The organism is Synechococcus sp. CB0205, assembly GCF_000179255.1.
GTDB lineage: Bacteria > Cyanobacteriota > Cyanobacteriia > PCC-6307 > Cyanobiaceae > Vulcanococcus.
In genome coordinates, this window is record NZ_ADXM01000015.1 from 1 (window position 1) to 56,597 (window position 56,597).

The following is a 56,597-nucleotide window of genomic DNA, read 5'->3' on the forward strand; positions in this document are numbered from 1 at the left end:
GAGCCCCAGACCGCAGTGGCCGCTGCCGCCCCGGGCCCGGTCCAAGCGCTGAAACGGCATCAAGGCTTGAGCCCACTGCTCGGCAGGAATGCCATCGCCTTGATCCCAGACCTCAATGCGAAAACCATCCGCCGCCTCCGGACGCAGGACCAACCGCAGCGGGGCCTGTCCATGGCTCAGGGCGTTCTCGATCAAATTCCCCACTGCTCGCCCCAGGGCCACCGGCTGCACCCGCGCCTCCATCGGGGTGAGATCCAGCTGCACCTGGTCCGCCTCGAGGGGAGCGGTCAACTCCGCCAACCACTGATCCAGGGGCAACTGCACGGGCTGCTCCGCATCCCCGCCTCCGGCAAACAACAGGAACTGACTGGTGATGCGCTCGAGCGCATCCAGGTCCGCCTCCGCTGGCCGCTGGTCCGCCAAACGCAGGCGCAGACGGGTCAGGGGGCTTTTCAGGTCATGGGCGATGCCCGCGAGCATCGTTGTGCGCTCACGGTCATTGCTGGCCAGGCGCTCGACCATGGCGTTAAAGCGGCCCGTCAACGAGCGGACCACCCGAGCCCCCCGCTCCGGCAGAGCGGGCTGCTGGCCGGAACGCCCCACGGAGCCCAGGGCCTGCTCCAGTTGCTGCAGGGGGGTTTGCACCTCGCGCCAGAGGAACAGAAACGAGGCAGAGATGCTCCCGGTCAACAAGGACAGCCCCAGCAACAGGGGATCAGGGGGCCAGCGCTGAGCCGGCCCCACGGGGGTGAACAACCAGATCGGCTCCAGGGGCGACAGCAACTCGACCCACAGGCCGGGCGCCAGACTTTGGGCCGGTAGCACCGGCGGACAGGGCCGCACCCGCTGGCAGAGCTCCTGCTGCAGCAGCCGCGCCTGCCGCTGCAAACGTCCATCGCCACTGACAGGAGGGAAGGGGCCGACCCGCAACGGCAATCCACTCAGACGGGCCAGAGCCTCGGGCGGCAGGCGATCGAGTGCCAACTCCCCGAGCTTCAGGTTGAAGGCCACCTCGGGACCCATCTGGGCAATCTGCGCCCGCTCCAAGCGCTGGGCCAGCAGCGATTGCAGAACCACCAGAGCCAGGGCGGAGATGCCCGCGCCCGCCAGGACGTACTTAACGGGTGCGTGCTTGGCCATCGGGCACAAAGACGTAGCCGTAACCCCAGACCGTCTGCAGGTAGCGGGGCCGCGTGGGATCAGGCTCCACCAGCTTGCGGACCCGGGAGACCTGGACATCCATGCTGCGGCTGTCGGTCTCCGATTCCGGACCCCGGGCCAACTCGATCAGGCGTTCTCGGGAGAGGGGGCGATGGGGGTGCTGGACGAAGGCCGTTAGCAAGCTGAACTCACCGCTGGTGATCACGACCGGTTGGGCGTTGCGCTCCAAGCTGCGATTCGCCAAATCGAGCCGGTTCTCGCCGAACTCCACCAGCTGTCCCTCCGCCAAGGGGGTCCCCGCGGGCAGGGCCACCCGGCGCCGCAGGACCGCCTCAATGCGCGCCGTTAACTCCCGAGGCAGGAAGGGTTTGCCGAGATAGTCGTCGGCCCCCTGCTCCAGGCCAATGATCCGATCAATGCCATCCCCTTTGGCCGTCAGCATCACCACCGGCAGGTCATCGCCGCCATCCCGCAGTCGGCGCAGCAGGGTCAGACCGTCCTCCCCAGGAAGCATGACGTCGAGCACCACCAAATCGGGCCGCTGGCTCTCCAGCCGGACCATCAGTTGCTCACCGCTACTGAGGCAGCGCACGTCGTAGCCCTGATCGGTCAGATAGGTGCCGACCAAGCGCCGCTGCTCCGCATCGTCATCCACCACCCAGATGCGTTGGGGAGTGCTCCGTGCAGGCACGGCCATGGGGTTGCAGACGCAACATCTGTCCTGACTGTATGGAGATCAAGCTGCGGAAATCGCGCTAGACAGATCTGGTCACACCTTGCCGAGCGGCCAGGCCGATTGCAGCGAGCAGGGCTCCATAGCCTGATGCCATGAGGCGCCACCGCTCCTGTTTCCTGCTTGCCGCTGGCGCCGGCCTGCTCTTGGCCTTCCCCCTGGGCTTGCAGGCTCAGACGCCGCAGGAACTCAAGGCCTATGAACGGCGCCTGCAACAGCTCTTCGAGCAATTGGACCGGGACGGCAACCGACGACTCGAGCGCCAGGAGGTTCAAGGGCAGCCCTACCTCCAGCGTCATTTCGACCGCCTCGACCAGAACCGCCGCGGCTACCTGACCCCCGCGGATCTCAAGCCCAGCAACAAGGTGCCGCCCCCGCGCGCGGAGCGGGTCCTGCGCAAGGCCGACCAGAACGGCGATGGCCGCATCGACCAACAGGAAGCCCAGGGCTACCCCTGGCTGCGCAAGCACTTCCAGACCATCGACCAGAACGGCGATGGCAGCCTGGATCGCGGCGAACTCAACACCCTCTCCAAACCAGCCCATGCCAACTGATGTGAGCTGTCTGGGCCTTGGAGCCCTGGGTGCCCCCATGGCCCGCAACCTGCTGCGGGCCGGATGGAGCCTGACGGTCTTCAACCGCACTGCCGCTCCCGCACAATCCCTGGAGGCGGCGGGTGCCCAGCGGGCGATGACGGTGGCTGAAGCGGCGGCCGCGTCGCCGTTGCTGCTGCTCTGCTTGAGCGATGACCAGGCGGTCGACGAGGTGCTGGCCCTAGCGAAGGGCCACCTGCAGCCTGGGGCGCTGGTGATCGACTGCTCCACCATCAGCCCAGGCACCAGCCAACGCCTCGCCGGCGAGCTCGCGACGCAGGGGGTGGACTACATCGATGCTCCGGTGACCGGCGGCACCGAAGGAGCCGAAGCCGGAACCCTACGGGTGTTAATCGGGGCTGAGCTGGACCAGCTCGAGCGGGCTCGGCCGCTGCTGGAGGTCATTGGCGGCAGCCTGCATCACTTCGGCCCCGTGGGAGCAGGGCAGCAGGCCAAGGCGGTCAATCAGGTGTTGGTGGCCGGCAGCTATGCCGCCGTCGCTGAAGCCCTGGCCCTCGCCGATCGCCTGGGGCTACCGCAAGACGCACTGGTGGAGGCCCTGAAGGGTGGCGCCGCTGGCTCCTGGGCCCTGGAGAACAGGAGCCAACAGATGATCAACGACTCCTATCCGTTGGGGTTCAAGTTGGCCTTGCACCGCAAGGACCTCGGCATCGCCCTGGGTGCCGCAGCCGAGGCCCGGCTGGAGCTGCCGATCTGCGAACGGGTGGCCGCCCTAGAGGACGAGCTGATCGAGCAGGGCTGCGGTGAGCTGGATGTCTCCGCGCTGGCCCGTTGGTTTAAAGGGTGAGCTCGGAGCGCTTGGCGACCACCCGGACCTGCTTGGACGCCGCCACGATCCCCTTGGGGTGAACCAACAGCACCGCCCAGGTCTGACTGCCCGGCTGGAAAGGGGCCTGCACGGTCTTGAACATGCCGCCGCCACCGAGGGCCTCAAGCTGCAGGTCGGGAGCCTGCAACCGCAGCAACTCGCTGACCGTGACGGGCTTGATCGCCCCGGCAACCACCGCACCGTTAAGGGGGTCGTCAAAGATCACATCGAGGTCGTAGCGCTGCCCCGTCAGCACGGCATCGGGAATCAACAGGCTGACCTTGAGGTTGGGGTCACCGCTGCGCAGGATCGAATTGGATTCGATCACGTCCTGGCTGTTGAAGCGATCGCCGCTGGATCCCAGCACCAACTTCTGGGTGGCTTCAAAGCGGAATTTGTAGGGCCCCTGCTTACGGCTACCGGCAACGGTGACGAGGGTGGTGGCCCGTCCGTCCTTGAGGGAGACCCCGGGGCTCACCTGCCAACTGGCATCGGGGAACTGAGCGCGCAAGAAGTCGCGGCGCTGCAACACCAGCGCGGGATCCAGACCATTCCCCGCCTCGAGCAGGGCCGAGATCTCCGAAGAGGAGCCATTGTTCAGGGCCTCCTGCAGGGCCTGCAGGCTGGGCGCCGCCCGAAGGGGAGCCCCTATGGCCAAACCCGTCAGAGCGAGGGCGGCAGCCAGGAAGGAGCGCAACTGCACGGGAGCTCAACGGGGAGGTGCCCTTAAGTTAGGCGCGCTCATCAGCGATGCCCATGTCACGCCTGTTGATCGCTGCCAGCGGCACCGGCGGGCATCTCTTCCCAGCCCTCGCCGTGGCCCAGGCCCTGCCCCCGGACTGGGAGATCCAGTGGCTCGGGGTTCCCGACCGGCTGGAGACCGAGCTGGTTCCCCAGGACTACCGGCTGCACACCGTCGATGCCGGCGGCCTTCAGGGCCGGGGACTGCGCAAGCTCACCAACCTGCTGCGCCTGCTTGGCGCCACCGTCACGGTGCGGCGCTTGATCCGCCGGGAACGCATCCGCCTGGTCTTCAGCACCGGCGGCTACATCGCTGCACCGGCGATCCTGGCGGCCCGCTGGTGCGGGGTGCCGGTGGTGCTGCATGAATCCAATGGCGTCCCAGGAAAAGTCACGCGTCTCTTCGGGCGGCTCTGCAGCCAGGTCGCCGTCGGACTACCCCAGGCGGCAGAGCGCCTGCAGGGCTGCCGCCCGCGGGTGACGGGCACCCCGGTACGCCGGGAGTTTCTGCAGGCGGCACCACTCCCGAATTGGGTCCCGGCGGGAGCGGGCCCCCTGCTGCTGGTCATGGGCGGCAGCCAGGGTGCCGTGGGGCTCAACCGCATGGTCCGGCCCCTGCTGCCCCGACTACTGAACCTGGGCTGCCGGGTGGTTCACCTCAGCGGCAACAACGACCCCGAGAGCGGTCAACTGCAACACCCCCGCTACGCCGAGCGACCCTTCAGCGACGAGGTGGCCGGCTTGCTGCAACACGCCGATCTGGTGATCAGCCGTGCGGGTGCCGGCAGCCTGAGCGAATTGGCGGTCTGCGGGAGTCCAACGATCCTGGTCCCCTACCCCCAAGCAGCGGACAAGCACCAGGACGCCAACGCCGGTGCCGCCGCGGCCGTCGGTGCTGCAGTGATCGTCTGGCAGCACCCCCCCGAGCATCCCGCCCTGGAGCGCACCCTCTGGCGCCTGCTCGGTCCCAGGCTGCGGGGCTGCGATCCGGTGATCGACCCACTGCTGCAGTTGCGCCGCGGCATGGAGGAGTTGGCCGTGCGCGATGCCGAAGCACTGATAGCAGGACTACTGAAGGAGCTCAGCGCCTAGGGCTCGCAGCAGACGCCTGTTGCCGGAGCGGTGCTGGTAGCCGATCCGCAACCAGGACTCGCCAAGCCCGGCGAAGGATCGGCAATCGCGCACCAGGATGCGATGTCGCCGCTCCAACGCCTCCCGAAGCGGCTGCAGAGAACCCTGTTCAGCGCGCAGCAACAGGTAATTGACCGCTGACGGGTACGGACGAATGCCAGGCAACGCCCGCAGGCGCTGCTGCAACCATTGCCCCTCCTGCGCCACCCAGGCCTGCACGCGAGAGCACCAACGCTGGTAATCGCGGGGATCGCGGAGCAGGGCATCGGCCAGCGCTCCAGCCCAGGCATTGATGGGCCAGGGATCCCGCCAGCCGGCCCAACGCTGCAGCCGCTCGGGCTGGGCCACGGCATAGCCGAGCCGAACCCCAGCAATTCCGTACAGCTTGGTCAGGCTGCGAATGACGATCAGGTTGGGGTGCTCCGCCACCAGCGGAATCAAGGACTGTTGCTCCCCGCCTGGCACCAACGGCAGGAAGGCCTCATCGCAGATCACCAGGCTGTGACGCGCCAGCAGCGGCCTCAAGGACGCGCGGCTCCAGAGCTGGCCGGTGGGGTTATGGGGGTTGGTGATCCAGAGCACCTCCGCAGGGCCGTCGGCTTGAAACGGTTGCGGGAATGCGGCGTCCCACTCCAGGGGAAGGGCCATGGGCCGCTGCTGGCCGCCCCAGCACTGAAGAGCGCGCGCGTAGTCAGCGAAGCCGGGCTGGGGCAACAGCGACAGACCGCCGCTGGCCGCATCACGGGCGGCCCAGGTGAACAGTTCGGCCGCGCCATTGCCCGGGAGCACCAGCTCCGGATCCAAGTCATGCAGCCGCGCGATCTGATGGCGCAGCCGCCAGTGGCTGCGGTCGGGATAGGCCCGCAGATCCACCTGACGCAGGACCCGCCGGGCCGCCCGCGGCAGGGCGAAGGGCGCCAGGGATGCGCTCGCATCCAGGATCTGATCCGGCCGGCAGCCCAAGCGCCGCGCCGTCGCCTCCAAGTTGCCGCCGTGGGCTTCCATCCCCCCAGCCTGATCGACGGGGGGAGAGATGACCGTTAGAACAGCGCCAGTTCGGCCGCACCAGCCCATGGCTCGCCTGCCTCTCCATCTGGCCGGCTTGGCTTTGGTACTGGGGAGCGGAGCCGCACAGGCGGCCGATGACCAAGCGGTGATTCGCACCCTGGATCAACGCTCCTGCGAGCGCTGCATGCTGCAGGACGCCGACCTGGTCCATGCCGATCTGCGGGACGCACAGCTGCAAGGGGCCCAGTTGGAGCGGGCCAACCTCAGCGGAGCGCGCCTGGATGGAGCCGACCTGAGGGAGAGCAACCTGCGCTTCACCAGCCTGGCCGGCGCATCCCTGCGGGGAGCGGATCTACGGGGCTCAGTGCTGGAGGGGACCGATCTACGCAACAGCGACCTCTCCGGTGCACGACTGGACCCCGGCGCCCTCGAGGGCAGCCATTGGCAAGGGGCCCGCGGGGTCGGCGCCGCAGTCCACAGCTATGCCGCCCTCCACAACGCCGGCGTTCAAGCTGCGGAAGCCGGCCGCTTTCCAGAGGCCGAGCAGTTCTTCAGCCAGGCGATTGAACGGCTCCCCAACGCCGCTGTGAGCTGGATGGCCCGGGGGGTCAGTCGCGCCGAGCAGGGCCAGTTCAACCTGGCCGCCCAGGACCTGCGCTATGCCGGCCGGCTCTACAGCGAGCTGGGGGCGCTCCAGCAGGCCCAGTCACTGGAGGAGGCAGCAAACACCCTGCTCAAGCCCAGCAAGAAGGCGAAGGGAGGCAATGGAATGGGCAGCGCCCTGCTGGGGGGACTGATGGCCGCCTTCAAGATGGTGGCGCCGATCGCCGCCAAGGCCGCCCTGCCGGGCTCGATTTAGTAGGGCGAGACCAACTGACGGGCTTCTGGCGTCGCGGCTTGGTAGCCGTAGCCAAAGTTGCCGCCGTTGTCGTCGCGGATGATGCGCGGCGAAACCAAGATCACCAGCTCGCGCTTCTCACGCCTGTTGATCGAATCCCGGAAGAATTGACCGACAAAGGGAATGTCACCGAGCACGGGCCACTTGCGCACCACGGCCTGGTCGTAATCAGAAATCACACCCGTCAGGATCAAGGTCTGGCCATCGCGCACGCGTACTTCCCCCGTATCCAAGCGACGGGTCGTCAAGGTGTTCACGGTGCCGCAGCCTTCAATGCGCACGTCCGTCGCAATCACCGCCGAGATCTCCGGTGACATCGAGAAGGTGACAAAGCCGTTGTCATCAATGCGGGAGACCCGCGCGCCAAAGGTCAAACCAGCCGTCCCAAACTCCGGCTGACAGCTATTCGGGGCACCGTTTTGCCCGGCCTGCACGGTGTAACTAACAATCTCCTGGGCCCCCACCGTCACAAAGGACTCGTTGGCAAAGGGACGACCAATGGAAGCCGTGTTGAGTGCAGCGGTGCCCGAACCGCCAACGGTGACCGCCGCACCGGAAGCGATCGGCTCGGAATTCTCGTTAATGATCAGGGTCGGCGAAGCCAGAACCTTGGTCGTATTCGACTCAATCAGACCTCGGACGAAATCGAAGTAGTTGTAGTTGTTGGCACTGCCAGAGGGATAAGCAAAGCCTGGATTAATTGGGGCAGGGCTGTTAGCAGGAATCTCGCTGGTCGCGACTGTTGCCTGCTGGCCAGTAGCGGTCACCGTTTCAGACTTCGCGCTCGCAGCACCACCCGCAATCGTGCTGAATTGATCCCCTTGCGGCGGCAGTAAGCCACCAAAGGCACCCAAGAATTCACCCCGATCACTGACAACGAAGTTGCTGCCGGAGCGGAAGGCAAAGGAGTTCGAAAGGCTGGTGTCATTGTTCAAGGTGACATCCAGGATCTTCACCGACAACGCCACCTGCCGCTGGCGCAGATCGATCTGCCGGAGGTAGTTCTCAGCGACCGAGACCAACTGGGAATCACCCACCAAGGTGATGGTGCGCAGGCGTGAATCGGTCGTCCCAATCAAGCCACGCAGGGGACCGGTGGAGGCGCCATAGGTCTCCGTGGTGGTGATCTCCTCCTTCTTGGTTTGCTGGGTTTGCTCACCGCCAGCCACCTGGTTCGCCACGGGCTGCCCCGAGGTCACCGCATTGGTGATCGTGGTGACCTGGGTGATGCGCGCCCCCAGGCTGGCCAAGTACTTGGCGGCCGACTCAGCTGAGGCCTGGTTGAGGCGATAGACCTTGGACATCTGGGTGCCGAAGGTCTTGCCCATGACCGAGGGACCCGCCAGCAACAGATTCCCTTCCATCCGCCCCTGCAAACCCGAGGCCAGCAGTACCGAGTTCAAGGCCTTGCTGTAGGCCTCACCGCGGAAAGACAGCGAAACCGTCGGGCCCGCGCTGGCCTGAGCACCCGGTCGCTCCTCATCGTCGACGTAGACGAAGCCGTAGCCACCCATCTGACTGAGGGCCATCAGGGCGTCTTTGGCCGGTGCGTTGCGCAGGGTCATCGTCACCGGCGGGCCGCTGAGGTTGAGGTAGCTGCGGTTGCGCAGCACCATCGTTCCCACGGCCATGTCGCCCAGGGGCGGCGCCACCGCCCTGGGTTGCAGGGGCGGGGCATAGCGCGGCTGGGGCACCGAGCCGGGCTGATTGAGGTTGAAGGTGCCGGTCTTCGAGACCAACTCGCTGGGGGCGCTGAAACTCAGGATCAGGTTGCGGCCATCGGCGCTGACCACCGGCTTGGAGGCCGGCGCCCCCGGCATCGGCACCACCTCCAGCTCAAACTCGCGCCCGCTCCCCCGGATGCTCACGCGCTTCAGGCCGGCCTCCGGCAGGGTCAGCGTTTGCGGGCCGACCTTCAGGGAGGCGGATTGACTCAGCTGCAGTTGCCCCTGCCAACCGGCCGCGGTTTGACGTTGCCGCAGCAGCGGAGCCGCACCGGTGCCCTCGACCACCACGTCCACGCTGTTGGCGCCACGGCGCAACTGCAGCAGCAGCGCCCCGCCGGACGGCGCGACGGACGGCGCGGGAGCAGACGCGCTGGACTGCGGCAGCGCCAGCGCTGGAGCCGTCATCGCGGCAGCAGCCATCAGGGCTGAGATCCCAGTGCGCCGCCAACCCACGCTGCCCTTTGCCAGTTGGGCGGATGGTATCGATGCTCAGCCGGGCTTTCCAGGCTTCTGACTTGGGCTGTGATCTCTCGCATAGAGGCCCAGATTCAGCCGCAATTCGGTGGGCTCCAGCACCACCCGGCCATCCTTGTCTTTGCTGCTGTTGCCACTTTTAAGCGAGAGATCGCTCTGGACCACCAGGAGGCTCAGGCGCTCCAGACGCCGCAGAAAATCCAACAGCTGCGGGCCACTGCCGCGGGCGCGCAGCAACACCGAGGTCTTCTTCAAACCAGGGGCCAACAACGGATCCGCCGGCGGGGTCTCAGCCGCGGTCTTGTTGCTTTTTTTGCTGGTGGGCGGTGCGACGGCCTGAACCGGTTCATAGCCATCCAGCAGCACCCCGGTCTGGGCCGCCTGTTCACTGAGCTGGGCCAAGAACGTCTGCAGCTCGCCGCTGCCCGCGATCAACCCCAGGATCTGGGCATTCCTGCGGTCAGCTTGCTCCCGCTGCTGCTCCAAGCTCTCGAGCTGACGGCGCAGCAAGGGCAAGCGCTGCTGTTGCTCCTCCAGCACCAGCAGCTCCTGCTGATCCGCCTGCAAGCGCTGCCAACGGGGCCAGGCCACCAGGCCCCCCAGCGCTGCAGCCAGCAGCACCCCCAGAAGGACCGGTGCACCGAGCAACACCTGCTCTCGCCGCAGTTGGAGGCTCATGGCAGCACCCCCTTGGACTGCAGCAAACGCAGACGCTGCACCAAACCGTCGGCCTGCAGGGCCTGCAGCACCGCCAACTGTTGATCCGGAGCCAGGGCCGCGAAGCGAGCGGAGAGCTCCCAGTCCACCGGTCCCCCGCTAGCGCCATCGCGCTGGAGCTTCACCACCTGAACCGACTCGGCCTCAAACAGAGGCGATTGGGACAGCAGCAGACTCAGCCCATTGACCCGGCGGAACGCCTGGGGATCAACGGCGACCCCTTTGAGCAGTAAGCCGCTCTTCTGGGAGCGCACCTCCGTCAGCTGCACACCGGCCGGGGTGACCGCGGACAACTGAGCCAGCAAGGCCGAGCCGGAAGACACCCCCACCAGAGCCTTGGCCAAGCCCTCGCTGCTGCGCTGCAGCTGAGCCTTGGCCCGCCGCACCCGTCCGACCCGCGTCTCTAGGGTCTGGACCTGCAGCTTGATGCCGGCGAGGTTCGCCAGGGCGGCGTTCACCTGCTGCTGGCGCCACCCCAGCGCCACCAGCAAGAGCAGCATCAAGGCAAGGACGCCACCGCCAATGGCCGAGCCCTTGAGCAACAGCGGGCGGGCCGGAAGCATGGACCCACCTTGCTCAGCAATGCCGCTGGCACGCCGGCGCTCCTGCAGTAAATCGAGGGGGCCAAGACGAGGGCTCATCGTTCCAACTCCACCGCGGCCAGCCCCCAGAGCAGACCCAGAGACCACTGCGCTGGGTCGCTCCGCAAGGGATCCAGGCCATTGAGCTCCAGCGGAAGACAACTCTGCAGGGTCTCCAGCGCCGAAGCCGGCAGGGCCGCTGAGACCACGACATCCATCGAGCGCGGCTGAGGAGCCTGGGATTGCCAATAGCTCAGGCATTGGTTGAGCTCGCTTTGCAAAGCCTCCAGCTCCTCCAACGGCGGCAGGCGCCACTGCCAGATCGGAGCCCCCCGCTCCAGGCGCAGCAACCAGCTCTGCTCTGGCTCCAGTCCCAACAACCAACCCTTCTGGCCCTCGACGCAGCGCAGCGCACAGACCGGAGCAGCCTCGAGGGCATCGAGACCGAGGCCCGCATCGGCAAAGACCTCGATCCAGTCCTCCAGCAAGGCCGACTCCACCGCCACCGAGACACGGCTGCCCGGGGAGGAGGGCAGAGGGCAGCTCAGCAGATCCACCGCGGTCTCCGGGGGCCAAGGCAAACGCAGGGCCTCCAGCTCCTTGGGCATGGCCATTCGCTCAGGAGCGCTGCCCTGCAGTAGGCGTAGTTCGCAGGCGCTGCCCGGCAGCACAGCCCAGATCCTGGCCCCGGGGTAGCCGCACTGCACCAACCAATCCCCCAACAGATCCGCCAGGGCCGAACCAGACACGGGACGTCCGCCCGAGCAGAGCCCCGGCGGCAGTGACAACTGATCGACCCAGCTCAGGCCCCGGCCGCTCAGGACCATGGCCGTGATCGCTTGATCCTGCAGCTCGAGGTAGACCCGCTGCGGAAACAGCCAGGCTTGCAAGGGGCCGAGGCGCTCTTCATACAGCGAGAGCACGAGTCGAGGTGAATGAACTCACCTCCGAGCATTCCCAGCCTTAGCCCCAGGGCACCCCAGAGCCGACGGCTTCGCTGATGTTGCGGAAACCGTGGCGATCAAGCTGCTGGCTTAAGCCCTCGAGAATCTCCGGAACCAGGCCAGGCCCGCCGTAGATCCAGCCGGTGTAGAGCTGCACCAGGGACGCACCGGCGGTGATGCGCTCCCAGGCGGACGCGGCGGAGTCGATGCCACCCACCCCGATCAAGGGCAGGCTTGGGCCAGCGGTGACCCGCAGCCGGCGCATCACCTCCAGGGCCCGCTGGCGCAGGGGTGCACCACTCAGTCCCCCGGCCTCCTCCGCCAAGGTCTTGCCGGTTTGGGCCAGGCGCCTGCCCTCCAGGCCCAGGCGATCCAGGCTGGTGTTCACGGCAATCACCCCAGCCAGGCCCTCCTCGTAGGCCAAGCGGGCAATCGAATCGATGGCGTCGTCCTCCAGGTCCGGGGCGATCTTCACCAGCAACGGGGGGCAGGCCGGCAGACGCCGCAGCCGCTCCACCAGGCGACGCAGCTGGACTTCGTCCTGGAGTTCCCGTAACCCCGGAGTGTTGGGGGAGCTGACATTGATCACGGCGTAGTCCGCCAGGGGAGCCAGCAACTCCAAGGACGAGGCGTAGTCGTCCGGGGCGAGATCCAGGGGGGTGACCTTGGACTTGCCCAAATTGATCCCCAAGACCGCCGGTCGCTGCCCAGCCGCAGGCAGGGCCTGGCGCTCCAGGGTGCGGCGCGCCGCCTCGGCCCCTTGGTTGTTGAACCCCATGCGGTTCAAGGCGGCCCGCTCCTCGGCCAAACGGAACAGCCGGGGCCGGGGGTTACCAGGCTGGGCATGCCAGGTGATCGTGCCCAGTTCGGCAAAGCCAAAACCAAACAGATGCCAGATGCCCGCAGCGACGGCGTTCTTGTCAAAGCCGGCGGCCAGACCGACGGGATTGAGGAAGCGGCAGCCAAAGAGGGTTTGCTCCAACCGCAGGTCCTTGCGCTGCAGCTCTGCTCCGAGGCCCGCCAGGGAACTGCTCACCAGCGGCCAGTTGCGGCGCAGGGAGGCCTGCCCCAGGGCCTGCAGTGTGAGTTGGCTCAGCTGCTCAGCATCGGCACCGTCATCACGGCTGAGCAGGGGACCCACAAAACGCTGGTAGAGCGATCCCGTGCCGACCTCAGCCATCTCCTCGCTCCTCGCCTTGGGGCTCCCCTGATCCTGACGCGTCACGGCGAAGACGCCAGCGCCCCTCGTCCAGGGGAAGGACCTGCCAATCGCGCCAGCGCCAGGGACCATCGCGTCCCTCCAGGGTCTTGAGGGGCTTCTCGACCAACTGCGCCAGCTCCATCAGGCTCAACCCGTAGTCGCCCTCGGCCAACCGATCCGCCAACTCCAAGCGGGTCAGCAGCTGCTGCAGGGCCGGAGGGGCCAGATCAAGGGCCGGGGCCGCCTCCACCACCTCCCCGGCCGCCAGCTGGATCGGGTTGCCCTTGGAAAAGGCCACGGCGATGACATCGCAGCGGTCGTTGTCGGGATCACCGCTGTGGCCCTTCACGTAGGTCAGGGGCAAGCCCTGGATCCGCGCGCCGTCGAGGGCCTCCCAGAGGTCGCGATTGAGAACAGGGCTCCCGGAGGCCGTGCGCCAGCCCTTGCGCTTCCAACCGTTGATCCACTTGCTGAAGCCGTCGATCAGGTACTTGGAGTCCGTGCGGATGCTCAGGTCCGGGTGACGCGGCAGAACCGCCAAGCGCTCCAGCAGGGTCAGCGCCGCCGTCAGCTCCATGCGGTTGTTGGTGGTGTTGGCCTCCGCCCCACCGAATTCCTGAACGCTGCCATCGTCAAAACGCAGCAACGCTCCCCAGCCGCCAGGGCCGGGATTTCCGCTACAAGCCCCGTCGCAGGCGGCGGCAACCACCTTGGGCGTATCACTGACCACTGGGCTTGTCCCCCAACATCCGGTACAACACAGCTCTCGTCAGGAGCCCAGGAGACATCCCATGCAGCGAAGCTACCTCCCGTGGGCCGGCCTCGCTCTGCTGAGCGCAGGCCTGGTGGGCAGCCAAGCCGCCGCAGGGGTGTTCCAAAGCCAGCCGCTCGAGCAGGAGCGCCTGGCCGTGCTGGGGCAACCGGTGGGCAACCAGGACTGGAAGCTGCTGGTGCTCGAACAGCTCAAACCCCAACCGAAGTGCTGGGAAGAACGCCGGGACGGCCTGATTGATCCGGCCCTCAACCGCTTCAACTTCAGCGGGATCTGCAGCCGCTACCTCGACAGCAATGGCTATTCCCTCCGGGTCGGCGAGGACGACGTCTCACCCCGTTATCGCCTGAGGCTCGAGAGTCAAGGGAACACCCTGGTGCTGCTGGCGATGTCCGGCAGCCACCCGACCGAACTCGTCGTGGGGCGTGGGGCGATCCCCCTGCGGGACCGCAGTGGATTTGTCGCCCTCAAGCTGGAGCCGGGCTGGCAGCTCGAACGGCGGATGTACGGCGAGCGCAGCTTGAGCCATGTCTATTTCGCCAACCCCAAACCCCTCGATGGCTTGATCGCCCAGGCGGAACGGCGCCAGGACCGTCCAGCAGCGGTGGCCCTTAGTAGCAGCAGCAACGGCCCCATCGCCCTCCAGGTGATCCCCTACGCCGGCCAGACGCCACGATTCTGATCAGGGACAGTTGAGACAGCGGCCCGAACCGGCGGCCTGGTCTTTTTCTCTGGCGGTAAGGTTTTTGGTGTGTGAGGAGTGCGGAACACCACTTCCGGGGTCGAAACGAGGACAGACTCCCAGAAGCGTTCCGGCTCAAAGCCCTGCCTTCGGCGGGGCTTTTTTATTGCTCAGCCGCCGCTACACACAAAAAAGCCGGCCCCCGAAAGGGCCGGCTTCGTTGAAGGAGTGGACTGCCGAAGCAGCCCACGGCGGGATCACTTGAGGGAGACCTTGCCGCCGGCCTCTTCGATGGCCTTCTTCATGGCTTCGGCATCAGCCTTGGCCACGCCTTCCTTGACGTTGCAGGGAGCGCCTTCGACAAGAGCCTTGGCTTCGCCCAGACCCAGGCCGGTGGCCTCGCGGACGGCCTTCAGGACCTTGATCTTGGCAGCCGCGTCGAAGCCCTCGAGGTGGACGTCGAACTCGGTCTTCTCTTCAGCAGCTTCAGCAGCACCGCCAGCGGCGGGGGCAGCCATCACGACGCCAGCGGAAGCGGCGGCGGACACACCGAAGGCCTCTTCGATCTGCTTGACAAGCTCAGAGGCTTCCAGCAGGGAGAGGGACTTCAGCTGCTCGAGGATTTGGTCGGTAGTAGCAGACATGGTTGGGAATCAGCAACAGATCTGTGTAAACAGTCGGATCGGAGAGCTCAGCAGAGCAGGCCTCAGTCGGCCTTGCCCTCGCCATCGGCGTGCTGCTTGAGCGCCCGAGCAAGACCGGAAGGAACTTCGTTGATGCCCACAGCCACCTTGGTGGCCACGGCGTTGATCGCACCTGCGATCTGCGCCATGAGCACCTCCTTGGAGGGCAGATCCCCGATGGCCTTGATTTCGGATTGGGAGAGGAGCTTGCCTTCGAAAAGGCCTCCTTTCGTCTCCGATTTCTTGGTCTCCTTCTGGAAGGTCTGAACGGCCTTCACAGCACCACCCACGTCGCCCTTGACGAGCACGAAGGCGTTGGTGCCGGTGAGGAGGGAATCGAGTTCCGACCAAGCGCTATTGCCATCAATGGCACGGCGCATCAAGGTGTTTTTGGTCACCTTGCAGACACCGTTGCTGGCCTGCAGACGAGTCCGCAGATCAGACATTTCCTTGATGGACAGACCCTTGTAGTCAAGGACCAGCGCCATTTCGGCCTCGCCAAGGAGCTGCTTCAGCTCTTCGACGATCTGTTGCTTGTTCTCCAGAGTGCGGCCCATGGTTAAGGATCGGATCAGGGGAACAAGCCGGGAACGCAACCCCAGTACCGGGCGGTACTCGAGGGCTGCGGCTCGCTTCACCCAACCCGAACTCCCGAGGGAGCCCTGGTGAGAAAAACTGTCGCGGACACCTCGGCAGGGTTTAAGGACTCAGGTTCTGCGAGCAGAACAGGAATTCGACCTGCTGTCTTGGGTAGGGCGCGTAACCCTTCTGGCGTTAGCCAGAGAAAGAACATACAACAAAGCCCCCGCTCCGGCGGGGGCTTTGCGCAGAGGGACGGGGACGATCAGCCCTCTTGCTTGATGTCCTGCAGTGCAGACACATCCACTTCCACGGAAGGACCCATGGTGGAAGTGATGTACAGGCTCTTCCAGTAGCGACCCTTCGCACCGCTGGGCTTGTTGCGGTCGATGGTCTCCTGCAGCGCCTTCAGGTTGTCCAGCAACTGGGCAACGTCAAAGCTGGCCTTGCCGAAACGCACGTGGACGATGCCGGTGCGGTCAGCGCGGAACTCCAGTTTGCCGGCCTTGAACTCGCTGATGGCCGAGGCCAGGTCGGTGGTGACGGTGCCGGCCTTGGGGTTCGGCATCAGACCACGGGGGCCGAGGACACGACCGAGTTTGGCGACCTTGGGCATCATGTCCGGGGTCGCGATCAGCAGATCGAACTCCATCTCACCCTTGGAGATGGTTTCGACGAGATCGTCGTCACCAGCCAGATCAGCACCAGCGGCCTTGGCCTCAGCGACCTTTTCACCGCGAGCGATCACAGCGATGCGAATGCTCTGACCGGTGCCGTGGGGCAGGGCCACGGTGGTGCGCAGCTGCTGGTCGGTGTACTTGGGGTCGATGCCGAGGCGAGCGTGGGCTTCGACGGTCTCATCGAACTTGGCGGTGGCGTTGGCCTTCACCAGATCGACAGCCTCTTGCGGGGCGTAGACGCGTTCTTCAACCTTGCCGACGGCGGCGGAATAGCGCTTGGAGAGTTTGGGCATGTCAGGAATGGGGTGCAGACGAGCTCAGGAGCTCTCCCCCGCTAAAGAACAGAAAGGAATGGATGAGCCGGGATAAACCCGAGACTCAGTCCTTCACAGCCACGCCCATGTTGCGGGCGGTGCCTTCGATGATGCGCATGGCCGACTCAACGCTGGTGCAGTTGAGGTCAGGCAGCTTGGTCTTGGCGATCTCTTCGAGCTGTGCGCGGCTGATGGCCCCGACAGAACCCTTGGAAGAGGTGGCGGCACCTTTGGCGATTCCGGCTGCCTTCACGATCAGCACGGAAGCGGGAGGGGTCTTGGTGATGAAGGTGAAGCTGCGGTCTTCAAAGACCGAGATCTCCACCGGAATCACGTATCCGGCTTTGTCCTGCGTCCGAGCGTTGTACTCCTTGCAGAACGCCATGATGTTGACGCCGTGCTGACCGAGGGCAGGGCCCACCGGCGGCGCGGGGTTTGCTTTGCCGGCGTCGAGCGCCAGCTTGATCACAGCTACAACTTTTTTTGCCATCGTCCTGGCGTCTTGAGCAATCTGCGGATCCGCGACCCTAGGGCAGCGTGTGCGGCGGACTCCGAAAACCGAAGCACCGCCTTAGGCCGCCCTCCGCAGGGAGACGGCCGCACGGGAATCAGCTTTGTTTGCTGATCTGGGAGAACTCGAGTTCCACCGGGGTTTCCCGGCCAAAGATCGAGAGCAGAGCCTTGAGCTTGTTGCGATCGCCCGACACCTCGATGACTTCGCCTTGGAAGTCTTTGAAGGGACCAGCGGTCACCAAGATTTGATCGCCCTCGGTCAGATCGACCTTCACCACAGGCTTCTTCTCGGCAGCCCGCTTGAAGATGCGATCCACCTCCTGACGGCTCAGGGGGCGAGGCTTGATGTGACCGCGGACCTTGCCGGTGGCACGGCGATCTTCCGCACCCACGAAGTTGATCACGTTTGGGGTGCTCCGCACCGCCATCATCGTGTCCTCATCGAGGACCATCCGAACCAAGACGTAGCCGGGGAAGACCTTCTCTTCGGTACTGGTGCGGCTGCCGTCCTTCTTGAGTTTGACCGCGGGGGTCTGGGGGATCTCGATCTCGAGGATGCGCTTGTCCACGCCGAGGGTGACGGCACGCTGCTCGAGGGTGGCCTTGACTTTTTTCTCGCAGCTGGAGGCCACCTGAACGGCGTACCAGCGGGCAATCAGAGCCCGGCCTTCCGAGTCAGCGGCGGGAGCTGCGGGTTCGGCGTCGGTAGCCAGATCCGCCGCGGCGAATTCTTCAGTGGTCAAGTCGACGTCGGACACGGGCAAAGGGAGGAGAGGGCGAAAGATTCAGTGGGTCAGCGGAACACCTGGGAGCTTCCCCAGCTGTAGAAGCGATCGACGGCAGCGATCGCAAAAGCCGAAATGGTGACCATCAAGATCACCGCGACTGATTCACCAAACAGCTGCTGACGGCTCGGCCAGACCACCTTGCGCAATTCAGCGACGGTGTCTGCCACGAAGCCGGTCTTCACCGGTTCGGTGGCGGCGGCCTCGTCGGACTTGACTTGTGGTTCGGTCTGGGATTCCACGAATGAAGATTCCACAGGGGAAATCGGGGCCAAGCCTCATGGGCAGAGCATGAAGCCTGCTGATCCTTCAGCGGGCCGCGCGGCGTGTTGAGCCCACGCGCCGACAAACAAACAGACTAACGGATGTCCTATTCAGGGCCTGAGATGGGTTTGAAGCAGAGGGCCTGCTCGCCTTCGCCCAGGCTGACCTGAACGGCCGCCGCACCCAGGAAGCGCTCCTCGAGCAACTCGGTGGCCAAGGGGTTCTCGATCTGGCGCCGCAGCAACCGGCGCAGGGGCCGCGCTCCGTATTCCGGCTCGTAGCCCTGCTCCGCCAGCCAGGCCACGACCGGCTCGTCCACCTGAAGCGCCAGTCCCTGCTCTTGGAGCAATTGCGCCAACTCGAGCACCTGCAGGCGCACGATCCGTTGCAGGTCGGCCGGTCCCAAGGGCTGGAAGCGGATCACCTCATCGATGCGGTTGAGGAATTCCGGCCGGAACTGGCTGGCCAGGGCTCGCTCCACCTGCTCCTCGAGCGCCGAGGCGTCGGCCTGGCCGCGGGCGGCATCCAAGATCGCTCGACTGGCCAGGTTGCTGGTCATCACCACCACGGTGTGGCGGAAGTCGACCGTGCGGCCCTGGGAATCAGTCAGACGTCCGTCATCAAGGACCTGCAGCAGGACGTTGAAGACATCGGGGTGGGCCTTCTCCACCTCATCGAGGAGCAACACGGCATAGGGACGCCGGCGGACGGCTTCGGTGAGCTGACCGCCCTCCTCGTAGCCGACATAACCCGGAGGAGCCCCGAGCAAGCGGGCCACGGCATTGCGCTCCATGAACTCGCTCATGTCCAGGCGCACCAAGGCCTCTTCCTCATCGAAGAGGGACGCCGCCAGGGCCTTGGCCAGTTCGGTCTTGCCCACACCGGTGGGACCGAGGAAGAGGAACGAGCCCACGGGACGGCGCGGATCCTTCATGCCCGCACGGGCGCGGCGAATCGCCGCGGCCACGGCACCGACGGGCTCCCCTTGTCCGATCACCCGCTGGGCCAGGCGCTGCTCAAGCTCCAGCAGCTTCTGGCGCTCACCCGCCAGCAGGCGCTGAACGGGAATCCCGGTCCAGCGGGCCACCACATCAGCGATGTCCCCCTCTTCCACCTGTTCCCGCAGCAGGGACTGCCCGCTCTGCTGACTGGCCTGGAGTTGCTCCTCCAACTCATGACGGCGCTGCTGAACGCCGTGGAGCTGGTCGTACTGGAGCCGGGCGGCCTCTTCGAGGTCACCATCGCGTTCGGCCTCGGCGATCTGCAGGCGCAGGGCCTCGTCATCGGCCAGGAGCTGGCGCAGCTCCGCCAGCTGCTCCCGCTCGGCGGACCAGCGCTCCTGCAGGCCCTGCAGGGTCTCGCTGACCTGCCGGCGCTGCTGCTGCAGCGCCACCCGTTCGGCCTCTGGGGCGCTCTCCGCCGAAAGCAGGGCCAACTCAACGCGGCGTAGATCGCTCTCGGCCTCCTCCACCAGACGCGGCTTGGAGGTGACCTCCATCCGCAGCTGGGCAGCGGCCTCATCGATCAGGTCGATGGCTGAATCCGGCAGGCAGCGATCGGAGATGTAGCGATCGGCAAGCCGAGCCGAGGCCACGACAGCGCCATCGGTGATGGCCACCCCGTGGTGCAACTCGTAGCGCTCCTTCAGGCCCCGCAGGATCAGGGTGCTCTCCTCAAGGCTGGGCTCCTTGATCAGGACCTGCTGGAAGCGCCGGTTCAGGGCGGGATCCTTCTCAACGGTGCGGCTGTACTCCTCCGGGGTGGTAGCACCGATGCAACGCAAGTCGCCCCGGGCCAAGGCCGGCTTGAGGATGCTGCCGGCGTCGCTGTTGGAGCGCTCCGGGCCCACCACGTTGTGGAGCTCGTCGATGAACAGGATCACGCCGCCCGCCTCAGCGCCTTCGGCGTCCCGCACCTCCTTGAGCACGCTGCGCAGGCGCTCCTCGAATTGGCCGCGGAACTTGGCGCCAGCGATCAGGGCGCCCAGGTCCAGGGAGACCAGCCGCTGGCCCTTAAGGGCATCCGGCACTTCGCCGGCGACGATCCGCTGGGCCAGCAGCTCAGCGATGGCGGTCTTGCCCACGCCCGGCTCGCCGATCAAGACCGGGTTGTTCTTGCCGCGGCGCGACAGCACCTGCATCAGACGCCGGATTTCTGTGTCGCGACCAATGACTGGATCCAAGTCACCCGCCCGGGCGGCGGCGGTGAGATCCCGTCCGAACTGCTCGAGGGCCGTGGGCTCCTGCTCAAGCTTCAGGCCGTTCTCATCAGTGGGGGCGGGCTCGACGACTGTCCTACTGGGCGCTGGACGCGCCGGAGCAGGCGGCTCAACGACCGCTTGCGGCGGGGGGCTGCTGGCTGCGGGCGCAGGCCTGGGAACGGAGCGACGCAGGTCCTCCTGGGTCAACCCCTGCTGTTGCAGGAGGGCGCCGGCAATGCGGCGGTCATCCAACAGGGCCGCCAACAGATGGGGGACATCGATGAAGCGAGAGCCCCACTGGCCCCGCTGGCGATCGGCCTCCTCCAGAAGCAGTTCCAGGTCCTCGCCGACGAACAGGTCCCTGGCACTGCTGGTGGGCTGATCCGCGCAGAAGTCATCCAGCTGATCCAGCAGACGCGAGGCATCGAGGGGCAGGGGATCCACCCAGGCGGCGTAGCGCTCGTCATTCAGCAGCACCTGCAGCAGGTGCTCCACGTTCATCTCGCCGTGGCGCCAGCGGCTGGCCTGCTCCTGGCTGGCCAGCAGGAGGTCCCAGCCGGCATCGCTGAAACGATCAGGAACCGTGGTGAGGCTGGCGGGGCCAGCGGCGTAGGAATCAGGCCGCATGGGCGCGAGAGCTCATCTCAATCAGTTCAACCTTGTAGCCGTCGGGGTCCTCGACGAAGGCAATGACGGTGGTGCCGTTCTTCATCGGGCCCGGTTCGCGCACCACCTTTCCCCCCTTGGCGCGGATCTGGTCGCAGACGCCAACGATGTCGTCCACACCCAGGGCGATGTGGCCATAGCCGCTACCGATGTCGTAGCTGCTGGTGTCCCAGTTGTGGGTGAGCTCCAGCACGGTGTGGTCGCTCTCGTCTCCGTAGCCCACAAAAGCCAGGGTGAAACGCCCCCCGGGATAGTCCTTCCGGCGCAACAGCCGCATCCCAAGAATGTCGGTGTAGAACGCGATCGAGCGCTCCAGGTCGCCGACCCGCAGCATGGTGTGGAGAAGGCGCATCCGGACTGTTCTTGACGGCCGCATTCTGACCAAAGTCAGCGGATTGGTGCCAACGGTCACCAAGGCCCCCGGCAGGGCGACCCATAAGATCCCTGCAAGGATTCATGTTGTGCGTTAGGCCGCTGTGATCGACACCCTCGACCTCGTCATCGACACCATCGTGGCCCGGGAGGTTCTCGATTCCCGTGGCACACCGACCGTGGAAGCCGAGGTGATGCTGGAGGGCGGAGCCAGTGGCCGCGCCATCGTTCCCAGCGGCGCCAGCACCGGTGCCCACGAAGCCTGTGAACTGCGGGACGGCGGCAGCCGCTACTGCGGCAAGGGTGTGCTGCAGGCCGTCAGCAACGTTGAAGAAAAAATCGCTCCGGCCCTCTGCGGCCTGAGTGCCCTGGACCAGGGCACCGTTGATGCCGCGATGCTCGAGCTCGACGGCAGCGACAACAAGAGCGCCCTGGGCGCCAACGCAATCCTGGCGGTGAGCCTGGCCAGCGCCCGCGCCGCCGCCAATGGCGTTGGCCTGCCCCTCTACCGCTATCTGGGCGGCCCGATGGCCAACCTGCTGCCGGTGCCGTTGATGAACGTGATCAACGGTGGCGCCCACGCCGCCAACAGCCTGGACTTCCAGGAATTCATGCTGGTGCCCCACGGCGCACCCACCTTCCGGGAGGCTCTGCGGATGGGCACCGAGGTATTCCACACCCTCAAGGGTCTACTGAAGGACAAGGGCCTGAGCACTGCCGTCGGCGACGAGGGCGGCTTTGCCCCTGACCTGGGCAACATCGAAGCCGGCGACATGCTGGTTCAGGCGATCGAAAAGGCTGGCTACCGCCCTGGCGATCAGATCTCCCTGGCCCTGGACGTGGCCAGCACCGAATTCTTCAAGGACGGCCGCTACGCCTTCGATGGGGGCAGCTACACCAGCGCCGAGATGGTCGACCAGCTGGCCGCTCTGGTGAACCGCTTCCCCATCACCTCGATCGAGGACGGCGTTGCCGAAGACGACTGGGAGGGCTGGGCCCTGCTGACCGAGAAGCTCGGCAAGACCGTCCAACTCGTCGGCGATGACCTGTTCGTGACCAACAGTGCCCGCCTGCAGCGCGGCATCGACCTGGGCGTGGCCAACTCGATCCTGATCAAAGTCAACCAGATCGGCACCCTGACCGAGACCCTGCAGGCGATCGATCTGGCGGGCCGTGCCGGCTACACCAGCGTGATCTCCCACCGCTCCGGCGAGACCGAGGACACCACCATCGCCGACCTGGCCGTGGCCACCCGCGCCGGCCAGATCAAGACCGGCTCCCTCAGCCGCAGTGAGCGCGTGGCCAAGTACAACCAGCTGCTGCGCATCGAAGACGAACTGGGCAGCCAGGCCGTCTACGCCGGCGCAGAAGACCGCGGCCCCCGCGGCAAGGCCTGAGGCCAAGCGGAGACAGGCTCCAACCGAACCAAGATCCCGGGACCTGGATCAGCCAGCCCGGGATTTTTTTATGGGCGGCGCTTAGGAATTGCCGAGCTTGTCGATGCGGGCGTCGCGCTTCAGGCGGGCCTGCAGCTTTAACCAGCTGAGACCCACCGGAACCCCGGCCACAACCGGAATGATCGTCAGCAGCGGCCGGGCGCTGGAGGCGAGCAGGGCCGCAGCGACGGCAAAGGCACCCAGCAGGACCGACTGGCCAGCGCTCTGCTGGCTCAGGGCCAACCGACGCAGCAGACGGTCGGTCTCGCCGGCACGGATCTGAACCTGAAGATCGCCCTGTTCAATGCGGCTGAGGCTGTCCTCCAGGCGTTGGGGCAGACCGAGGGCACGGCTGCCCACCTCCACCGCCTGGCGACCCAACTGGTTGAAGAGATCGTTGGGGCCGTTGCCGCTGGCGGTCATGAGGGGAAGCAGATAGGGGCGGGCGATGGCGACGAGGCTAAAGCTGGGATCCAGGCTGCGGCCGACCCCCTCAAAGGTGGAGAGGGCCCGCATGACAAAGATCAGCTCCGGGGGCAGACGGAAGGGCTGCCCATAGACCAACTCGTAGAGGTCGCCGGAGAGTTTGTCGAGGATGTTGGCGGAGAAGGGAGGGGTCAGGGCCTCCGCGAGCATCACCCGCACAAGGCGACGGACCGGACCGGGATCGATGTCAGGGGCAATCACCCCAGCGGCTTGCAGCTCACGGACCAAGCCCGAGGCATCGCGGGCCGCCGCCGCCGTGACCATCCGCCCCAGGCGACTGCGCAGGCGCTGAGACAAGGTCCCGACCATGCCGAAGTCGTAGTAGATGAGGGCCCCATCACGGGCCACAGCCAAGTTGCCAGGGTGGGGATCGGCGTGGAAGAAGCCGAAACGCACCAGCTGTTGCAGGTAGCTAGCCGCACCTTTCTCCGCGACCGCCGAAGGGTCGATGCCGGCCTCGATCAGGGCCTGGCGGTCGTTGATCTTGATCCCGGGGACGTAGTCGAGGCAGAGCACCCGCCGGGTGGTGAGTTCCCAGACCACCGCTGGGATGCGAATGCCCGGATCATCGAGAAATTGCTGCCGGAAGCGGGCGGCGTGCTCGGCCTCCAGGCGGAAGTCGAGCTCACGCAGAAGCACACGACGACATTCCTGAGCGATGGAGACCCAATCGCGTCCGACACCCCACTGGGGATGGCGCTGCAGCACCGCCGCGACCTGTTGCATGACCTCGAGGTCGAGGCGGAACAGACGCTCCAGCCCGGGGCGTTGGATCTTGAAAACCACCTGCCGGCCACTGCGAAGGCTGGCGCGATGGACCTGGGCCAGGCTGGCGGCCCCGAGGGGTTGTTCCTCGATATCAATAATCTCGGCACAGCGCTCCCCCAGCTCCTGCTCCAGCAGCAACTGAGCCGTGTCGAAGGAGAAGGCCGGGACGCTGTCCTGCAACCGGGAGAGTTCTTCAACCCAGCTGGCCGGCAGCACATCCGGCCTGGCCGACAGGAGCTGACCGAGCTTGATGAAGGCTGAGCCCAGCTCCAGCAACTGGGCCGTGAGCCAACGGGCACGACACTTCTGGCGACGCTCCTGCCCCTCCTTACTGACGCCCCCTGGATAGCTCCAGGACTGGGCATCCCACCAGAGGAAGGCCAACAACTGCAGAACGGCACCCCAGATCCGTAGGGAGCGAAGGGCGCTCGCCAGGGCCGGGCCAAGACGACGCATCAAGCGGGCTCCTCGAGGCGGCGAGCAAGCCGCGTGACCTGGGCGCGCAGCTGATCAATCTGCGTCTGGGGATCTGCCGCTGGTGAAGACGAAGCCATCGAGGACTCCGCTGCCGGCACCTCCTGATCTCCGTGCTCCAGCCGCTGGGCTTCGAGCTCCACCTCTTCTTTAAACAGGTCCCATTCCTGACGCAATCGCTCGGGGGCGTCCTGGGCCAGGACCGCCAGACCAGCTGCGGCGTCGGCCAAACCACTTCCCAGGCGGGCGCTCAGACGATTGAGGGCCGCCTGCACCAGGGTCTGAGGCTCACTCATGGCCGGCCGCTTGAGAGTCACCCAAATCGTGGCAGATCAGATCTACTGAAGGGGGGGCAAATCCAAGAGGGGAACCGATTGCTGCGGAGCCGGTGCTGCAAGCTGCGGACGCGGTGCAGGCGACTGGACCTGAGGTTTCGGCTTCGGCGTGGGCTTGGGTTTAGGCACCTCAACGACAGGCTTGGGCTCGAGCGCAGCGGGCTCTTCAGTTGGAGTCACTGGTTTGGGGGCAGCAGCTGGCGCGGCTGTCGCTGCAGCTTCACGCTCGGCTTTGGCCTCGGCCTCAGCCTTAGCCTTCGCGGCGGCATCGGCCTGCTCCTGGGCCTTGCGCCAGAGCTCGAGCTGCTGAGGGTCGAGATCGGAGCGCAGTTCAGACGGCTGCTCGCCGTAGCGCTGACGCATCTCCTTGAGTGTCACTCCAGGGGTCTGCTTCTGCTCAAAGCGGGGACTGAGGCGAATGACATCGCCGAGGTTGATCGCGGCCAGTCGCTGCGTGATGCCGTAGGCCAAGGCAAAGCTCACCCCAGCGACCAAGGGGCCCATCCAGATCCTGGGGAGACCATTGGGAGCCTGCTTCTGGGGTGCTCCGGCCTTGGCCATCTCAGCAGGGACGTTGGTGGCTGATGGTAGGCCTGCTCTTAGGTCGTGTAATCGGCGTTGATGCGCACGTACTGATCCGAGAGGTCGCAGCCCCAGGCGCGCCCACTTCCAGGGCCAGTACCGACCGAAAGGCGAATCGCAACGGTGTCATCCGAGAGGTAGGCACCGGCAGCCCGATCGCGCATGTAGGCCGAGGCGGCCGGCCGATCAAAGGCCATGGGTTGGCCAGCTGCCATCAGCTGATGCTCCCCGAGCCAGAGCGCGACGGCAGCAGGATCGAAGGGGACTCCCGCACGACCCGCCGCAGCGACAATCCGGCCCCAGTTGGGGTCACGGCCATGGACAGCCGTCTTGACCAAGGAGGAACCGCAGACCGTGCGGGCGATGGCCAGCGCATCGGCCTCCGTGGCCGCCCCGTCCACCTGGACCTCCAGCAGGCAGGTGGCTCCTTCACCATCGCGGGCGATGGCTTTGGCCAGGTGTTGAGAGACCGCGGTGACCCCCTCCTCCAGGGCCGCGTACTGGGCTGGATCTAAAGGAGCGCCAGCGGCAAAAGCCAGGTAGGTGTCGTTCGTACTGGTGTCGCCATCAACCGTGATGGCGTTGAAGGAGCGCTGCACCGCGCGGGAGACCATCCCCTGCCAGACCTCAGCGGGGACGCCGGCATCACAGCTGAGATAGCCAAGCATCGTGGCCATGTTCGGGTGAATCATTCCCGACCCCTTGGCCATCCCACCGATGCGAACGGTCTGGCCACCGAGGTCCGCCTCCAGAGCGATCTGCTTATCAATCAGGTCGGTGGTGAGGATCGCGGTGGCCGCCGCTGCGCCACCGTCTGAACTGAGGGCGTCCGTCAACGGGTCAATGGCCTGCAGCAGGGTCTCCATGGGGATCGGGACACCAATGACCCCGGTGGAGCAGATCAGGACCTCTTCCGCCAAAAGCCCCAGGCGATCAGCCACGGCCTGGGTGGCACGGATGCTGTCAACCAGGCCGCGGTCGCCGGTGCAGGCATTGGCCTGACCGGAATTCGTGAGCACCGCTCGGGCGATACCACCTCTGGAGGCCAGGCGATCGGCGCAGAGATCCACGCAGGCCGCTCGCACCAAGGAGGTCGTGAAGGTGCCGGCACAGACCGCGCCCTCGGGTGCCAGCACAAGTGAGAGGTCCGGCTTCCCCGAGGCCTTCAGGCCCGCCGTGATCCCCGACGCCTGAAAGCCCGCAGGTGCGGTCACACCTCCATCAATCAACCGCCAGGCGTAGGTCACAGCTGGTGAGCCGCATCAACTCCTGCAATTCTGAGTGCAGGCAGATCAGTGACTCCCCATGGGTCAGGGGCCCCGCTGGCAAGGGCAACAACGGCGCATTGGCCTGACTGGCGGCATCGCCACGGGCAAAAGCACGGTGGGGCGCCTGCTCGAAGCAGAAGGGCTACCTGTTCTTGATGCCGACCAGTACGCCCGTGAGGCCCTGGCACCTGGCAGCCCCGGTGCTGCAGCAGTGCTGGAACGCTTCGGCGACGCGGTTCGGAACAGTGGCACAGGCCCCGAGTGCCCAACGATCGATCGAGGAGCCCTTGGCTCGATTGTCTTCAGCAATCCGACTGACAAGCGCTGGCTAGAGCAACTCGTTCACCCGCTGGTCCGCCAGCGCTTTGAGCTGGCGCTCGCTGAACTCGCAGCTGAATCAGCAGTGGTGTTGATGATTCCCCTGCTCTTTGAAGCGGGACTTCAAGAGCTCTGCAGCGAGATCTGGCTGGTGGACTGCGACGAGAAGCAGCAACTGGAACGCCTGATGCAACGCGATGCACTCAGCCAGGAAGCGGCCCAACAACGGATCGCGAGCCAATGGTCACTGGAGGTCAAACGCAAGTGCGCCGACGTCATCATCGACAACCGACAGCACAGCCACCGACTAGGCGCAGCGGTAGAAAAGACACTAAAACGCAACAAAATAACAACACTTACTGATCCAAAGATTTCATAAAGCGAAGAAACCCCTCCGAAATGTGTATTTAATGTGACAGGGTCAAAGCCTCAAGACAATGCAGTCCCGTCGCATTAAACATTTTTCCCTTGGAGTCGCTTGCATTACGGCAACCGCAGGGCTCTTGAGTTTAGGGACTAGCGCCCAAGCAGAGACCTACTCAAGCAATTGGGGCGTCGTAAAGATAAATCGAATCAACGGCAACAATTGGGGAGGAACTTATCTCGACGGCAAAGCCCTTCTGTATGGGAGCAAATCGAGCTCAGGTCAATTTTCAGGCCACTGGATTCGAAAGGATGGCAGCAGTCGCCGGTGCAACTATCCAATCTCAGGTTCTTATTACTGGGGTCGAGCCACCCTTCAGTTCAGCGGAAGCGGCTTTAGAGGTCAATACGGAAACTGCGACGACGAACCGCGGGGCAACTGGAGCGGCGAAATCGTCACGCAACAGCCTCCACAGCCACAACAAGTGCGCCTTGATGGCTGGTGGAAGGGCAACAACAGCGGCTACTACTCCATCCAGACCAGTGGCACAACCTTCCAGATGAAGGGCTTCAACAACGATGGCTCCGTCCTCAACCTCTACGACGGAACCATCAAGGGCAACACCATCACAGGGCGCTGGAAAAACTACTGCGACAACAGATCAGCCAACGCCACTCTCCGTTACTCCGATGGGCGGCTACAGCGCATCGCCGGAAGCACCAAAAACACCACTTGGTCTAGGTCCGCCAGGCCCTCCAATATCCAGTCCCAACCCAACTGCACCAGACAAACTCAACCGCAACCCCAACCCGTGCGCCTTGATGGCTGGTGGAAGGGCAACAACAGCGGCTACTACTCCATCCAGACCAGTGGCACAACCTTCCAGATGAAGGGCTTCAACAACGATGGCTCCGTCCTCAACCTCTACGACGGAACCATCAAGGGCAACACCATCACAGGACGCTGGAAAAACTACTGCGACAACAGATCAGCCAACGCCACTCTCCGTTACTCCGATGGGCGGCTACAGCGCATCGCCGGAAGCACCAAAAACACCACTTGGTCTAGGTCCGCCAGGCCCTCCAATATCCAGTCCCAACCCAACTGCAACTAAGCAACCTGCAAAGGACGAAATCCCCTCCTGAGGAGGGGATTTTTATTACCCGATTCAGCTCAGATCAAGAATAACGAGATTAACTGGAGGGTCTTCTTCAGCCCTTGAGCTTCTGGCTCAGAATCTGGTTGACGAGTTTCGGATCAGCCTTACCGCCGGTCTTCTTCATCAGCTGACCAACAAAGAAGCCCTGGAGCTTGTTCTTTCCTCCGCGGAACGCTTCCACTTCCTCAGGGTGAGCAGCCAGAAGCTCTTCAACGATCGCGGTGATTGCGGCAGGGTCGCTGATCATGCCCAGACCCCGCTCATCGACGATCTTGGCCGGTGAGCCCCCCTTCTCCAGCAACTCGGGAAGGATTTCCTTGGCAATCTTGCCGCTGATCTTGCCGCCGTCGATCAGCTTCACCATCTCCGCCACCTGCTCCGGGCGGAAGGCCAGTTCGGAGTAGCTCAAGCGGTTGGCATTGACGTAGGCGGCAATGTCACCGGTGATCCAGTTCGCCACACCCTTGGGGTCCGCTCCGCTGGCCACAGCGGCCTCAAAAAATTCCGCCATCGGACGCTCATCCGTCAGCACACGGGCGTCGTACTGGGACAGGCCGAGGTCTTCGGCGTAGCGATGCCGCTTGGCAGCCGGCAGCTCGGGCAGCTCTGAGCGCCAGCCCTCGCGCAGTTCTGCACTGACCTCGATCGGGCCAAGATCAGGATCGGGGAAATAGCGGTAATCACTGGCGCCCTCCTTGCTGCGCATGCTCTTGGTGAGCTGCTTGCCCTCGTCCCATAGGCGAGTCTCCTGAACAATCGGTTCACCCGTTTCGTAGGCCTTGATCTGACGCTGAATCTCGTACTCACAGGCCTTCTGAATGGCCGAGAAGGAGTTCATGTTCTTGATCTCCACCTTCGTGCCGAAAGGCGCATCTGGCCCGCGGCGCACGGAGATGTTGACGTCACAGCGCAGAGAGCCCTCCTGCATGTTTCCGTCGCTGACGCCCAGGTAGCGCATGATCCGGCGGATCTCGGAGGCGTACTCCGCCGCCTCCCGGCCTGTGCGCAGATCGGGCTTGCTCACGATCTCAGCGAGGGCCACACCAGCGCGGTTGTAATCCACCAACGAGTGGGTTGAACCGGCGAGACGATCGCTACCAGCGTGAACCAATTTGCCGGCGTCCTCCTCCATGTGGAGACGCTCAATCCCGATCTTCTTGAGGTAGGTGTCTTTGCCTTTCTCAGCCACCTCAACTTCAATCCAACCGTCCTCGGCGATCGGTTCGTCGTATTGAGAGATCTGGTAGTTCTTGGGCAGGTCCGGATAGAAATATTGCTTGCGATCGAATTTGCTGTGCTCAGCAATATTCAGATTGAGAGCCATGGAGGCCTTCACGGCGTACTCCAGCACCTTCTGATTCAGGACCGGAAGGGTTCCCGGCAGGCCGCACACCACCGGATCGATATGGGTATTGGGATCGTCGCCAAAGGTGGTGGAGGCGCCGGTGAAGATCTTGCTGTTGGTCCCCAGTTGCACATGGGTCTCCAAGCCGATCACTGCTTCCCAGGCGGCCTCAGCTGCCATGTCCCAACTCCGTCAATCGCCTGATCCTATGGAAGGGCCGATGGTCAGCCCAACGCATCACCTGAAACACTGGCAGTTCGGGTTGGATCGGCAATGACAGCCGCCCAGGGCAACGGAGTTCTGATCCTCGGTGGCGGCCTCATGGGTCTCGCCCTGGCCCATCAGCTCGCCCGGGCAGGTCGCTCCGTTGAAGTGCTCAGCCGCCAGCGCAGCGAAGCCGCTGGTTTTGTAGCCGCCGGAATGCTCGCGCCCCATGCCGAAGGGCTCAGCGGTGATCTGCTGCGCCTCGGCCAAGACAGCCTGCGGCGGATCCCCGGCTGGGTGGAGCAGATCGAAGCCGACAGCGGCCTCTCCTGCGGTCTGCGGGACTGCGGAATCGTGGTGCCCTTCGCCTCAGAAGCGGAGCGCGACATCTATCCCACCGCTCCCTGGGGCCAAGCACTGGATCGTGCAGCCCTCGAACGCGAAATCCCCGGCATCGGACCCGGCTGGCGGGCCGGACTGCTGTTCCAGCAGGACGGACAAATCGATAACCGCCGGCAACTCATGCGCGCGCTGGAGCGCTCCTGTGTCGACCTGGGTGTCCGCTTCCAGGAGGGCGTTGAAGTCCTGGAACTGCTCCAGCGGGACCAGACACTTCGGGGGATCCGCGTCCGCAACGCCGAAGGCGACCTCCAGACCATCGATGCCCGTGAGGCCGTTCTCTGCTGCGGCGCCTGGAGTGCCGACCTGCTGCCGGAGCTGCCGATCTATCCGGTCAAAGGGCAAATGCTTTCGCTGCAGGGCCCCAAAGACGCCCTGCCCCGGGTGATCTTTGGCCCTGGCACCTATTTGGTGCCCAGGGAAGACGGCCTGCTGGTGGTCGGAGCCACCAGCGAACGAGACGCTGGATTCACCACCGGGCTGACGCCCTTTGGCCAGAGGCAACTGCAGGCGGGCATTGCGGCACTCCTCCCGGAGGCCAAACACTGGCCGCCGATGGAGCGCTGGTGGGGCTTCCGGCCCTGCACCCCGGATGAAGGCCCCCTGCTGGGGGCCAGCTCCATCTCAGGCCTCTGGCTGGCGGCGGGGCACCACCGCAATGGGGTGCTGCTGGCGGCCATCACTGCGCAGCTGCTCAAGTCCTGCGTCATGTCAGAACCGCTCACAACCAATGAGCAGGAGCTGTTGGAGGCGTTCAGCTACCACCGTTTCACGCGCGCGTTGAAATCGCAAACAGATTGACTCCTGCGGGCTCTAAGCGCATCTCGGTCGCGCCTGGGGCAAAGCCTGCCGCTTGAGCGAGGCGCTCCATGTCCGCTTGGTCGCGGTGAATCAGGCGCCAATCCAACAGCTGATCCATCAGGCCGCGCGTGCTGTTGTCTGGGTGAAAGTTCCCCAAGATGGAACGTCCGCCACTGACCAGGCTTTGATGAATCCAGGCCTGCAGTCGGGTCACGATTCGATCATCGAAATAATCAATCAGGCCAATCGAATACATCAAGTGCTGGGGCTTGAGCTCCAGGCGTTGCCGTCCGATGCAGAGATGCAAGAGATTGCGCCGCTCCAGTCGGATGGGCAAAGGCAAATGCTGCTCAATCTGCTCACGGTCCAGCCGCGCACGGACGTGATCCAAGGCCTGCTGATCCACATCAACCAAGGTCAACTCCAACTGGCTCGCCAACTGCGGATCTTGGAGAAGATCAAAGATCTCGGCCGCCGGACCGCAGGCCAAGCTCGTCACCCGCAGAGGCCTCTCCGCGCATAGATCTAAGGAGCGCTGCAATTCTTCCCGCAGCAACCCCCGCCGATTTCTCACCGCCTGGGCAGCCGGCTCGTCCAAAAAGCAGCGATCGAGTTCCACACCCAATTCACCAGCACCTCCTGGTTCATCGGCATACATCCAGTCAATCGTCAAAAAATCACCCGCATAGCCGCGCGGCTTGCGATACATCCGCTCAGCAGACCGAGTCAGCAGCAAATAGGGAAGCAACTCTGTGCGCAGGATCTGGAGCGAGGCACAATCCAAAGCCGGCTCAGCTCCCGAGAGGGCGGGGAAAACCTCATGGACGACAAGCACAACACCACGGAAGGATTCTTTGAGAGCGACCAATAAATCTGGGTTGCGCTGTGTACGCCTCAGATCCGCCTCAAAGGCAGCCGCAGCATCTTTGAATTGACGGATGGCTTGACCCACCCTGGCGTTCAAATGCTTGGGCTCAGCGAAGGGCGGCGATTGGAGCAGACCCTGGTGGTGTGTTTGCTGGATCAATCGCTGGGCATTAATGGACGCCAAGGCCCGATAAATGCGCAGAGCCAAGGATGGATTGCTGCGCGTGACCTCCTCAAGAGACGCCTTCGGCAGCTCCAAGCAATCAACGGACTCCAAGGCGACGATGCGCGCCCTCGTCACGCCCCCCAGCAACAACGAGACGTCACCAATGACGGAGCCAGGCCCCAGGCAGGGCCGCTGAGATTCGGGCAGGCCCTGCCAACTAACCCGGCAGACCCCGGAGGACACCAGGAGCAGTCGATCGAGGGATGCTCCTTCAGCGACAAGTTCCTCCCCCGCGGCAAAGGTTCTGGCCTAAACCCCTTCAAAAACACCAGCCACCCCGTCATCAATGGCCTGCAACAACTGCAGCGATTCCGCTTGCATCAGCGACAGTTGGGGAACTCCCCGTCAACCTATGCACGCTGTTCGGTCTTGGCAGATCCGTCGCTGATGCCTCTTCAAGACGGTCTTGAACTCCTGGCCCTCCTGTCCATGGGCCATTTCCTGGGGGACTTTGGACTGCAGAGCGACCGCATGGCCGCCGAGAAGTGCCGCGGCCAGGACAACACCCTCCCTTGGCAGTGGTGGCTCACCGGCCATGCCGCCATCCATGGCCTGATCGTGGGGCTCCTGAGCGGCGTTCCGGCCCTTGGGCTAGCCGAGTGGGGCGCCCACACCTTGATCGACTACGGCAAGTGCCAGCACCGCTATCGCATCGGTGTGGATCAAAGCCTCCACCTGCTCTGCAAGTTGCTTTGGGTCCTACTGCTGAGTCTTTGGGCATAAAAAAGCCCCCCGCACTCGCGGGAGGCAAGGTTGAAATCGCTGGAGGGATCAGCCCTCGACGCGCCAGCCCTGATCGGAGGGGGTCCAGTCGCTGAGCTCAGAGGCCTGGAACCAGAGACCGATCTCGAACTGAGCGGTTTCGGGGGCGTCGGAGCCGTGGATCACGTTGCGGCCGATGTTTACGGCCAGGTCGCCGCGGATGGTGCCGGGCTCAGCCTCGAGAGGCTTGGTGGCGCCGATCAGCTTGCGGGCGCTGGCGATCACGCCGTCGCCTTCCCAGACCATCGCCACCACGGGGCCGGAGGTGATGAAGTCCACCAGGCCGGCGAAGAAAGGACGCTCGCGGTGCACGCCGTAGTGGCTCTCAGCCAGTTCACGGCTGGGGGTGAGCTGCTTGAGGCCCACCATCTTGAAGCCCTTGCGCTCGAAGCGGCCGAGGATCTCACCCACCAAACCGCGCTGAACACCATCGGGCTTGATGGCAATAAAGGTGCGCTCGGCAGCCATGACAAAAAAACATCTGATCCGGCCCATCGTCCGTGGCCGCCCTGCCGCTTGGCAAGCACAGCTGGCACCCCGGGCGTGAGTCCTTAGATTTCTGCCATTGCCCCGCCGCCGGCTTGATGGTCTCCGCTGAAAACACCAGCTGGAGCGCAGCTGACAGCGCAGCCCTCTACGGCATCGACCGCTGGGGTGATCCCTATTTCTCGGTCAATGCCCGCGGCCACATCAGCGTGCAACCCAAGGGGGAGCGGGGCGGCAGCCTTGATCTTCTGGATCTCGTCCAGGGACTTGAAGGCCGCAGCCTGGGGCTTCCCCTGCTGATCCGCTTCGACGACATCCTCGAAGACCGGCTTGAGCGACTGCACGGGGCCTTTGAGCGCGCCATCGCGCAATACGGCTACGCCGGCCGCTACCAGGGGGTCTTCCCCGTGAAGTGCAACCAGCAGCGCCATGTCGTCGAAGAGCTGGTGTCCTGCGGCAAGCGCTGGCACTTCGGTCTCGAGGCCGGCAGCAAAGCGGAACTGCTGATCGCCCTGTCTTTGGTGGATGACCCCGAGGCGTTGCTGATCTGCAACGGCTACAAGGACCAGCGCTACATCGAGACGGCGATCCTGGCCCGCCGGCTTGGTCGCCAACCCGTTGTGGTGATCGAACAGGCCGACGAGGTCGAGCGCATCATCCAGGCCAGCCAGGAGCTGGGTGCTGCCCCGTTCATTGGAATCCGCGCCAAGCTCTCCAGCCGCAGCACCGGCCGCTGGGGAAGCTCCGTTGGCGCCAAGGCGAAATTTGGCTTGGCCATCCCCGAGCTGCTGGCCACGGTCGAGGCCCTGAAGAAGGCCAACCTGCTGAACGACCTGAAGCTGCTCCACTTCCATGTGGGCAGTCAGATCAACGACATCGCCGTTCTCAAGGATGCCCTGCAGGAAGCCGGACAGATCTATGTCGAGCTGACCAAGCTTGGCGCCCCCATGGGTTTCCTCGATGTGGGGGGCGGCCTGGGGGTGGATTACGACGGCAGCCGCACGGCCACCTCAGCCTCAACGAACTACTCGCTGCAGAACTACGCCAACGACGTCGTCGCCACGGTTCGTGAATGCTGCGACCCCCATGGAGTCCCGGTTCCCACTCTTGTCAGCGAGAGCGGGCGGGCCATTGCCAGCCACTTCTCGGTGCTGGTGTTCAACGTGCTGGGCCAAAGCACCGTGCCCAGCGGCTGTCCTGAGGCCGAAGGCGAAGAAGCCCTGACAGTCCGCAACCTGCGCCAGACCCTTGCTGAGATCGAAGCTGTCGATGGCCAGGGCGATCGGGATCTCTCCAAGCTGCAGGAAACCTGGAACGACGCCCTCAAATTCAAAGACGATGCGCTCAACGCCTTCCGCCTGGGCTACCTCAGCCTTCCGGAACGCTCCGTAGCCGAGCAGCTCACCTGGGCCTGCGCCCAGGCGATTGCACAAAAACTCCCCAGCAACGCAGCAATCCCTGAGGAGCTGAGCAACCTCAAGGCCGAGCTGGCCGCCACCTTCTACGCCAACTTGTCGGTCTTTCGCTCCGCCCCCGACAGCTGGGCCATCGAGCAACTCTTCCCACTTCTGCCGATTCACCGGCTGAACGAACAACCGGAGCAGCTGGGGCACTTCGCCGACCTCACCTGCGACTCCGACGGCAAACTGGCGCGCTTCATCGCCCAGGGACAAAGCAAGCCCCTGCTGGAGTTGCATGCGCTGAGACCCGATGAGCCCTACCTCATCGGCATGTTCCTCGGCGGGGCCTATCAAGAGGTCATGGGCAATCTCCACAACCTCTTTGGCGCGACTAATGCTGTCCACATCCGCCTCTCACCAGGAGGCGGCTACCAGGTCGACCACGTCGTGCGCGGGGATACCAATGCCGAGGTGCTCGAGGCGATGGAACACGATCCAGAAGTGCTGCTAGAGCGACTGCGGGTGACCAGCGAGTCAGCCATCCAAAAAGGAACCCTCAAAATCCAGGAGGCCCGCCGTTTGATGGATCACCTGGAAACGAGCCTGAGGCAAACGACCTACCTGCAGAGCTAAGGACGGGTTGATGACACGCCTGGCTGCGACATCCATTGGAGGTTGGCTACGGCGCAAGAGCCTGATCCTGGGACTGGGAGTCCTTAGTGCGGCGGCACCTTGGTTGTGGCCGGAACCGCTCGAGCAAGCGGAGTATCAGCTCACCGAGATCAGTCAGGAGCTCAGAGGCCCCCGGCCGGCCCCGCCTGAACTGGCAATCGTCGCGATTGACGACTTCAGCCTGCAACAAACCGCCAATGCCGACCTGGCCGAGCAAGCGGAACTGCAACGCCTGCAGAGCTGGCCGTGGCCCCGGGCCATCTATGCACTGGTTCTGGACCGGCTCTTTGAGAGCGGCGCCAAAGCGGTGGGCTTCGACCTGCTCTTCGATACCCCCAGTGGGTACGGACCTGCTGACGACCAGGCCTTCGCACAAGGACTCAGGAAACATCGCGGCAAGGTCGTCCTCGGAGCGCAGGTGTTGGAAAGCCGCGGCTCAGTGGCTGGATTGAGCCTGGCCAGCCCGGTTCAAGCGCTCGCGCAAGTACCCCAGGGACTGCTGAATGGGTTCCTGAACCCCGATGGCTCGATTCGTCTTCGCCCAGATCACTACGCCGAGCAACTGCGCCAGACGCTGGGCCCCCAGGTGCCACCAAGCCTGGGCTCGGCCCTGCTGCAACAGAGCAGCCAGCCAACCATTGAGACGACGACCAGGACCGGTTGGAGGCCGCTGTTGGACCCCTACGGACCACCGCGCACGATCGAGACCATCCCGATTTGGGAACTGCTGGAGCCCCGTAGCTATCAACACCTGAACGCCTCGGGGCGCTTGCGCAATCGCTTGGTGCTCGTTGGCCCCACGGCAGCGATCTTCCAGGACCTGCATCACACCCCCTTTGCCGGAACGGAAGGCATGCCCGGGGTGGAAATTCATGCCACCGAATTAGGCAACCGCCTTGAGCAACGAGTGCTCTGGCTCCAGCCCCGCTCGATCGCCTGGTCGCTGTTCACAGGAGCGAGCGTGATTGGGGTCGGTCTACTGAGTCAGCGCTGGACTCGGCCCCTGAGGCGCCTGGGGATCACAGGTGCGATCGCTGCAGCCCTTGTGGTTAGCGGCATCCTGTTGATCAGCCAGGGGGGAATCGCCCTGCGCGTCATCAGCTTGTCCCTTGGAACCCTCGCTGTCGGTGTGGTGAGCAGCGCGGAGGCCACCGTCAATCTGCAACTCAATCGCCGCAGGCTCAAACGCAGCCTGAGCCGCTATCTCTCACCTGCGGTGGCCAGCGAGATCGCCAATCAACCGGAAGAAGCTGATGGCTTGCTGGGGGGGAAGCTGACCGAGGTCGTTGTCCTGATGACCGACATCCGGGGGTTCACGGCCTACACCCAAGCCATGTCCAGCAGCGGCAGGGTGGTCGAGCTGGTGGAGCGGCTGAACGTCTACTTCAGCGAAGTCGTTGAGGCGCTGCACGGGCAAGGCGCCACGGTGGACAAGTTCATCGGCGACGCCACCCTGGCGGTGTTTGGAGCCCCCATCCACCGCGGCAACCAAGTGGAGGCCTCAGCCGCCATCGAAGCCGCACTGGAGATCGAAGCTCGCCTACGCAGCCTCAACCAGACCTGGGAGAAACAGGGCGAGACCAGCTGGCAGCAGGTGATCGTGCTCAGCTTTGGCACTGTGATTAGCGGCAACATCGGCTCCAGCCGCCGCATGGACTACACCGTGATCGGAGATGCGGTGAACACCGCCAGCCGCCTGGAAGCCGTGGCCAAACAGTGCCAGCGGACGATCGTGATGAGTCAGGGGGTCGCCGACTTAGTGCGTGACCAGTGGCCCCTTGAGGACTTGGGCCGCTTCGAGATCCGAGGCCAGACCGCGCAACACGTGTACGCGTTGGCAAGCGTCACCAACCCTGTGCCCAAGGCAGCTGATCGAAGTTGAATGCGTCCACCACAGGGTGCGGTGATGGGTCTCAGCAGACGCCTGATTCAAGGTCTGGCTGTGGCTCCACTGCTCATGGGCAGTGCCCTCGCCGCACCCTTTGACAGCGCCACGGTCCGCCGGATCATCGACGGACGCGAGGTCTACATCGACAAACAACAGGCCAATGTCAACCAGACGGCCGATCGCGGACAACAAATCAGCACCGGCTCCAGCCGGACTGAACTCCTCTTTGACAAGCGAGCCATCGGCTTTCTGGGCCAGAACAGCCTGATCACCCTTGGCCAGGAGTGCTTCCGCCTGAACAGTGGACGCGTGCTGGTCAATGGCCCTCAGGCCAGCTGCCTCGGCAGCAAGGTCTTGGGCGTTCGCGGCACGACCTATGTGCTCAGCAGCACCGAGGACGGCGGCTACGACCTGGCCGTGCTGACCGGGACCGCGACTGTTGGCGAAGCCGCAGCGATCGAGACCGCGATGGCGGCAGGAGAGGAGATCAACATCCTCTCCACCTACCCGAGCCTGAGCCCCGTGGTCGGTTTGGGATCTAGTGCCTGGGGCAGCAATTCAGGCGGAACCACCCTGGGCCAAGCGGCTGGTCTGGTCCTGGGCGACCTGAGCTTCTTCACGCCGATCATCCAAGAGAACAGCAGTTCCTTGCTGTACAGCTACAGCACGGGATCCAGCAACTTCGATGGCTTCTGGGGTGCCAGCAGCGAAGTGGGCTACACCTGGTACGACCCCAATAACCAAAGCTCCAACACGCTCCTGGTGGGCTACGACGGCTGGCAGATCCCGGGCTGCTTCCACTCCCAGATCGCCGTCGGCGGTCAAATCGAGCGCAACCGCTGGCAGTTCAGTGCCAATGGCGGCATCCCCTCAGACAACTGCGAAGACAGCCTGGGCTTTGCGATCGCACGGGTGGGCATTCCCGTTGTGAACCTCGGGGAGCGCTCCATCCATCTCTCCTTGGCGCCCTATGTGATGCATGGCTTAGGGAACCAATACGGAGGCGGACGAATCGGATTAAACGTACCCGTCGGCAATGCCCTGGAGATGAATGTCTATGGGCAATACGACGAGCTGCTGGACACGGTGGTCGGCGGCCAGATCACCTACCGATTTGCCACGGCCGGTCGGTTTGTTCGCGATCCCAACCTGCCCTCCCCAAGGCAGAAGTCGCCTCTGCCCTGGCAGAACCAGAGCTTCAACAACGGTCAGCCGATTCAGGTCGCCATTGGACGCCAACAGCGGGTGTACAGCGACGTGGGCGCGCAGTTGCTGAGCCAAGCCGGTGAAACCGTGATCGAGGCCGGAGAGGAAGCCAGCTTCAACAGCAATGGCGACCTGATCCGCAAGGGCGCCATCAGTCGTGAACGCTTCTCGGAGCTGGTGGTTAGCAACCTGGAGGGGCAGAACCTCCTCCCCGAGAGCCACGCCATCGCCGAGAGCTACAAGCGTCTCTACGGCTCCACCAGCCCGAGCCTGCAGGCCATTACCGGTGTGGACTGGATGATTGCGGCCCAAACCCCCTTCCCAAGACTGCGGGCAGACAACAACCTCGTGATTCCTGAGGACAAGCTGCCCAAGCCACCCGTGGTTGAACAACCCGTTGCAGACGAAGAAGAAGAAGTGACTACGTATACCTACGTATGCCGCAACACTGCTGGCTACTACCCGAACTACGGATTGAGTGACGCAACGCGTTTCACAATCACCGACAGAGGTTCCGCAAGCTGCTCAGGGAAAACCGTGAGTGGCTCCTCTACGACGCCTGAATTCATCTAGCGATGTGGGGGCTTGAGCCACAACTCAGTGTCGTCCGCGAGCGGATGAAGCTGCTCTTGGCATCCCACGGCAACGACCTAACCGCGCGAGAACACATCGCCGAGGAGGGCGAACTGTTGATGGAGCAGGGCGCCATCGCGGAACGCATCCTTCTGCTCATGGAAGGCACGGTCGCGGTTCAGCTCAAGCAAGGAGAGAACCAGCCACACACCCTGGCGATTGTCGAAGCCGAGGAGATCCTTGGAGAAATGGGCCTCTTCGGCAATGGGGTTCACTCCGCGGATGTGCGCGTGATCAATGGACCCGCGAAATTGATCGCGGTGGATGGCAACGAGATGCTTCAGGCGATGCTGTTTGACGCCGATCTCACCATTGAGATCCTGGCCCTGATCTGCCAGCGCTGCCTCAAGAGCAACCAAATCATGGGGCTTCTCCTCGATGGCATTTCTGCTGTGCAAGCCGGAGACCGTGAACAGCTGACGCGTAGCTGTGAGGCGCTACGGGCATACAGCCATTCCATGGCCCTGGCCGCCGAGCACCTGGAAAGCATCGGGGGGTGATCCCGCTTTCAGACGCCCAGCAACTCAGCTCCTGTCAGGTGGGCAAATGATCTCTACCAAGGGCCCTCTGGGCCCTTTTTTCTTGCCTGGCATCCCCTGTGATCAACATCACAACCATCCCTGATCTCAATCAACGCCTCTTCTTTTCCTCTCAGCGATTCTTATTTCATCGACAGGGCAACACACCTTTCACCTGTCACTTTCTCCAACACACCAAACCACAAACAACGCAATTCACCAATCATGAACCGCCGACTTTCCATCGTCCTCTCTGCTCTCGTTCTCTCTCCCATCGCCTCCTTCGCTCAAGAAGCCGACCCCTATCACGCCACCTTCGGCAACTATCAACTCGGGGACAACATCGGCACCCTGATGGACTCCTCACGCACTACCAGCACCGTCTCCGACAACCTCTGGGGCGAAATCAGCAAAGACCCCAAGGCCATGTGTAAGCAAGTGGGCCTCGGCAGCAACACCTCCTCCCGCGACATCACTGCTTCCAGCAACAAAGAATGGAACCGCAGCAAAAAGAGTGCCTGGAACAACAACTCCTTCAACAAAGGCAACGTCGCCAGCAGTAGCAACAAGCAAGGTGGTGGCGGCCTGAGCATCACTGGCTATGGCTCCCTCAGCGGCGGCGGTGGTGGCTCCAGCTCCAACTCCAACGCTTGGGACAAGGGCAATTCCAAAACCGGTGACAGGCTGGCCACCAACACAGGCAAGTCCAGCTCCAACCGAGGAACCAAGATCGCAACCTCGAAAGTTGTCATCGGCACCGATTGCACCGCACTCGTCGAAAGCGCGGCCAGCATGGAAAACAACCGGATGAACAACGACACCCAACGCCTTGGCATCCTCGTCGGCAACGAAACACAGCGCTACGGCATCGACAAGCAGCACCAGGTCGCCATCAAGCAGATCGAGGCTGGTCAGATCCAGAGCGTCTTTGGTGGTGGCGCCAAGGCCATGATGGGGGGCATGGGCCAATAAACACTCCAACAACAACGATCTCTACCAAGGGCCCTCTGGGCCCTTTTTCTTGCCTGGCATCCCCTGTGATCAACATCACAACCATCCCTGATCTCAATCAACACCTCTTCTTTTCCTCTCAGCGATTCTTATTTCATCGGAGGGGAGACCTCCACTACCCAGACCACACCATGAAGCGCCTTCTTCAACTCAGCACCAGCGCCGCCCTGGCCTCTGCCGTCACCCTGACGGGCCCCATCAGCGGAGCCATGGCACAAACCGCTGATTTCGTGTCCGCCAATAGCAGCACCATCACTGGTGAAGTCTCGGCATTGAGCCACGTGATGATGGTCCAGATTCCCCGTCCCTTGGTTCTGGATATTGGTGCACGCGAGCAAACCACTCTGACCGTTCCGACCTTGAGCGAGATCATCATCAACGGCCAGAAAGTTGCTCCTGCTCAAACTCCTGTTCTGATTTCCGTCGAACCAACTCAAGACAAACAAGGCGCGGTTGTTCGCGCAAAAGGAATCATGCTTCAAGGCAAGTTGATCGCCATTGATGCAAGCGGTGACATCATTCCCTCATTTGTCGTCAACAAGAAAGAATTCAACGAGCGCGTGAAAAGCGCCATGAACCTTGGTGCTGTCATCGGCAACGGCCTAGCTGGAAGCATGGGCGCAAACATGTTGGGACAAATTGGCACCGCTATGGGTGACCCCACTGGCACAAACCTGGCCAACCAGATCACCTCAGCTGGCGGTCTCTTGGGCATCGTCGGCGGCGTCTTTGGAGGTGGCGGTGGTAAGCGCATCATCGACCTCCAACCCAATTCAATCCACGTTCTAACGGTCCGGAATCCAGCAATGATCGTGGCCCAAATGATTCAAATGAATCGCGAGATTGCCGCTGGAAATGGCCAGATCATGGGAGCCATCGCCGGCCAAATTCAAAATCCTGAAACAACCGCAGAGAAGGCCATCGCCCAAGACAATCAACCTCAACCAGAAGCAATCACCCAAACTCAGGCTCAAGCACAGGAGGAAGAAAGCGTCGTCTCAGTCCAGGAATCAAGCGCAGGAGCAGAGAGCGATGTCGCACAGGCAACGCGCCAGGCCGTTCAACAACCCGCCGGCGTGTTCTGAAGAACCATGCAACGACTTCGCCAGAGCCTCTTCATCGCCTTTGGGCTAGCGCTGATCATCATCACCAGCAGCGCCAAATCAAAACCACTCGATTCGACCAGCACTCCAGAGTCCCAACCCACACCTGCACTCGAGCAACAAGCCGCAATCCAAAACCCACGTACAACGACCTGCCTTGAATTGATCAGTGGCTGTGGATCGATTCGGATCGGAGATCAATCGATCCTGCTTCAACCCAGTCAAAGCACGCGAGAACTCGACGGAAGCACCACGATCAGCGGAACTGCCCACTGGATCAACCGCAGTGAGGTCAGCGAATCCTCGGCACCCTTTGCCATCACCCTTCCCAAACCGCTCAGCGCACTGAGCAACCTCCCCAGTCTTGAACGTCAACGGATACGTACTGAGTCCCCCTCATCGATCGGTACGGCCCTCCAGTGCGCGAACACCGTCGATGAATCCAAGCTTCAGGACCGTGTCCTTGCTCAGGTTGCCGAGGTGATGATGGGCCAAGAAGCCATCAGTCGTCGGGCTGCTCTGTTTGCAGCGACCTGCATGGACTGAGGACAGCGCCTAAGCGATCAAGCCACGTTTCTGCAGGGGCTCGAGAGACGTGAGTTGCATGCAGCCGTTCTCTTCATTCACGACCCCACGGCTGCGCAATTTGCTCATCGTTCGCGAGGCCGTTTCCCGAGCCAACCCCGCCAAGATCGCGATCTCTCCTTGGGAGAGAGGCGGCATCAGTGCCAAGGGGTTGTCTTCTGCACTGCTCTTGCGCGCCAGGTAGGCCAAGGCATCCAGTAACCGCGTTGTCGCATCACTCTTTTGAACGCCGAAACGGCGATTGAGATCCCGCAAGCGCGAAGCCTCGAGTCGCGCGATTCCCAGAGCCAGGCTCATGTTGGCCTGCAGCACCCTCTGAAACCCACTGCCCTGCAACTTCAATAGCTTCACCGGAGAGAGGGTCACCACATCCGCCGAGCGGGCATCACCGTCCAAGACCGACAGCTCCCCCAGCAACTCCCCCGCACCGACCAAGGACAACACCGACTCCTCGCCATCGGCGTTGTAGGAGCGCACCTTGGCCAGGCCACTGATGACCACCATCAGGTTTTCGCCCCAATCGGCCTCCATCACCAGGGTTTGCCCCGGCATCACCTCCACCAGGCGATGGCGAACCAGCAGAACGGCAGCGTCCTGCTCGTTGATCGCGCTGAAAAACGGAATGGCCTGAAGCTCTTGGACCGAAAACGCGGTGGGCATCGCTCAAACAGCGCAGCTGGGATGGGCGATCAGCTCATGGGCCATGTCCAGGGGCGTGTCCTGGGGCTCCAACCAGGTGGAGCAGCGCAGGGGGTCATCCCCGTCACGACAACCCTCCAGCTGCAGACGACTGCCCATCAGCACCAACTGGAAACTCCAGTGGTGACGGCCATGAATTTCGAAGGAACTCGCCATCGGTTCTCTCCCGCATCGGTCCTTGCCTGCAGGATTCCCCTCCTGGCGCTCCCCTGGCAACGCCAGGAGAACGGTTCCGGAGCTGTCTGGATCAGCCCAGGGCTGCAGTCAGCTCGCCTTTGGCCTGCTCCAATGCTGCATCCAGGGCTGCACCGTCGCGGCCACCGGCTTGCGCCAGGTTGGGCCGCCCGCCGCCGCCGCCGCCGCAGGCCTTGGCCACAGCACCGATGAACTTGCCGGCCTGCTGACCCTTGGCGATCACCCCCTTGCCGAAGGCCGCCACCAGGATCACCTTGCCCAGATCCGAGGGATCCGGGAGGCCACCTAAGACCACAGCGGCTCCCTCGCCCAGCTGATCCACCAGCCCCTGGGCGGCGCTCTGCAGGCCGCCGCCTTCGACGCCATCCAGGCGGCTGATCAGCACCTGGAAGTCGCCGATCGCCTCGGCTTGGCTCGCCAAGGCCGCAGATTTCGCCAGTGCCAGCTCCTCACGGGCCGAGGTCAGGGCCTTCTGGCTGGCCTTCAGTTCGCTCTGCAGGGTCAGGACGCGCTCGACGATCTCAGCCGGCTGGGCCTTGAAGCGCTCGCCGAGTTGCTTCACCACCGCATCGCGCTCATTCAGGTAAGCGAGCACAGCAGCACCCGCCACAGCCTCGATGCGGCGGATGCCGGCGGCCACGCCGCTTTCGCTGACGATCTTGAACAGGCCAATCTCAGCCGTATTGCTGACGTGGGTGCCGCCGCAGAGCTCCATCGAGACCCCGGGAACATCGACAACCCGGACCACATCGGAGTACTTCTCCCCGAACATCGCCACCGCACCGGCGGCCTTGGCCTTCTCGATCGTCATCTCCTGCACCTCAAGGCTGTGAGCCTCGGCGATCCAGCCGTTGATCAGGGTCTCGATCTGCTCGAGTTCAGCGGCCGTAATCGCCCGGGGGCAGTGGAAGTCAAAGCGCAGGCGATCGAAATCCACCAGGGAACCGGCCTGGCCAATCCCCGGATCAACCACCTGCTTCAGCGCTGACTGCAACAGGTGGGTGGCCGTGTGGTTCGCCTGAGCCCGCCGGCGGCAGGCCCGGTCCACCTGGCCATGGACCACATCACCCACGCTGACGCTGCCGCGCTCCACCCGGCCGCTATGGACGAAGACGCTGCGGTTGCGGCTCACCGCCTCAATCACGACGATCAAGCCGTCACCGCTCAAGACCCCGCGGTCGCCCACCTGACCGCCGCCCTCGCCGTAGAAGGGGGTGGTGTCGAGCACCAGCTGAACACTGTCGCCAGCCTCGGCCCGCTCCGCCGGCTCACCGTTGACCACCAGCGCCTGAACGCTGCTGCTGTGGTCCAGCAACTCGTACCCCCGGAAGCGGGTGGCCTCAAGATCGGCGGCCATCTGATCAATGGCGTCCTGCAGGGTCAAGTCAATGCTCACCGCCGCGGCCTTCGCCCGCTGGCGCTGGGCCTCCATCGCCTGCTCAAAGCCATCCAGATCGACCGCCAGACCGTGCTCCTCGGCGATCTCCTGGGTCAACTCCAGGGGGAAGCCGTAGGTGTCGTAGAGCTCAAAGGCCTGCTCCCCTGAGATCTGCTTGGGCTTGGCCGCCAGGACATCCGCCAGCAGCTTCTCGCCCCGCTCCAGGGTTTCCAGGAAGCGTGCTTCTTCGCGCTTGAGCTCCGAGAGGATCACCTCCTGACGCTCCAGCAGCTGGGGATAGGCCGACTGCATCAGGGCAATCGACGCCTCACCCATCGCCGTCAGGAAGGGCTTGTCGATCCCCAGGAGACGTCCGTGGCGGACCACGCGGCGGAGCAGGCGACGCAGGATGTAACCGCGCCCCAGGTTGCTAGCGGTGACGCCATCACAGATCAGCTGGGTCACCGCCCGGCTGTGGTCACCGATCACCTTCAGAGACGTCTGACCTTTGGGGTCGAGTTGCCGGTAGTCGACCCCAGCGAGACCAGCTGCCGTCTCAATCAGCGGATAGATCAGGTCGGTCTCGTAGTTGTTCGGAACCTTCTGCAAGATCTGGGCCATCCGCTCGAGGCCCATCCCGGTGTCGATGTTGCGGTTCTCGAGCGGCGTGAGGCTGCCCTCCGCGTCGCGGTTGTACTGCATGAACACCAAGTTGTAGAACTCGATGAAGCGGCTGTCGTCCTCGAGGTCGATGCCCTCATCGCCCAGTTCGGGCTTGAAGTCGTAATAGATCTCCGAGCAGGGACCGCAGGGGCCCGTGGGGCCAGAGGCCCAGAAGTTGTCGGCCTCATCCATGCGGATGATTCGCTTGGGGTTCACCCCGACCACATCACGCCAGATCGCCTCGGCTTCGTCGTCCTCGCGGAAGACGCTGACCACCAGGTTCTTGGGGCTGATGCCGAAGACCGTGGTGCTCAGCTCCCAGGCCCACTGGATCGCTTGCTCCTTGAAGTAGTCACCAAAGGAGAAGTTCCCGAGCATCTCGAAGAACGTGTGGTGCCGGGCCGTGCGGCCCACGTTTTCGATGTCGTTGGTGCGAATGCACTTCTGGCTGCTGGTCGCACGGGCCGACGGGCGGGGCTGCTGCCCCAGGAAGACCGGCTTAAACGGCAGCATCCCGGCGATGGTCAGCAGAACCGTCGGGTCCTCCGGGACCAGGGAGGCACTGGCCATCGGCTTGTGGCCCCGCTGCTCGTAGAAGTCGAGAAAGGCCGCACGGATCTCAGCACCAGTGCGGGGAGCGGCGGCCATGGCGAAGCAAAACGAGCCTGAACCGGGCATGATCGCGCAGCATGAGCGCCGCCTCCCCCGCCACCGCTGAGCACAGCCGGGCCGAACTGCGGCTGCGCTCCATCGCCTGGGCCCTCGGTGCGGGTTTCAGCGCACTGACCCTGGGACTGCCCCTGGGACTGGAGTCAGCCCTGAGGGCCGGGGGCTGCGGTTTTTTCTATGGCCTCCTGGCCTTCCACCTACAGCGGGTGGATCCCGATGACGGCCACCTGCAGGCGGGCCTGGTCGGGGCCGTCTGCGGCATCCACAGCCTGGGCCTTCCAGCCCTTTTGCCCTGGCCGCTGGAGGAACCTTGGCCGCAGAGCTTGGCTCAGGTCGCTCCAACTGTGATGATGGGGTTCATTCGTGCTTGGTTGCCGCTGATCGGCGCCGCGCTGGTGTTGCACGGATCGATGGCCCTATCGCGACTTGTCGTGACTCGGGTTGAACCGATCCAGCGGCGCCCCTGATCCCCAGGCCCCGCCTCCATGAGCCTGCTGCATGCCACCTGGCTGCCCGTCGTCCCGGCGGGCAGCTTCGCCAAAGGCAAGGCGCCCACAGCCGGCCTGTTGATCTGGGCGGACACCTGGCGCGTGGCCGAACCGCTGAGTCCGGCGGCTGAGGCACCGTTCCACCCCCTCAGCCTGGATCTCGACGATCTGGCCACCTGGCTGGACGAGAACAACTTCTGGTCCGAGGACCTGCGCCAGGCCACCGTCACCCTGACCCTGCCGAGCCGGCAGCAACTGAGCAAAGGACAAAAAAGCAGCGAATCAAGTGCCTGGAGCGGTCTGCCGCTGCAGTCGGGAGAACCGCTGCCGAAGGATCTGAGCTGGTGGCCCTGGCAAGTCGAGGGTTGGTTTCTCAAACCGGGCCCCGCTGCCGCCTGGCTCAATCAACTGCCCCTCTCGGGGGCCTACGAGGCCGGTCTGGGCGATGACCTGCTCTGGTGGTGCCACGTCCAGCGCTGGTGCCTCAGCCTGATCGCCCGGGGCCGTTGGCTGCCCGAGAGCGCGGATGGCAAGGCCAGCTGGCGCCCCCTGCTGAATCGTGAGGACGACCGCCGCCGGCTCGAGGAGCTGGCCTTGCGTATGCCCCAGGTGGTGGCGGCCTCCAGCCCGGATCCCCAGCTGGCCTGCGGCCGTCCCCGCTCGAACCGACTGCTGGTGGCGAGCATCGTCGACAAATTGGTGGACGGCCAGCTGCGCGAAGCCTTCCAACCCGGTGCAGCCGGCCTCGATCCGCTGCTGGCGGCCTGGGAAGAGGGCCTGGCCAGCCGCGACGGGAAACTCAAGCTCGATGAGGAAGAGCAGGAACGCCTCGGCGGCGCCAGCAACCACTGGCGCGAGACCGTCGCCGGCAAGGTGGCTCCCGCCCGGGCCTGCCTGGAGCTGTTCACGCCGCCGGAGGGCGAGGAACTCTGGGAACTGAAATTCGGCCTCCAGGCGGAAGCCGACCCCAGCCTGCGGGTTCCCGCCGGGCTGGTCTGGGCCGCTGGCGACAGCAACCTGGCCCTGGGTGAGATCCAACTGGAGCAGCCTGGAGCACTACTGCTGGAGGGTCTGGGCCGCGCCCTGCTGGCCTTTGAGCCCCTGGAGCGGGGCCTGGATGCTGCCACCCCCGAGGCGATGCAGCTCACCCCCGCGGAGGCCTTCGTCCTGGTGCGAACCGCCGCAGCCCGCCTGCGGGATGTGGGCGTCGGGGTGGTGCTCCCCGCGAGCCTCTCCGGTGGCCTCGCCAGCCGCCTAGGCCTGGCCATCACCGCCGAGCTGCCCGAGAAGTCCCGCGGCTTCACTCTCGGGGAAACCCTGGAGTGGCGCTGGGAATTCATGATCGGCGGGGTCACGCTGAACCTGAAGGACCTCGAGAAGCTCTCGGCCAAGCGCAGCCCGCTGGTGCAGCACAAGGGGGCCTGGATCGAACTGCGCCCCCTGGACCTCAAGAACGCCGAGAAGTTCTGCTCCGCTGAGCCCCCCTTCAGCCTCGATGACGCCCTGCGGATCACGGGCAATGAAGGGGAGACCCTCTCGCGCTTGCCGGTCCATGCCTTCACGGCCGGGCCCCGCCTGCAGGCGGTGCTGGAGCAGTACCACCAGCAGAAAGCCCCCGATCCCCTGCCTGCGCCCCCTGGGTTCGCCGGACAACTGCGGCCCTATCAGGAGCGCGGTCTGGGCTGGCTGGCCTTCCTGCATCGCTTCGATCAGGGCGCCTGCCTGGCCGATGACATGGGTCTGGGCAAAACGATCCAGCTCTTGGCCTTCCTGCAGCACCTCAAGGCTGAAGAGGAGCTCAAACGCCCGGTGCTCCTGGTCGCTCCCACCTCGGTGCTGACCAACTGGAAGCGGGAAGCCGCGGCCTTCACCCCGGATCTGACGGTCAACGAGCACTACGGACCCCGCCGCCCCTCCAGCCCCGAGGCCCTGAAAAAAGCGCTGAAGGGTGTGGACCTGGTGCTGACCACCTACGGCCTGCTGCAACGGGACAGCGAACTGCTGGACAAGGTCGATTGGCAGGGGGTCGTGATCGATGAAGCCCAGGCGATCAAGAACCACGCCGCCAAGCAGTCCATGGCTGCCCGGGACATGGGGCGCCCCGGCAAGGGGCCCCGCTTCCGTATTGCCCTGACGGGCACACCGGTGGAGAACCGGGTGAGCGAGCTCTGGGCCCTGATGGACTTCCTCAACCCCAAGGTGCTCGGCGATGAGCCCTTCTTCCGACAGCGCTACCGGATGCCGATCGAGCGCTACGGCGACATGTCCTCGCTGCGGGACCTCAAGGGCCGCGTCGGCCCCTTCATCCTGCGCCGCCTGAAGACCGACAAATCGATCATTTCCGACCTGCCCGAGAAGGTGGAACTGAGCGAATGGGTGGGCCTGGCCCCCGAGCAGAAGAAGCTCTACTCCAAGACCGTGGATGAGAGCCTCGATGCCATCGCCCGGGCGCCCCTCGGCCAGAAACACGGTCAGGTGCTGGCGCTACTCACCAAGCTCAAGCAGATCTGCAACCACCCGGCCCTGGCCCTCAAGCAGGACCCAGCCGACGCCGATGCCAGCTTCTTCAAGGAGTTCGCCGCCCGCAGCGCCAAGGTGCAGCGGCTGGAGGAAATCCTCGAGGAAGTGATGGAAGCGGGCGACCGGGCCCTGCTCTTCACCCAGTTCGCCGAATGGGGCCATCTGCTCAAGGCCCACCTGGAGCACAAGTGGCGCCAGGAGGTGCCCTTCCTCTACGGCAGCACCAGCAAGACCGAACGCCAGGCCATGGTCGACCGCTTCCAGGACGACCCCCGCGGTCCGCAACTGTTCCTGCTGTCCCTCAAGGCCGGCGGCGTCGGCCTGAACCTGACCCGGGCCAGCCACGTCTTCCACATCGACCGCTGGTGGAACCCCGCCGTGGAGAACCAGGCCACGGACCGCGCCTACCGGATTGGCCAGCAGAACCGGGTGATGGTCCACAAGTTCATCACCAGTGGCTCCGTCGAAGAGCGCATCGACCGCATGATCAAGGAGAAGTCCAAACTCGCCGAAGACATCGTTGGCTCCGGTGAGGATTGGCTCGGCGGCATGGATGTGAGCCAGCTCAAAGAACTCGTCACCCTCAGCGAGGACTGATCCCATGACCCTCTCCAGCAACGGCATCACCACCCAGCTCGGCGATGAGGGCCTGAGCCAGCAGCCCTGGTGGGTTGAGCAGTGGATGGAGCTGATCAACGGCTACCGCTTCAAGAAACGCCTAGAGCGGGCCTGGGCCTACGCCCGCGAAGGCAACGTCCTCTCCATTCGCTTCGAGGGGCGCCGGGTGCACGCCCGGGTGCAGGGCAGCGGCGAGGACCCCTACAAGGTGAAGCTCTGGCTCGATGTCCTCAACGATGAGGACTGGAACTACGTGCTTGAGGCCCTCGGTCAAAAGGCCCGCTGGTCCGCCCAGCTGCTGGCCGGGGTCATGCCCCAGGACATCGAGCGCGCCTTCGCCGCCAGCGGCAAGCGACTCTTTCCCTTCAAGTTGCAGGAGGTGCGCAGCGAGTGCACCTGCCCGGACAAGGTCAACCCCTGCAAGCACGTCAGCGCCGTCTACTACCTGATGGGGGAGCGCTTCAGCGAAGACCCCTTCGTCCTCTTCCAGCTGCGGGGCCGGACCCGCGCCCAGCTGCTCAGCGACCTAGCGGTCAAGCGCCGGGCCCTGCTGGCCAAGAAAGCCAAGGAGGCCAAGGCCAACCCCGACGCAGAGCAGGCCAACGCGCCCCAACTGCACCCGGCTCCGATCTCCATCCGCGAACCCAAGCGCTGGTGGCGCTACGGAACCGCCCTCGACCCCGGCCTGGTGGTCATCACCCCGGCCATGGAGGGGGACACCGGCCTGGATGAAGCCGGAGCCATCCCCCTGGCGGAGGACGGCCGCTTCCCGGAGGCCGGCAAGCAATTCGTCGAACACCTCAAGGCCCAGGGCGCCAGCTTCAGCGCCACGGCCATGGCCACCGCCATGGCCGCCGGCAGCAAGCAAGAGGATTGAGGTGTCCCTGAGCGATCAGCGACCACAACTCGAGCAGGCGCCTGCCCCCTGGCTCACCCCCGGCAAACGCCAACTGGCCGAGCAACTGCTGCACTCCCACCACCAGGCCTTTGGCCGGCCTCTGGCAGCGTCGGCCCAGGAGCTCTTCTCAGCCGATCTCGTCGTCCTGGCCCATGACGGCAGCAGCGACCCCTGCCTGACCTACGCCAATGCCGCAGCCCTGCAGCTCTGGGAGCGCCCCTGGAGCGCCATGGTCGGCATGCCCTCGCGGCTCACCGCCGAACCGCAAGAGCGCCATAGCCGCGCGCTGGCGCTGCAGCAGGCCTTGAACCAGCAAGCGATCGAGGGGTACAGCGGCATCCGCATCAGCAGCAGCGGCCGGCGCTTTCAGATCCAGAACGCCCGGCTCTGGAGCCTCCAGGACCCCGATGGGCACGCCTGCGGTCAAGCCGCGGCCTTCAGCAACTGGTGGTGGCTCTAAGGGGCGGTTCGGCTCCTACGAAAACCAAGGTGTAGCAACCGAACCCGAGGGGTGAGGGCCGTACTGAAAGGGTCGGTTTGCGCCCTCTTGGTTGTCATTCAGCGGAGCCACATTGGCGTTGCGGGTCATCACCCCGCCCAGTCAAGTCTTGGAGGAACAGCCATGCTGACCCTGCGCCAATCACCCTTTGATCTGTTCGAACAACTCGAGCAGCAACTGCACACCGCCGAGCGCGTGCCCGCCGCCGAAGTGCGTGAAACCGAGGCTGGCTTCGCCATCACCCTGGAACTGCCGGGCGTGAAGCGCGACTCGATCGATGTCAAAGCCACCGATCGCACCCTCGTCATCAGCGCCGAGCGCCTCGCCCCCGAGGAGGCCGCCGATGCCCAAGCGCCGCTCCTGAGCGAATTCCGCTATGGCACCTGGAGCCGCAGCTTCCGCTTCCCCTCCGGCATCGAGCGGGAGGGCCTCGAAGCCCACTACCGCGATGGCCTTCTACTGGTCACCGCGCCGAAGGCCCAAACCATGACCACGGTCTCGGTGAAGGTGGAGGGCTAGGCGACCAGAACGATCACACCAATCAGAGAGAGACGGGACCCAGCCCTGGCCGCAAGCCAGGGCTTTTTTCTGACTGGAGGGGACGGCTGGATCAGCCAGCTCTCCAGAGAAGCTCCGTAGAGTTCACCTGCCCCCCTGGTGATCCCATGGCTGTCGTTGCAAGCACGCCCCGGCTCAGCCTGCAGTGCGAGGCCATCGCCAAGGACACCAGCACCATCCGCTCGTTGGACTGGGACCGCAGCCGCTTCGACATTGAGTTCGGCCTGCGCAACGGCACCACCTACAACAGCTTTCTGGTGCGCGGTGAGCGCACCGCCCTGATCGACACCAGCCACCTCAAGTTCGAAGGGATCTGGCTGGAGCTCCTCAAGGAGCAAATCGATCCCAAGGCCATCGACGTGCTGATCGTCAGCCACACCGAACCGGACCACTCCGGCCTGGTGGGCCATGTCATCGATCTCAATCCGGATATTGAGGTCGTCGGCTCCAAGGTCGCCATCCAGTTCCTCGAGAACCAGGTGCATCGCCCCTTCAAGAGCCGCGCCGTCAAAAGCGGCGAGGAGCTGGACCTGGGCACCAACCCCGAGAGCGGCATTCAGCACCGCTTCGAGTTCCTCAGTGCCCCCAACCTGCACTGGCCAGACACGATCTTTTCCTTCGACCACGGCACCGGGATCCTCTACACCTGCGATGCCTTCGGCATGCACTACTGCTCCGAGGACACCTTCGATGTGGACCCCGGCGCCCTCGCTCCCGACTTCCGCTTCTATTACGACTGCCTGATGGGCCCGAACGCCCGCAGCGTCCTCCAGGCCATGAAGCGCATGGATGGCCTCGAGGGCACCATCCACACCATCGCCACCGGGCACGGACCGCTGCTGCGCCACCACCTCAACCTCTGGATGGGGGATTACAAGGACTGGAGCAGCGACCGCAGCAAAGGCGAGGCCTACGCCGCCGTCTGTTATCTGAGCCAATACGGCTTCTGCGACCGCCTCAGCCAGGCCATCGCCCGTGGCATTGGCAAAGCCGAAGCCCAGGTGCAACTCGTGGACCTGCGGGCAACGGACGCCCAGGAACTCAGCGCCCTGATCGGCGAGGCCAGCGCCGTTGTGGTTCCCACCTGGCCAGCCAACCCCGACCCGGAGCTGCAGGCCTCCATCGGAACCCTGCTGGCGGCCCTCAAACCCAAGCAGTGGATCGGCAGCTACGACGCCTACGGCGGCAACGACGAACCGATTGACGCGGTCGCCACGCAGCTGCGCAGCATGGGCCAGAAGGAAGCCTTCGAGCCCCTGCGGGTGCGCCAGGTTCCCGATGGCAACGACTACCAGCGCTGCGAAGAAGCTGGCACGGACCTCGGTCAACTCCTGACCCGAGCCAAGACCATCGCCGCGATGAAGTCCCTCGATGGCGACCTGGACAAGGCCCTCGGGCGCCTGTCTGGCGGTCTCTATGTGGTAACCGCACGCCAGGACGAGCGGGCCTCAGCGATGGTGGCCAGCTGGGTCAGCCAGGCCAGCTTTGATCCCCCCGGCATCACCGTGGCCGTGGCCAAGGACCGCGCCATCGAAGCGCTGCTGCAGGTGGGTGATCGCTTCGTGCTGAACATCCTGCGGGAGGACAACTACCAGGACCTCATGCGGCACTTCCTCAAGCGCTTCCCGCCGGGTGCCGATCGCTTTGCCGGGGTCAACACCCTCGAGGGCGTCGCCAACGGCGGACCGGTCCTAGGCGATGCCCTGGCCTTCCTCGGCTGCCGCGTCAGCCAGCGGATGGAGGGCCCAGACCACTGGATCATCTACGGCGAGGTCGAGCAGGGCAACGTCTCTGACACCGAGGCGCGCACGGCTGTTCATCACCGCAAAGTGGGGAACCACTACTAATAGTCATTAGTGGTTGCCATTTCCCCAAACCGACTGCAAACACAAGACTTTTCAAGACCAGACAGACCAAAAAACCAGAGTTGAAGACGAGTTGAAGTCCAGTAGAATGGGGTTCAACAGAACTGGTGCGTTGAAAACCAGTTGAACTTTTGACCCCTCCTGCTGACAAACCGCATATTGATGCTCTTGCGGAGTTATTGGACGCAAGAGGGTTAAATGCAGAAGACTTTATACAGATAGTTGATATTCTGGGTGCTCTCAAAAAGAAAGAGAGCACTAATATAGAAAAAAAGGAGAGAGAGAAGGATAAGGGTAATAAAATATTTGTTGATAAAGAGTTTGTTTTTGAAACTCGTGATGACTGCTTTATATACCGAGATGGACGAACCAAAACTGGAAACTATTACGTAAGGATATACGATGCGGACACAAAGAAGGTTTATTCAAAGTCATTAAGAACAAGACACAGAGTTAATGCTCTTGTTGCTGCGGAGACATTATATAGAGAGAAGAAAGATAAGTTGATGAAGGGTGTGAAGATGGTTTCTATAACTACCAACGAAATGGTAGAACTTTATTTAAAAAGACGAAGTGGAGAACTAACGCACATACCCAAAACTGGCATTACTCATAAGTCCTACGATAGACTGAAACAACAACTTAAATACTGGACTTTATATATTAGGTTCTTGAAACTGGAAAAGGTGCATATTGAGAAACTTTCTCCTGATATTGGAAGAGACTTCGGGAACTGGATACTAAACCAACCTAAACAATATTACAAAGAAACAAGTAGAAGTCGTGAGACTATCAACCATATTATTGCTTCTGTGAAGAAGATGTATCGTGATATTGCACTTGAAGAGAAGTATATAACGTACAACGAGTTCCCGAAGTTTAAGTATCTAAAAGTTCAACCTGATAATGCCCCAAAAAGAGATGTGCTGAATGTTGAAGAATACGAAGAACTTACTAAATGGATGCAGAATAAGTATTGCAGAGAGAAAGGTTTAAGTGAGTTAGAACAAGTCAAGAGAAGAGTTTTCGCACTATATTTCAGTATTCATTATAATATTGGTGCAAGAACGAAAGAGGTATTGGGTATGAGATGGAGTGATATAACTATAAACCCAAATGATAGTGCCGAGAACAAGAAGAGGAATAGAGTTATTCATATACACGCAGAGAACTCAAAGACGGGTAAGAGTAGAAATATTGTTGCTCCTATTGCGGAAAAACTTGAACGAATAAAGAAACACTATAAAAAGATAGGATACGAACCAGAACCTAATGACTTTGTATTCATAAACCTATCTAAAACAAAAAGGGGTGCGAATATTGCCTATCAAACTCCTGCACTTGATAAAAGACTGAAAAGTGTATTAGAACTATCTGGTCTAAAAGAAAGGTTAGACCAAGACGGAAGACATATTACATTATATTCCGCAAGACATTTTTACTGCACTCAACGACTTTTAAATAAGGTTGATATGCATACACTCTCTTTGAATATGGGAACGAGTATTACTTATATTGAAACTACTTATAGTCATTTGACGACACTATTAATGAGTGAGGAAATAACAAAAGGACAAGGTTGGAGACCGAAGGGTATTGACGATGACATATAGAGAAAAAATGCTTGACAGGTGGTTGGTGAGGTTATATACTGACGGAGTATCCAACACAGGTTTCGTCCTGAAATGACTGCTACTGCTATTCCTGCGGAAGAAACGGAGACCATTAAACTTCCCATTTCCGCAGATGATAAAACTACTATTCTACTGAATGTTGAAGGTGCAGTAAAAGAACTTATCAATAAACTTGCTTCAAAGAAAGAAGAGTTGTTGGAGAGTGAGTTTATTGATGGTGATGCAGAACGAACAAATACTCTTAACGCATTACCAAACTCTATGACTGGTGTAGTCGTTCATTACCTTGTTAAAGGTTTGAAAGATGACTTTGATGTTGAGTTTGCAGAAAAACCTGTTTCGTTGAAGGTTCGTGCAAGTTCTAACTATGACAAAAAAGTTGCTGGCAAAAAGAGACTTCTAACAAAGGACCAGAAGAACGAACTTCTTGCGAAGATGCAGATGTCTTACTATGAGAGTGATATTGCAGAAGGTAAGATGTCTATGGATGATGCGATGCAGTCTCTAAAAAATGCATTTGAGAAGAAAAAAGAGTATGAAGAGATGGGTTATGTTCTGCCTGTCAAGAAAACCGAAAGTCCCTATTGGAAGAACGAGAACTGAAATGCCTAAAATAACTGCACTTTTTCTGGTTTCTTTGGGTCTTCTATTAAGTTCCTGCCAAGAAAAGACCGACTTGGAGAAAGGTTATGAATGCATAGAAGAACAAAAGAAAAAGTTTGGAAAAGACTATACCGATGGTGATGCCGCACCTTGCATAGGTAAATACTGGATGCCAAAAGAAACAAACCCATACCTAAAATAAAAAAAGACCATTTCCAGACTTTATTATCATACAAACAACAGGTCTTCCGTATCTAATGCGGAGGACTTTTTTATATAATAGTTTTCTGGTTCATATCTGGTGAATGAGAGACCAAGACCAGACAGACCAAGTGCATTACCAGACACTCCCAGATGCTCCTGCAAGAGACGATGCGGTTTGAAACGGGTATTTCTGCGTCATTCTGTTTGCGAGAGGATGTGCGAGGTTCTGAAACACGCACTCAAAAAAACAGATGGATAAAAAGACGAGGAAGTTAATAGAGACTGAAACCAAGAATGAACTTGATGGTATTGTTGATAGACTTATCAATATTAACGCATTAAAAGATATTCTGCAAAAGAAACCATTAGAGGATGCTATAAAACCAATAGAGTTTCAAAGTTTCTTAACTGGTGATAGTAGATGGATGGAAGAACTTGAAGAGACATTCAAGGATACGCAGACTTACATAGGGAACTACTTAAACAAACTCAAAGATGTCGTATATTATGACAGGTTATATTCTGTTGGATGTCTTCGGGAGTTTAAAGACCTTTCTATTGC

Annotated in this window: 54 protein-coding genes and 1 pseudogene (1 of these 55 running past the window's edge); 26 read left to right on the forward strand and 29 right to left on the reverse strand. The window is 62.9% G+C overall.

Annotation, left to right across the window (positions count from 1 at the left end; translation table 11 throughout):
* Together CB0205_RS14095 and CB0205_RS0101445 are read right to left on the reverse strand one after the other, a co-directional pair.
* The coding region (locus CB0205_RS14095) for an ATP-binding protein (RefSeq protein WP_010313492.1) at positions 1-1,140 on the reverse strand (1,140 nt) is incomplete at its 3' end.
* Positions 1,118-1,858 (reverse strand): response regulator, encoded by a 741-nt coding sequence (locus CB0205_RS0101445; RefSeq protein ID WP_010313494.1) that lies wholly within the window; start codon positions 1,856-1,858, stop codon positions 1,118-1,120. The genes CB0205_RS0101445 and CB0205_RS14095, both read right to left, overlap by 23 nt.
* A gap of 131 nt (positions 1,859-1,989) precedes the next feature.
* On the opposite strand from CB0205_RS0101445, the gene CB0205_RS0101450 reads away from it, so the two are divergent.
* On the forward strand, positions 1,990-2,448 hold the full coding sequence (locus CB0205_RS0101450; RefSeq protein WP_010313497.1) for an EF-hand domain-containing protein: 459 nt from the start codon (positions 1,990-1,992) through the stop codon (positions 2,446-2,448).
* Complete coding sequence (locus CB0205_RS0101455; protein ID WP_010313499.1) at positions 2,438-3,295, forward strand: NAD(P)-dependent oxidoreductase; 858 nt, start codon at positions 2,438-2,440, stop codon at positions 3,293-3,295. Before CB0205_RS0101450 ends, CB0205_RS0101455 begins: the two co-directional genes overlap by 11 nt.
* On the opposite strand, the gene CB0205_RS0101460 is transcribed toward CB0205_RS0101455, so the two are convergent.
* Complete coding sequence (locus CB0205_RS0101460; protein ID WP_010313501.1) at positions 3,285-4,019, reverse strand: hypothetical protein; 735 nt, start codon at positions 4,017-4,019, stop codon at positions 3,285-3,287. The two genes, CB0205_RS0101455 and CB0205_RS0101460, sit on opposite strands and share 11 nt — an antisense overlap.
* A 53-nt stretch (positions 4,020-4,072) precedes the next feature.
* Here CB0205_RS0101460 and CB0205_RS0101465 point away from each other — a divergent pair, with 53 nt between their 5' ends.
* Positions 4,073-5,149 (forward strand): glycosyltransferase, encoded by a 1,077-nt coding sequence (locus tag CB0205_RS0101465; RefSeq protein ID WP_010313503.1) that lies wholly within the window; start codon positions 4,073-4,075, stop codon positions 5,147-5,149.
* On the opposite strand, the gene CB0205_RS0101470 is transcribed toward CB0205_RS0101465, so the two are convergent.
* Positions 5,126-6,193 (reverse strand): histidinol-phosphate transaminase, encoded by a 1,068-nt coding sequence (locus CB0205_RS0101470; protein WP_010313505.1) that lies wholly within the window; start codon positions 6,191-6,193, stop codon positions 5,126-5,128. The genes CB0205_RS0101465 and CB0205_RS0101470 overlap by 24 nt on opposite strands.
* Before the next feature lie 67 nt (positions 6,194-6,260).
* On the opposite strand from CB0205_RS0101470, the gene CB0205_RS0101475 reads away from it, so the two are divergent.
* On the forward strand, positions 6,261-7,055 hold the full coding sequence (locus tag CB0205_RS0101475) for a pentapeptide repeat-containing protein (protein ID WP_010313506.1): 795 nt from the start codon (positions 6,261-6,263) through the stop codon (positions 7,053-7,055).
* Here the strand turns inward: CB0205_RS0101475 and CB0205_RS0101480 are convergent.
* The 6 genes from CB0205_RS0101480 to CB0205_RS0101505 form a co-directional block, all read right to left on the reverse strand.
* Entirely contained in the window at positions 7,052-9,241 is a 2,190-nt protein-coding gene (locus CB0205_RS0101480) for a type II secretion pathway protein GspD (RefSeq protein ID WP_010313508.1), read from the reverse strand. The two genes, CB0205_RS0101475 and CB0205_RS0101480, sit on opposite strands and share 4 nt — an antisense overlap.
* A 69-nt stretch (positions 9,242-9,310) precedes the next feature.
* Positions 9,311-9,973, reverse strand: a complete 663-nt coding sequence (locus CB0205_RS0101485) for a hypothetical protein (protein WP_010313510.1) — start codon at positions 9,971-9,973, stop codon at positions 9,311-9,313.
* Complete coding sequence (locus tag CB0205_RS0101490) at positions 9,970-10,653, reverse strand: PilN domain-containing protein (RefSeq protein ID WP_010313512.1); 684 nt, start codon at positions 10,651-10,653, stop codon at positions 9,970-9,972. The genes CB0205_RS0101485 and CB0205_RS0101490 overlap by 4 nt, the downstream gene beginning before the upstream one ends.
* A complete protein-coding gene (locus tag CB0205_RS0101495; RefSeq protein WP_010313514.1) occupies positions 10,650-11,516 on the reverse strand; it encodes a hypothetical protein in 867 nt (288 codons plus the stop codon). The genes CB0205_RS0101490 and CB0205_RS0101495 overlap by 4 nt, the downstream gene beginning before the upstream one ends.
* 40 nt (positions 11,517-11,556) lie before the next feature.
* Positions 11,557-12,717, reverse strand: a complete 1,161-nt coding sequence (locus CB0205_RS0101500) for a quinone-dependent dihydroorotate dehydrogenase (protein WP_010313516.1) — start codon at positions 12,715-12,717, stop codon at positions 11,557-11,559.
* The gene (locus CB0205_RS0101505) at positions 12,710-13,447 is read right to left on the reverse strand and encodes a ribonuclease H (RefSeq protein ID WP_029626026.1); all 738 of its coding nucleotides are present in this window, start codon (positions 13,445-13,447) and stop codon (positions 12,710-12,712) included. The genes CB0205_RS0101500 and CB0205_RS0101505 overlap by 8 nt, the downstream gene beginning before the upstream one ends.
* An 82-nt stretch (positions 13,448-13,529) precedes the next feature.
* On the opposite strand from CB0205_RS0101505, the gene CB0205_RS0101510 reads away from it, so the two are divergent.
* The gene (locus CB0205_RS0101510) at positions 13,530-14,192 is read left to right on the forward strand and encodes a DUF3747 domain-containing protein (RefSeq protein ID WP_010313520.1); all 663 of its coding nucleotides are present in this window, start codon (positions 13,530-13,532) and stop codon (positions 14,190-14,192) included.
* 257 nt (positions 14,193-14,449) lie between these two features.
* Here the strand turns inward: CB0205_RS0101510 and rplL are convergent, their stop codons facing one another.
* From rplL to gloA, 8 genes are all read right to left on the reverse strand, one after another.
* Entirely contained in the window at positions 14,450-14,836 is a 387-nt protein-coding gene (gene rplL / locus CB0205_RS0101515) for a 50S ribosomal protein L7/L12 (protein ID WP_010313523.1), read from the reverse strand.
* A gap of 62 nt (positions 14,837-14,898) precedes the next feature.
* Positions 14,899-15,432, reverse strand: coding sequence for a 50S ribosomal protein L10 (rplJ, locus tag CB0205_RS0101520; protein WP_010313525.1), 534 nt, complete (start codon positions 15,430-15,432; stop codon positions 14,899-14,901).
* A 287-nt stretch (positions 15,433-15,719) separates the two neighbouring features.
* Complete coding sequence (gene rplA / locus CB0205_RS0101525; RefSeq protein ID WP_010313527.1) at positions 15,720-16,427, reverse strand: 50S ribosomal protein L1; 708 nt, start codon at positions 16,425-16,427, stop codon at positions 15,720-15,722.
* Between the two features lie 85 nt (positions 16,428-16,512).
* Positions 16,513-16,938, reverse strand: a complete 426-nt coding sequence (rplK, locus tag CB0205_RS0101530; protein WP_010313529.1) for a 50S ribosomal protein L11 — start codon at positions 16,936-16,938, stop codon at positions 16,513-16,515.
* A gap of 118 nt (positions 16,939-17,056) precedes the next feature.
* Entirely contained in the window at positions 17,057-17,674 is a 618-nt protein-coding gene (nusG, locus tag CB0205_RS0101535; RefSeq protein WP_050778406.1) for a transcription termination/antitermination protein NusG, read from the reverse strand.
* An 80-nt stretch (positions 17,675-17,754) separates the two neighbouring features.
* Positions 17,755-17,988 (reverse strand): preprotein translocase subunit SecE, encoded by a 234-nt coding sequence (gene secE / locus CB0205_RS16235; RefSeq protein ID WP_232197212.1) that lies wholly within the window; start codon positions 17,986-17,988, stop codon positions 17,755-17,757.
* Positions 17,989-18,116: 128 nt separating this feature from the next.
* Entirely contained in the window at positions 18,117-20,837 is a 2,721-nt protein-coding gene (locus CB0205_RS0101545; protein ID WP_010313532.1) for an ATP-dependent Clp protease ATP-binding subunit, read from the reverse strand.
* Positions 20,827-21,228, reverse strand: coding sequence for a lactoylglutathione lyase (gene gloA / locus CB0205_RS0101550; RefSeq protein WP_010313533.1), 402 nt, complete (start codon positions 21,226-21,228; stop codon positions 20,827-20,829). The genes CB0205_RS0101545 and gloA overlap by 11 nt, the downstream gene beginning before the upstream one ends.
* A 124-nt stretch (positions 21,229-21,352) precedes the next feature.
* On the opposite strand from gloA, the gene eno reads away from it, so the two are divergent.
* Positions 21,353-22,645, forward strand: a complete 1,293-nt coding sequence (gene eno, locus CB0205_RS0101555; protein ID WP_010313534.1) for a phosphopyruvate hydratase — start codon at positions 21,353-21,355, stop codon at positions 22,643-22,645.
* A gap of 81 nt (positions 22,646-22,726) precedes the next feature.
* Here eno and CB0205_RS0101560 read toward each other — a convergent pair whose 3' ends face one another.
* The 4 genes from CB0205_RS0101560 to argJ are packed head-to-tail and all read right to left on the reverse strand — an operon-like array spanning position 22,727 to position 26,576.
* Positions 22,727-24,394, reverse strand: coding sequence for an AarF/ABC1/UbiB kinase family protein (locus CB0205_RS0101560; RefSeq protein WP_010313535.1), 1,668 nt, complete (start codon positions 24,392-24,394; stop codon positions 22,727-22,729).
* Positions 24,394-24,708, reverse strand: coding sequence for a hypothetical protein (locus CB0205_RS0101565; protein WP_010313536.1), 315 nt, complete (start codon positions 24,706-24,708; stop codon positions 24,394-24,396). The genes CB0205_RS0101560 and CB0205_RS0101565 overlap by 1 nt, the downstream gene beginning before the upstream one ends.
* A 42-nt stretch (positions 24,709-24,750) precedes the next feature.
* A complete protein-coding gene (locus CB0205_RS16680) occupies positions 24,751-25,308 on the reverse strand; it encodes a hypothetical protein (RefSeq protein ID WP_010313537.1) in 558 nt (185 codons plus the stop codon).
* Positions 25,309-25,346: 38 nt separating this feature from the next.
* Positions 25,347-26,576, reverse strand: a complete 1,230-nt coding sequence (gene argJ / locus CB0205_RS0101575) for a bifunctional glutamate N-acetyltransferase/amino-acid acetyltransferase ArgJ (RefSeq protein WP_010313538.1) — start codon at positions 26,574-26,576, stop codon at positions 25,347-25,349.
* A 58-nt stretch (positions 26,577-26,634) separates the two neighbouring features.
* On the opposite strand from argJ, the gene coaE reads away from it, so the two are divergent.
* Together coaE and CB0205_RS14105 are read left to right on the forward strand one after the other, a co-directional pair.
* Positions 26,635-27,294 carry a dephospho-CoA kinase gene (coaE, locus tag CB0205_RS0101580; RefSeq protein WP_010313539.1) on the forward strand — a complete coding sequence of 220 codons (660 nt, stop codon included), beginning with the start codon at positions 26,635-26,637 and terminating at the stop codon, positions 27,292-27,294.
* Positions 27,295-27,763: 469 nt separating this feature from the next.
* Positions 27,764-28,393, forward strand: a complete 630-nt coding sequence (locus CB0205_RS14105) for a hypothetical protein (RefSeq protein ID WP_010313540.1) — start codon at positions 27,764-27,766, stop codon at positions 28,391-28,393.
* Between the two features lie 97 nt (positions 28,394-28,490).
* Here CB0205_RS14105 and gatB read toward each other — a convergent pair whose 3' ends face one another.
* Positions 28,491-29,963: an Asp-tRNA(Asn)/Glu-tRNA(Gln) amidotransferase subunit GatB gene (gatB, locus tag CB0205_RS0101590; RefSeq protein WP_010313542.1), complete on the reverse strand. Its 1,473-nt coding sequence runs from the start codon at positions 29,961-29,963 to the stop codon at positions 28,491-28,493.
* 93 nt (positions 29,964-30,056) lie between these two features.
* On the opposite strand from gatB, the gene CB0205_RS0101595 reads away from it, so the two are divergent.
* A complete protein-coding gene (locus CB0205_RS0101595; RefSeq protein WP_010313543.1) occupies positions 30,057-31,187 on the forward strand; it encodes an FAD-dependent oxidoreductase in 1,131 nt (376 codons plus the stop codon).
* On the opposite strand, the gene CB0205_RS16600 is transcribed toward CB0205_RS0101595, so the two are convergent.
* Together CB0205_RS16600 and CB0205_RS16605 are read right to left on the reverse strand one after the other, a co-directional pair.
* Positions 31,156-31,896, reverse strand: a complete 741-nt coding sequence (locus CB0205_RS16600; protein WP_369791647.1) for a class I SAM-dependent methyltransferase family protein — start codon at positions 31,894-31,896, stop codon at positions 31,156-31,158. The genes CB0205_RS0101595 and CB0205_RS16600 overlap by 32 nt on opposite strands.
* A gap of 387 nt (positions 31,897-32,283) precedes the next feature.
* Positions 32,284-32,514, reverse strand: a pseudogene (locus tag CB0205_RS16605) (cyclic nucleotide-binding domain-containing protein); the annotation flags it as partial.
* A gap of 153 nt (positions 32,515-32,667) precedes the next feature.
* On the opposite strand from CB0205_RS16605, the gene CB0205_RS0101605 reads away from it, so the two are divergent.
* Positions 32,668-33,003 (forward strand): DUF3307 domain-containing protein, encoded by a 336-nt coding sequence (locus tag CB0205_RS0101605; RefSeq protein ID WP_043705200.1) that lies wholly within the window; start codon positions 32,668-32,670, stop codon positions 33,001-33,003.
* Between the two features lie 48 nt (positions 33,004-33,051).
* On the opposite strand, the gene ndk is transcribed toward CB0205_RS0101605, so the two are convergent.
* Positions 33,052-33,510, reverse strand: a complete 459-nt coding sequence (gene ndk, locus CB0205_RS0101610; protein WP_010313546.1) for a nucleoside-diphosphate kinase — start codon at positions 33,508-33,510, stop codon at positions 33,052-33,054.
* A 116-nt stretch (positions 33,511-33,626) separates the two neighbouring features.
* Between ndk and speA the strand changes: the two genes are divergently transcribed.
* The 7 genes from speA (at position 33,627) to CB0205_RS0101645 (ending at position 42,505) form a co-directional block, all read left to right on the forward strand.
* Positions 33,627-35,561: a biosynthetic arginine decarboxylase gene (gene speA / locus CB0205_RS0101615; protein ID WP_029626029.1), complete on the forward strand. Its 1,935-nt coding sequence runs from the start codon at positions 33,627-33,629 to the stop codon at positions 35,559-35,561.
* Between the two features lie 10 nt (positions 35,562-35,571).
* Entirely contained in the window at positions 35,572-37,482 is a 1,911-nt protein-coding gene (locus CB0205_RS0101620; RefSeq protein WP_010313548.1) for a CHASE2 domain-containing protein, read from the forward strand.
* A complete protein-coding gene (locus tag CB0205_RS0101625) occupies positions 37,483-39,267 on the forward strand; it encodes a hypothetical protein (protein WP_010313549.1) in 1,785 nt (594 codons plus the stop codon).
* A 2-nt stretch (positions 39,268-39,269) separates the two neighbouring features.
* The gene (locus CB0205_RS0101630) at positions 39,270-39,827 is read left to right on the forward strand and encodes a cyclic nucleotide-binding domain-containing protein (protein ID WP_010313550.1); all 558 of its coding nucleotides are present in this window, start codon (positions 39,270-39,272) and stop codon (positions 39,825-39,827) included.
* A gap of 243 nt (positions 39,828-40,070) precedes the next feature.
* Entirely contained in the window at positions 40,071-40,817 is a 747-nt protein-coding gene (locus CB0205_RS0101635) for a hypothetical protein (RefSeq protein WP_010313551.1), read from the forward strand.
* Between the two features lie 170 nt (positions 40,818-40,987).
* Positions 40,988-41,941: a hypothetical protein gene (locus CB0205_RS0101640; RefSeq protein ID WP_029626030.1), complete on the forward strand. Its 954-nt coding sequence runs from the start codon at positions 40,988-40,990 to the stop codon at positions 41,939-41,941.
* A gap of 6 nt (positions 41,942-41,947) precedes the next feature.
* Positions 41,948-42,505, forward strand: coding sequence for a hypothetical protein (locus CB0205_RS0101645; RefSeq protein ID WP_010313554.1), 558 nt, complete (start codon positions 41,948-41,950; stop codon positions 42,503-42,505).
* A 9-nt stretch (positions 42,506-42,514) separates the two neighbouring features.
* On the opposite strand, the gene CB0205_RS0101650 is transcribed toward CB0205_RS0101645, so the two are convergent.
* The 3 genes from CB0205_RS0101650 to alaS all read right to left on the reverse strand — a co-directional run bounded on the left by CB0205_RS0101650 (position 42,515) and on the right by alaS (position 46,157).
* A complete protein-coding gene (locus CB0205_RS0101650; protein WP_010313555.1) occupies positions 42,515-43,204 on the reverse strand; it encodes a Crp/Fnr family transcriptional regulator in 690 nt (229 codons plus the stop codon).
* A 3-nt stretch (positions 43,205-43,207) separates the two neighbouring features.
* Complete coding sequence (locus CB0205_RS0101655; RefSeq protein ID WP_010313556.1) at positions 43,208-43,399, reverse strand: hypothetical protein; 192 nt, start codon at positions 43,397-43,399, stop codon at positions 43,208-43,210.
* A gap of 91 nt (positions 43,400-43,490) precedes the next feature.
* Positions 43,491-46,157, reverse strand: coding sequence for an alanine--tRNA ligase (gene alaS / locus CB0205_RS0101660; RefSeq protein WP_083797884.1), 2,667 nt, complete (start codon positions 46,155-46,157; stop codon positions 43,491-43,493).
* Between the two features lie 11 nt (positions 46,158-46,168).
* On the opposite strand from alaS, the gene CB0205_RS0101665 reads away from it, so the two are divergent.
* The 9 genes from CB0205_RS0101665 to CB0205_RS15780 form a co-directional block, all read left to right on the forward strand.
* On the forward strand, positions 46,169-46,615 hold the full coding sequence (locus tag CB0205_RS0101665; RefSeq protein ID WP_010313558.1) for a hypothetical protein: 447 nt from the start codon (positions 46,169-46,171) through the stop codon (positions 46,613-46,615).
* A gap of 18 nt (positions 46,616-46,633) precedes the next feature.
* Positions 46,634-49,753: a DEAD/DEAH box helicase gene (locus CB0205_RS0101670; RefSeq protein ID WP_010313560.1), complete on the forward strand. Its 3,120-nt coding sequence runs from the start codon at positions 46,634-46,636 to the stop codon at positions 49,751-49,753.
* A 4-nt stretch (positions 49,754-49,757) separates the two neighbouring features.
* Entirely contained in the window at positions 49,758-50,651 is an 894-nt protein-coding gene (locus CB0205_RS0101675; protein WP_010313562.1) for an SWIM zinc finger family protein, read from the forward strand.
* A 1-nt stretch (position 50,652) separates the two neighbouring features.
* The gene (locus CB0205_RS0101680) at positions 50,653-51,132 is read left to right on the forward strand and encodes an MEKHLA domain-containing protein (RefSeq protein WP_010313564.1); all 480 of its coding nucleotides are present in this window, start codon (positions 50,653-50,655) and stop codon (positions 51,130-51,132) included.
* 162 nt (positions 51,133-51,294) lie between these two features.
* Positions 51,295-51,690, forward strand: coding sequence for an Hsp20/alpha crystallin family protein (locus CB0205_RS0101685; protein WP_010313566.1), 396 nt, complete (start codon positions 51,295-51,297; stop codon positions 51,688-51,690).
* 146 nt (positions 51,691-51,836) lie between these two features.
* Positions 51,837-53,576 (forward strand): diflavin flavoprotein, encoded by a 1,740-nt coding sequence (locus CB0205_RS0101690; protein WP_010313568.1) that lies wholly within the window; start codon positions 51,837-51,839, stop codon positions 53,574-53,576.
* Positions 53,577-53,725: 149 nt separating this feature from the next.
* Positions 53,726-55,207: a tyrosine-type recombinase/integrase gene (locus CB0205_RS15620; protein ID WP_010313571.1), complete on the forward strand. Its 1,482-nt coding sequence runs from the start codon at positions 53,726-53,728 to the stop codon at positions 55,205-55,207.
* Positions 55,208-55,279: 72 nt separating this feature from the next.
* Positions 55,280-55,831 (forward strand): hypothetical protein, encoded by a 552-nt coding sequence (locus tag CB0205_RS15775; RefSeq protein WP_156797727.1) that lies wholly within the window; start codon positions 55,280-55,282, stop codon positions 55,829-55,831.
* A gap of 455 nt (positions 55,832-56,286) precedes the next feature.
* Positions 56,287-56,597 carry the beginning of a hypothetical protein gene (locus CB0205_RS15780; protein ID WP_156797729.1) on the forward strand. 1,153 nt of this gene lie beyond the right edge of the window, so only the first 311 of its 1,464 coding nucleotides appear in the window; the start codon lies at positions 56,287-56,289; its stop codon lies beyond the right edge, outside the window.

Coding starts and splice junctions, on each gene's coding strand:
- CB0205_RS0101650 (WP_010313555.1), bottom strand. CDS start 43,204: ATGCCCACCGCGTTTTCGGTCCAAGAGCTTCAGGCCATTCCGTTTTTC.
- CB0205_RS0101670 (WP_010313560.1), top strand. CDS start 46,634: ATGAGCCTGCTGCATGCCACCTGGCTGCCCGTCGTCCCGGCGGGCAGC.
- rplA (WP_010313527.1), bottom strand. CDS start 16,427: ATGCCCAAACTCTCCAAGCGCTATTCCGCCGCCGTCGGCAAGGTTGAA.
- CB0205_RS0101675 (WP_010313562.1), top strand. CDS start 49,758: ATGACCCTCTCCAGCAACGGCATCACCACCCAGCTCGGCGATGAGGGC.
- CB0205_RS0101655 (WP_010313556.1), bottom strand. CDS start 43,399: ATGGCGAGTTCCTTCGAAATTCATGGCCGTCACCACTGGAGTTTCCAG.
- CB0205_RS0101685 (WP_010313566.1), top strand. CDS start 51,295: ATGCTGACCCTGCGCCAATCACCCTTTGATCTGTTCGAACAACTCGAG.
- CB0205_RS0101635 (WP_010313551.1), top strand. CDS start 40,071: ATGAACCGCCGACTTTCCATCGTCCTCTCTGCTCTCGTTCTCTCTCCC.
- CB0205_RS0101645 (WP_010313554.1), top strand. CDS start 41,948: ATGCAACGACTTCGCCAGAGCCTCTTCATCGCCTTTGGGCTAGCGCTG.
- CB0205_RS0101690 (WP_010313568.1), top strand. CDS start 51,837: ATGGCTGTCGTTGCAAGCACGCCCCGGCTCAGCCTGCAGTGCGAGGCC.
- CB0205_RS0101510 (WP_010313520.1), top strand. CDS start 13,530: ATGCAGCGAAGCTACCTCCCGTGGGCCGGCCTCGCTCTGCTGAGCGCA.
- alaS (WP_083797884.1), bottom strand. CDS start 46,157: ATGCCCGGTTCAGGCTCGTTTTGCTTCGCCATGGCCGCCGCTCCCCGC.
- CB0205_RS16600 (WP_369791647.1), bottom strand. CDS start 31,896: ATGTATCGCAAGCCGCGCGGCTATGCGGGTGATTTTTTGACGATTGAC.
- coaE (WP_010313539.1), top strand. CDS start 26,635: ATGGGTCAGGGGCCCCGCTGGCAAGGGCAACAACGGCGCATTGGCCTG.
- gatB (WP_010313542.1), bottom strand. CDS start 29,963: ATGGCAGCTGAGGCCGCCTGGGAAGCAGTGATCGGCTTGGAGACCCAT.
- CB0205_RS15775 (WP_156797727.1), top strand. CDS start 55,280: ATGACTGCTACTGCTATTCCTGCGGAAGAAACGGAGACCATTAAACTT.
- CB0205_RS0101450 (WP_010313497.1), top strand. CDS start 1,990: ATGAGGCGCCACCGCTCCTGTTTCCTGCTTGCCGCTGGCGCCGGCCTG.
- CB0205_RS0101470 (WP_010313505.1), bottom strand. CDS start 6,193: ATGGAAGCCCACGGCGGCAACTTGGAGGCGACGGCGCGGCGCTTGGGC.
- CB0205_RS0101485 (WP_010313510.1), bottom strand. CDS start 9,973: ATGAGCCTCCAACTGCGGCGAGAGCAGGTGTTGCTCGGTGCACCGGTC.
- rplL (WP_010313523.1), bottom strand. CDS start 14,836: ATGTCTGCTACTACCGACCAAATCCTCGAGCAGCTGAAGTCCCTCTCC.
- CB0205_RS0101625 (WP_010313549.1), top strand. CDS start 37,483: ATGCGTCCACCACAGGGTGCGGTGATGGGTCTCAGCAGACGCCTGATT.
- rplK (WP_010313529.1), bottom strand. CDS start 16,938: ATGGCAAAAAAAGTTGTAGCTGTGATCAAGCTGGCGCTCGACGCCGGC.
- CB0205_RS0101620 (WP_010313548.1), top strand. CDS start 35,572: ATGACACGCCTGGCTGCGACATCCATTGGAGGTTGGCTACGGCGCAAG.
- CB0205_RS0101475 (WP_010313506.1), top strand. CDS start 6,261: ATGGCTCGCCTGCCTCTCCATCTGGCCGGCTTGGCTTTGGTACTGGGG.
- CB0205_RS0101500 (WP_010313516.1), bottom strand. CDS start 12,717: ATGGCTGAGGTCGGCACGGGATCGCTCTACCAGCGTTTTGTGGGTCCC.
- CB0205_RS0101605 (WP_043705200.1), top strand. CDS start 32,668: ATGCCTCTTCAAGACGGTCTTGAACTCCTGGCCCTCCTGTCCATGGGC.
- CB0205_RS0101545 (WP_010313532.1), bottom strand. CDS start 20,837: ATGCGGCCTGATTCCTACGCCGCTGGCCCCGCCAGCCTCACCACGGTT.
- CB0205_RS0101665 (WP_010313558.1), top strand. CDS start 46,169: ATGAGCGCCGCCTCCCCCGCCACCGCTGAGCACAGCCGGGCCGAACTG.
- CB0205_RS0101465 (WP_010313503.1), top strand. CDS start 4,073: ATGTCACGCCTGTTGATCGCTGCCAGCGGCACCGGCGGGCATCTCTTC.
- speA (WP_029626029.1), top strand. CDS start 33,627: ATGGTCTCCGCTGAAAACACCAGCTGGAGCGCAGCTGACAGCGCAGCC.
- rplJ (WP_010313525.1), bottom strand. CDS start 15,432: ATGGGCCGCACTCTGGAGAACAAGCAACAGATCGTCGAAGAGCTGAAG.
- CB0205_RS0101490 (WP_010313512.1), bottom strand. CDS start 10,653: ATGAGCCCTCGTCTTGGCCCCCTCGATTTACTGCAGGAGCGCCGGCGT.
- CB0205_RS0101480 (WP_010313508.1), bottom strand. CDS start 9,241: ATGGCTGCTGCCGCGATGACGGCTCCAGCGCTGGCGCTGCCGCAGTCC.
- CB0205_RS16680 (WP_010313537.1), bottom strand. CDS start 25,308: ATGGCCAAGGCCGGAGCACCCCAGAAGCAGGCTCCCAATGGTCTCCCC.
- CB0205_RS0101445 (WP_010313494.1), bottom strand. CDS start 1,858: ATGGCCGTGCCTGCACGGAGCACTCCCCAACGCATCTGGGTGGTGGAT.
- CB0205_RS0101630 (WP_010313550.1), top strand. CDS start 39,270: ATGTGGGGGCTTGAGCCACAACTCAGTGTCGTCCGCGAGCGGATGAAG.
- ndk (WP_010313546.1), bottom strand. CDS start 33,510: ATGGCTGCCGAGCGCACCTTTATTGCCATCAAGCCCGATGGTGTTCAG.
- CB0205_RS0101595 (WP_010313543.1), top strand. CDS start 30,057: ATGACAGCCGCCCAGGGCAACGGAGTTCTGATCCTCGGTGGCGGCCTC.
- CB0205_RS0101560 (WP_010313535.1), bottom strand. CDS start 24,394: ATGCGTCGTCTTGGCCCGGCCCTGGCGAGCGCCCTTCGCTCCCTACGG.
- gloA (WP_010313533.1), bottom strand. CDS start 21,228: ATGCGCCTTCTCCACACCATGCTGCGGGTCGGCGACCTGGAGCGCTCG.
- CB0205_RS0101455 (WP_010313499.1), top strand. CDS start 2,438: ATGCCAACTGATGTGAGCTGTCTGGGCCTTGGAGCCCTGGGTGCCCCC.
- CB0205_RS0101565 (WP_010313536.1), bottom strand. CDS start 24,708: ATGAGTGAGCCTCAGACCCTGGTGCAGGCGGCCCTCAATCGTCTGAGC.
- CB0205_RS0101640 (WP_029626030.1), top strand. CDS start 40,988: ATGAAGCGCCTTCTTCAACTCAGCACCAGCGCCGCCCTGGCCTCTGCC.